The following is a 57,671-nucleotide window of genomic DNA, read 5'->3' as shown; positions in this document are numbered from 1 at the left end:
AAATGCTATTGTGGGGTAAAGCGCAATGGTGTGCAATCTTTCAAACCAAATGTCGCGGCTTTGGCTGAGTATATTTACCCCAATTTACGGCATAAGTGTTTGTTTTGTTATTCTTCAAAGAGAGTGGTTAAATAGGGAAGATTGAATTTTGCCCTTCACTATTCAATCCCAAAATAACAAAAAATCCTAATTAAACGGTTAAAAGTACAGATAATCATGGCTATCTTTCGCGTATTCTTTTTTCTTTTCTTTTTTTTAGCTAGCGGCTTAGCCTCCACTGCTTATGCTCAGCATATCGAGCAACTTTTCGATGAAGAAAGTACGCTAGACTTGTCTGATTCACTGTACTTTTTATTTGAAACCGACTACCAACTTACCATTAGCGATGTATCGAGGCGCCGAAACGACTTTTTGATGCATCCCCACGACAATCCTAACTTTGGCTTTCGCAACAACGGTATGTGGTTGCTTACCTCTGTAGCCAATGTATCAAATGAAGAAGATTGGGTATTTACAATTAACTTCAGTCAACTAGATAGCGTTGACTTTTATTTGGTTAAAAACGGTAAAGTCATAAAACAAAGTCACCAGGGAAAAGCGCAAAAAGAGCAGCGTTTTCGCGTCCCGACCTTTCGTATTGAACTGTCTGATAGCGACGCCGTCGACCTATACATCCGCATTGAAAGCCGCTCATCTAGCTTAATCGCACCACTTCGCATTCAGGCAGAGCCTATTCACAGCAGCTATTTCCAAGCCGACAGTATGCTGTGGGGCTTTTTTTATGGAGGGTTACTTATCCTCGCCATCTACAATTTAGCCCTCTTCTTTGGTGTTCGAGAGAAAAGCCTGATTGCTTATGTGGGTTATATTGGTGCGGTGCTTTTATGGCAGTTTGTGTGGGGCGGCCATATCCAGCTTGTATTTAGCCAAGGAATTCCCTCTTGGCTAGTCGGTCATTCCGAGCTTATCTTTGTGATTATTGGTATAAGTTCTGGGGTCTTTACCATGACATTTTTGGAGACGAATAGCCATTCCCCTACTGCGCACCCCATTATTAAATTGCTATTGGTTTGCCAAGGGCTAACCGGCCTTATTTGCTTCGTTGACCTACTGCCTTCAATTTGGAAAAACAATTTAGTGTATGGCGTTGGGCTTGTTGCCATTTTAAGCTATATCTATGCGGGCTTTGAAGCCTTCTTTAATAACTTCAAACCGGCCCGGTACTTCATCTTCGCATGGGGTATGCTTGCCACCGGCGCTATCGTGGGAATGCTAAGCCTTATCGGTGTACTCCCTTCCAACGACTTTACCACTTACTGTTTCCAAGTAGGGGTATTCCTTGAAGCCGGCCTCTTCTCGTTCGCCCTTATGGAAAAGAGCAGAAGCCAGCTTGAAAGCGAAGTCGAACAGGCCACCAATGACCTGCGCAACAATGTTGAGCTTATTGAAGAACAAAATGCCCGCTTAGATATTGCGCGAAAAGACGCGATCAAAGCCAGTAATGTTAAGTCTCAGTTCCTTGCCAACATGAGCCATGAGATTCGCACGCCCCTCAATGCCATTTTAGGCTTCAGCAAAGAATTGAATAATGCTTCACTGCCCACGGATCAGCAAGAGCAAGTAAGAATAGTAAATACCGCCGCCGATAACCTGCTCACTATCGTCAATGACGTATTAGATTTTTCCAAGATTGAAGCGGGTAAGTTAACCATTAATAACCAGCCTTTCTCCCCTAACAAACTGCTAGAAGAAATGGTCACCATTATGGCGAAGTCTTCTCACAGTAAACACCTTGAGTTTGTTTTTGATTTACATCCGCTGCCTGAAAAACTCATTGGCGACGTGTTTCGCATCAAGCAGGTGCTGAACAATTTGCTAAGCAATGCCTTAAAATTCACATCAAGCGGTACAATAACCTTTTCAGTGAGAGGCCGCGCACTACCCCACGGTATCCACGAAGTGAATATGACTATCGAAGATACGGGCATAGGCATTAGCCGCCAAGATAGAAAGAAGCTGTTTAACGCGTTTTCGCAAGTTGATGATGCCTTGAATCGCAACTACCAAGGTACGGGGTTAGGGCTGGTTATTAGCAGGGAACTAGTGCGCTTAATGAACGGCGACTTAACCCTTAAAAGCGCACTTGGCCAAGGCTCAACGTTTATCGTTTCTCTTCGTATGACCCAGTTAAGTCAAAAATACGCACTAAGCAGCAATGAAGACTGGCTAGGCAAAAAAGTGGTTATCTTTGACCCCGTGCCTGCAACGCGTCGTGCAAGCGCTAACATGTTGTCTATCTTGGGGGCGCAGGTAATCTCGGTAGAATCGCTAGATTACTTGGCTACACTTACTGGTCAATATGATTTCTTTATGGCCGCCGTGCCCGTAAGCAAAATGAGCTTGCGAGATGCATACCTTAGCCGTTTTGTTCAGTTCCCCGCGCAAAAACGCATTCTTTGGTACTCGGGTCCAGAGCCATTCGCTCAATACCCTAGCCTCTCGCAACACTTCCATTCACAAGTGCGCATGCCAATGACGTTAACTAAACTCGATAGTTTGGTTCATTGTAAAGTGACACCGGCTAAAAATGCGATGATTGAGAAAATTGGAAGCTTGCCCAAAGTGAAGGTCTTAGCCGTTGACGATATGGAAATGAACCTTAAGCTCCTACATACTTGGCTTGACCACTCCCCTATTGAGCTGATTACTACCATCAATGGGCAAGACGCAGTAAATCAGTGCCAAACACAAGAATTTGACCTTATCTTAATGGACGTGCAAATGCCGGGTATGGATGGCGTGCAGGCCACCAGAGAAATTAGAAAATCGCCATTAAATATGGGCACCCCTATTGTGGCAGTAACCGCCCATGCGTTCAAAGAAGAGCAAGACCGACTGCTGGCATCAGGAATGGATGACTACTTGCCTAAGCCCATAGAAGTTGACCTGCTGATCACCTTAATTAAATCGTGGTGCCACAGTATTGAGCCGGGAGAGATTGTATTCCCTTCTATCGACTGGCAGCTTGCCTTAAAGCGTGCCAATCAGAATCAGGATACGGCTAAAGAGATGCTTGATAGCTTTATTGCGCAGCTTCCAGAGACGATCGATACCCTTTCAGCACTATGGAACGCAAAAGATTACAACGCGCTTAAAGCAGAGGTGCATAAGCTTCACGGCGCGTGTTGCTACACGGGTCTACCAAGAATGCAACATTTGGCCAATGAAACTGAGAGCGCGCTTAAATTAGGACAACATGCCATGGTCGATGAACATTTACCAGCCCTACTCGAAGAAGCCAAAAAGGTGATAAGAGAAAGCATCAACCATAATGGCACGTTCTAATCTTGAACGTGCACCGTAGCCTGCGTTTCAATACTCTGCCTCGCCTGTTGGCATTGGGCTATAAGTGCGGCGAATTCACCCACATCGCGGTCAAGCTCTGAGCTGGCAATAAAAATATCAAAACCAAGACGCTTTCTTAGCTCAACCATGCGATGAGCCAGCATAGCTTTAATCCCTTTTATAACGGTGCCGTCTTCCATAACGTACTGTTTATCATCAAACATCGATTGTTCATAGCAACTGCCTGAGGCACAGTTTTCATCGGTATTTTGCATAAGCAAAGGCCGTTGCTCCATCAACAAATGGGTCGCTAGTCTTGGCGAAATGGTATTTAAAAAGTCTGTATAACTTTTAATCTTAAACCCTATGGTTTCAAGAGGGATATGGTCTAAACCATGCCTAACGCGAGGGCAATCGGCCCGCTGTAAGTTCTCCCAATGGATGCGCCAACTGCCTAAACGGTGGCGATAAGTGATGTAGTCTTTCGCAATCTCTAAGCTGTAGTCTGGCTCGCGAATTTTGAAGTAGCCGACTAATAAACACACGAGCGCCGCACTGGTTAGGAAGATGCCCGCTAAAAATAACCAATCGGGTAAGAAAGCCAGCCATAACGCGGCAGCAATAAGCCCCACGCATCCCAGCACTAAACTGGTAATGCCGTTACTTTTAGACGCTGCTCGAATATAGATAGGTTCAACACTAGTGCCAGACATAGAGATACACCACCAACATAATTATGGCCCAAACGATATAAAGTCTTATGCGCTTACATTTTACGCAGTCAGTATGCCACCAGCGCAATAAGGGGTTTGATTTTCGCATACGCTAATAAGCCTAACTTATACGTTTAGTAAAAAGGGATAGTTTAACCGTAAAATTATGCCAATGTGTGATTTCTATATCGATATCTTTGAAACGCCGCCACTATGGTAGGGGTAAAAACTAACGACAATATCACAGAGAACCCAACGCCCCCTGCCAGCACCACTGCCAACGGCGGCCAGAAGCTCCCTTCGCTAAAGAGTAATAAAGGAATTAAGCCCCCCACCGTGGTAAAGGTCGTCGACAGAATATGACGGCTGCAGCTCATGGTTTCTTCAACAATAGCTTTAGTGTCGCCCTGCTTCGCTTTTGGGTTGGCGTTTATCGCGGCAATCACCACGATAGACCCATTAATAGCAACACCAATAAGCCCGGCGCAGCCAAGTAGCGGATTGAAGCCTACGGGTAAACCAGAAATCCATAAGCTAAACATACCCAACCCCACCGACAGTATGGCCACTAGGCCAATAACGCCAGCCAAACGAAGACTGGTAAACGTTAAGATTAACGTGGTTACCATCAACACCAATAGCACCGGAGCATAGGTGGCAAGCTTACCTAGCGCCTGCTGTTGCTCGTCGGCATCTCCCGCTAAGTGAATTCGATAGCCCTCGGGCAGAATGAGACGGCTTTCTAACAAGTCACGCAAATGATTACTGGCATCTATGGCCGGTACGCCGGGTAATAAAAATGCCTGAATTCTATTTAGCCTCTCTCCATCGACCCGGGTAATACTGCTAGTAGCAGGCTGTAGCGACAAATGCGTCACGGCGGCAAGCGGCGACCAAGAAATAGCGTTGTTACCGGCCACTGGAATAGGCATAGCATCGACGCCCGTTACATTTTGCCTAAATGCCTCATCAAGCCTAACGCGAACAGGGATCTCTTCTGTGCTTTCTAACACCGAGCCGCCAGTTATTCCCGAAAAGTTAATCTGCATTTGATTGGCAAGTTCAGACAGAGTCAAACCTAAATACGATAAGTTGTCGCTATCAGCGTTAATTTTTAATTCTGGCTCGCCCATAGAGATACTGGCAGTTGACTGGGAAATACCGTCTACTTGTGACATTAACATGCGCACCTTATCCCCTAGGTCGTTTAGGATGTTAAGGTCTGGGCCAAAGATCTCTACTTCCACCGGCGCCGCTATAGGCGGGCCTTGACCAAAGGCGCGAACAACAATTTGTACTTTCGGATAGGCAATATCAAGGTCTCGCTGTAACTTGCCTACAAGGTTGACCGCATCTTCTACGGTATCAGTCGATACCACCGCATTAGCAAAATACGGCATGTTATCGCGGGTCATCATTTGATTGTAATACACTGAAGGGGCCGAGCCGCCCACCAGCCAACTTACTTGCTTTACACTTTGCTCTGCGCGTATCGCGCTATCAATTTTTTTAACGTAGGCGGTGGTATTGTCGAGACTGCTTCCCTCTTTCGTCCACAAATACACTTCAAACTGATCTCTGTCTGCACTTGGGAAGAACACGTTGGCTAAGGTTCCCGATAGCACGAACCCCGACAAGCAAAGCACTGCGATAACAGACAGCACTAAAACAGGCTGTTTAATCCATCGGCCAAGCTGCCGTTTAAACGCAAGACTGAGATTCGGTGCTTGAAGGCCCACTTTCCACCATGATTGCGACGCCATACCCTGTGCAGATTCACCATCGTTTTTTGGTAAGAAACGGGCGGCAAGCGCAGCAATTATCGTAAGGGAAATGAACAGCGAACCAATTAATGCCATGACCACGCTTATCGCAATTGGCCCTACGAAATCACCGATGTTTCCGTCTAGCAAAAAGATAGGCATAAAGCCCAAGATAGTGGTAAGGGTTGACGCTAAAAGGGGAGCAAATAAGTGAGACACACTTTTCGCCATAGCCCCAACCCGCGTTAAATTCGAATCTTGCAAATTAATGCGTATCTCGTCGGTGATAACAATCGCGTTGTCTATAAGCAAGCCGATGGCGATGATCATGCCGAAAATAGACATCTGGTGAATTTGCTCGTTGTAAAAACTTAACGAAAATAACGCAAACGCCGCGCACAAAGGTAATGCAAGCCCCACAATCCACGCAGCGCGAAAGCCCATGAAAAGCAAAATAACCAGCATGACTACTGCACAACCCATCAACAGATTCATAGATAAGTCGGCTAGGCGAGTGGCGGTGTACTCATTTTGCTCAAACGCCACAGTGGCCGTTAAAGTACCACTAAAATCCCGGTTAAACTGCTCCACCACCGCTAGCGCGTTTTTCGTCCATACATCCGAGCGAAGAGAAGGCTGCATTCGCGCCGCAACAAAAATTGATTCTTCACCGTTTAAAAAGGCCACTTCATTGCGTGGCGTTTTGTAGCCTCGCTCTACCGTAGCAACGTCTTCGACACGTAAATAGCGGCCTTGCTGGTTAACCAAAGGAATTGAAGCAATCATATTTACGCCGTTAAGCCCCTCACCCACGGTAAAACGCAAATTGCTTTGTTGTGTGTTTAGCATGCCTGCGGGAAGCTTAGGGTCGGCGCGACGAATTAACGCACTGACCTGCTGCAGGTTGAGGCCGGTGGCTGCAAGTTTAATTGGGTCGATATTAACGCTTATTTCCTCTTCAGGCGCGCCATAGACGCGAACCAATTCGGTTCCACTTACGTTACGCAGCCTGTCGGTGAGCTCTTGGGCTAGGCGGGCGGTTAGCGTAATAGGTGTATTTTCAAAGTGTTCGGCGCGAACAGAAAGCAGTAAGGTGAATGCGGTAGCCCCGCGCTTTTCATCGAAGATAGGCGCCATTGCACCTTCCGGGAATAATTCCGCTGCCGCCCCAATCGCATCGCGAATTTCACTGAAAAGTTGCTCGTTACTGGTATTGTTAATCCAGTCTTGCGTTTCAATTAAAATGATTGAAATACCTGCGCGAGAGGTAGACTTTACTTCCTTAATTTCGGAGATTTCCCTTAGCCTATCTTCAAGTACGTCACTCACTAAGGCTTCTACTCGTTCAGCTGAAGCACCTGGATATTGCGTTATGATAAGTGCATTTCGGGTATCTATTCGTGGATCTTCTATACGTGGAAGTGAGCCTAAGGCGGAAAGGCCAGCGGTTATAAGAATAAGCAGGCTTAACACCAACAGGTGTCCTCGGCGGTAAAAAAGCGTGTACCACGGGTACGATTTGTCTTTATCAAAGTTGAAGGTTTTCACTAGCGCGCCCCAGCTTTATGCTGGCTTGGAATAGACACCATTTGCCCGGGAGCCAGCTTATGAGTGCCTTCATTGACATAAATTTCGCCGTCTTTGAGCGCACCGCGAACAAACGCATTATTGCCGTCGGTATACACCACTTCAACAATACGCGCTTCTAGGGTGGTATTTTTCTTATTTGATAATACAAACACACGCCACAACCCGCGTAACCCGTTACTTAACGCATTAACTGGCAACCAAGCTCCGGTCTCTGTATGAGAACGAAAGCCAGATAAAATAGCCATATCGCCAGGTCGAACTCGCTCGTTACTGTTCAATGTGACAAGAATATCAACAGTTCTGGTTTGCACGTTGCGAATGGGAAGACGCTGCGTGACAGTACCTGCTACGTTTATGTCACCGACTTTTACAAGAACGGGCTCATTCACCTCAAACTGATCAATAACGTCGGCTGGAACAGCAAACCGCGCTTGATAGTTCTCGATACTAGTGAGCCCAAACACAGGGCTTCCAGCGTTTACGACACTGCCTTCATCTAAAAAACGGCGATTGACTACGCCGTCAAAAGGAGAAATAAGTGTGGCTTTGCGCATTTCAACATTAAGGGAATTCAGCGCAGCCTTGATTTCGCTAACCTGCGCTTTTGCGACATTCAGGCTGGCTTTTACCTCGTCAAGACGCTGCGCTGACTCCAGCTTTCTCTCAACCAGTGATGTCGTTCTATCACTGTTAACTTGAGCAAGTGCCAGGTCGGCGTTAGCGCGTTCAAGAGAGGCCTGAAGTTCGCGCTTTCTCGCATTGAGGCGCTGTAAATCTTGTCGCGCTAAGATGTCGCCTTGGCTAACCACATCTCCCTCTTCAACAAGTAGTGTGGTGACTTGACCCGCCACGTCAAAAGACAGGGATGCAGCTTTAGGCGATTCAACCAGGCCAAAGACATTAATTGGTGTTTCGAAACCCGATTGTATTTTGATGGTGCCTGTGGATACGGCAACAGGCAATCGTGCTTCTGGGGCTTGCGTTGCGTTGCCTAAGCCTGCGGTCATAAGAAGTACAACCAGAGCTGCAATAAACACGACAATAGAAATAACGAGTATTAGCTTGCCACTTTTAGCAGGCGACGCCGCAGCTGACATAATGAATCCCTTAACTATTCTAGAGCACGCTCTAGACCACATTTGCATACTTATTGAGCTATGCTAGTATATTAATACTAGACCGTCCAGTTTGATATATAAATATTTAACAAATAGTGAGAAGTGCATTGCCTACGATAAAAAAGCAAGGTCGACCAAAGAGTGAAGAAAAATATCACATGATTTTGCATGCGGCTTCTCGCCTTTTCTTGAAAGAAGGGTTCGCTAACACCTCAATGGACACCGTCGCGAAGGCCTCTGGTGTATCTAAACAAACGGTCTATTCCCACTTTGAAAGCAAAGACGCTTTATTTAAGGCGGCAATTACCTCGAAATGCCGGTCATATCAGCTCGATACCCAGCAACTTATCAACGCAACCTCAAACGCCCTTTCACTATTTGAATGTTTACAAAAAGTAGGCCATCAGTTTATGCGATTGTTGCAAGACCCAGACGCCATCGCCATTTTTCGCGTCATCATTGCAGAGGCAGTAAACAACCCCCATGTCGCAACGCTGTTTTATCAGGCTGGCCCTGAAGCGTCACTTGAGACATTAAGCGATGTGATTGAGACGTTTGGTCGAGGCAGCTTAAATCACGACCTCGCTCACCAGCTAGCGTGTGACTATTGCTCGTTGTTAAAAGGTGATTATCACACCATGATGCTTTGTGGCATTCAATCGCCACTTTCGAATGAAGAAATTCAGTCACACGTTGCACAAGCAGCGGAAAAAATTCTTTTACTCTTTACACATTATACGCAGCAATCCGGCTCACGTAGTTCCCTGTAATGATATGTTAAAAGCCACATCTGCCTCGTACATAGCGTAAAAAACGTAGGGTAAAGATGCCTGTGCCCTAATGACTTGTATGAAGGGGTATTATACACTAGCGCCGTTTTCGTTGATGATTGAGAAGCGCATGTCTGACTTTACCGGTAACCACATTCTTTCGGTTAATCAATTCGATCGCGAGGCCATTGAGAAAGTCTTCTCAGTTGCCAATTCTATGAAGCCCTATGCCACGCGGCAAAAGCGCACCACGGTGCTTGATGGCGCTATTCTCGGTAACCTTTTCTTTGAACCTAGCACTCGTACCCGAGTGAGTTTCGGGACTGCCTTTAATCTATTAGGCGGCGAGGTAAGAGAAACTACCGGCATGTCGAGTTCGGCGCTAGCAAAAGGGGAGTCGCTTTACGATACGGCACGTGTGTTAAGCGGCTACTCCGACATTATCGCCATGCGCCACCCCGCGGCAGGCTCCGTAGCTGAGTTTGCAGAAGGCAGCCGCGTACCGGTAATCAATGGGGGCGACGGTGCGAACGAGCACCCTACTCAGGCGCTGCTTGACCTTTTCACAATTAAACGGGAATTGGAATACAATGGTCACGGCATTGACGGTTTGCACATTGCCATGATTGGGGACTTAAGATACGGGCGCACGGTACACTCTCTATCGCGCCTTTTGTGCTTGTTTAACAATATCCGCTTTACGCTTATTTCGCCAAAAGAGCTGGCGATGCCCCAGCCCATCATTGATGCGATTGAAAATGCCGGCCACCAACTTACCATTACTGACACCCTTGAAGGGAATATGGATGCAGATATCTGCTATCAAACCCGCATTCAGGAAGAGCGCTTTCCATCGCAAGAAGAAGCCAACAAATACCGTGGTAAATTTAGACTTAATCAGTCTATTTACACCAAACACTTTCAGTCAAAGACCGTTATTATGCATCCACTTCCTCGCGATTCACGTATGGAAGCCAACGAATTAGATAACGATCTAAACCTTAATCCGAACCTCGCCATTTTTAGGCAAACCGATAACGGTGTGCTTGTGAGAATGGCATTATTTGCATTAACACTTGGGGTAGAAAACCTTCTCACCAAGTACGAACGCGATGTGGTTTGGTACAGCAACAAGAGTAAGTAATTACATGCAAAAATCTGAAGCCCTATTTACCCGCGCCCAGAAAACCATTCCCGGTGGCGTAAATTCACCTGTTCGCGCTTTTAAAGCAGTGGGCGGTACTCCTCGCTTTATTACTAAAGCAGACGGCGCTTACATGTGGGATGCGGATGGCAAGCAATACATCGACTACATCCAGTCTTGGGGCCCAATGATCCTTGGCCACAACAACGCCCCAATTCGCGAAGCAGTCATAGAGGCATCTTACAGTGGCCTTTCTTTCGGCGCGCCAACTGAAGCCGAAGTAATTATGGCTGAATTGGTAAGCGAAATGGTGCCATCTATGGAAATGGTACGCATGGTAAATTCAGGTACTGAAGCCACCATGTCAGCTATTCGCCTTGCTCGTGGTTACACCAGCAGAAACAAGATTGTGAAATTTGAAGGTTGTTACCACGGTCATGCCGACTCATTGTTGGTAAAAGCGGGGTCTGGCGCGCTCACTCTTGGCGTTCCTAGCTCCCCTGGCGTGCCGGCAAACGTGGCAGAGCACACGCTTACCGTTGAATATAACAACCTAGACAGCGTAAAAGAGATTTTCGAAACTCACGGCGATGATATCGCGTGCATTATTGTTGAGCCTGTAGCCGGTAACATGAACTGCATTCCGCCTGTAGAAGGGTTTTTAGAAGGGCTACGCGCTATCTGTGACCAATACGGCAGCGTTTTGATTTTTGATGAGGTTATGACTGGTTTCCGCGTTTCTCGCGGCGGCGCGCAAGAGCGCTTCAACGTAAAACCTGACTTAACCTGTTTAGGTAAAGTGATTGGTGGTGGTATGCCGGTGGGCTGCTTCGGTGGACGCCGCGATATTATCACCCACATTGCCCCAACTGGCCCAGTCTATCAGGCGGGCACATTGTCAGGTAACCCAGTTGCTATGGCTGCAGGCCTTGCCGCATTGACGCAAATTAAACAGCCAGGCCTGTACGACTCTATCTTTGAAAACACCCAAGCTTTGGTGGACGGTTTCCAAGCCCTAGCAGATAAGCACAATATTAGCCTAACTACTAATATTGCGGGCAGTATGTTTGGGATATTCTTTACTGACGTAGAGAAAGTTACCAACTATAAGCAGGCCATTAACTGTAATACCGAACAGTTCAATAAGTTTTACCACGGTATGTTAGAACAAGGCGTCTACCTGGCACCTGCCTCTTATGAAGCAGGTTTTGTTTCAAAAGCCCACGACGCTGAAGTTATTGAGAAGACGCTTGCTGCGGCAGACAAGGTATTCTCAACGTTATAAGTTAATGTCCTCTTAATTGTTAATAAAAGTCCGGCGCTAGCAGAATGTAAATGTAATCAAAAGTAATGTGCTAGTGCCGTTCTCTTCTTTATACTTTTCTTAAACGTATCTTAAATTCCTTTTGGGCTATCCCTAGTAGCTCTATATTTATAAGAAGTTGAAAGGTGTGGTTAACAATGGATTGGCAGACAAGCGCACTATGCGCACTTGTAATTTACAGCACGGCAATTACTTTCCTGTATATCAGACGCAGCAGACGCTTTAAGTACCGTCTAAAAAAAGCGCTCTCTCGCAGTGCAAGTACTCGGGTCGCTACCCTTCAAGCAGCCGACGAAGCACGTTTTCAAGCTGCTGCTGACGAAGCGTTAAAGCTCACCCAAACCTTCCAAAAATTTGTACCTAGGCAATTCGTTGAACACATGGCGAACACTGAAGTGGACTCGCTCGGCCTCGGCTATGCTGCTGAAAACGATGTTGCCATTATGTTTTGTGATATCCGCGGGTTTGCCGGTTTCTCTGAAAGGATAACCCCCCAGGAATTGATGAACTTCCTCAATTCTTACTTCACCCGAATGAACGACCCTATTCACCAAAACCGCGGTTTTATTGATAAGTTTATGGGTGACGCCATTATGGCGTTATTCGACCATCAAGGCGGTACATCTCAGCAAAAAGCCTTGGATGCCGTTCAAGCTGCCCTTGATTTACGCAAAGCATTAACCATCTACAACGGGCATAGAAAAAACAGCAGTTACGAACCCATCAATATGGGAATTGGTATTCATTTTGGCCCCGTTATTATGGGTACTGTAGGCTCTGAAGATAGAATGGATACCACCGTTATCGGCGATAGTGTGAATATTGCTTCACGATTAGAGGCGCTAACCCCTAAATACCAGGCCGATATTATTGTAAGCGCACAACTACTTCAAATTATAGGCCCCGGCTATCCAGTAAAAACTCGGTTACTGGATTGGGTTAGAGTTAAGGGCCGCAAAGCCCCGATTGAGATATACGAGGTGTTAAGTCACCTATCAGAGGAAGAGCAAGCTAAAAAGCTGGCCGTACAAACTAAGGTTGCTGCTGGCTTAGCATGCAGAATTAATCAACAATGGGAAGAGGCCATTGCCTTTTTCGAGACAGCCCTAGCCATTAGCCCTGATGACTCACTTGTACATCATCACCTTGATGTATGCCGAATTTATAGAAGTTTAGATCTTAAACATGATTGGGACGGTGCATTAGTGCTTTAACGGTGTTTTCAAAGTACCGCCTACTTCACGTGCAGGCCCTTTTTTGAAAGTTTAGTTATTATACTTCACGTTAGACATCTGATAGCTTGGCTTGCTGACGAATAAAGGTTATTGATGGCGCAAAAAAAGCTGCGCCTGTCTCTGCACTGGTAAAGTCTAACCAACGATCGTAATCCCCTTCTCCGTTGCCATAAATTTGGCTATGAAGCATCTGCTTAAATGGCCGAGCGCTTGCACTACAACTAACGAAGAACAAGCCTTGTGATGCCATATCCCCATAAGGCATGCCTTGTTTAATTAACCTAGGCTCATCGCCATCGGGGGCGACGGTGCTCGCTCTAACACTATGGGATGATTCGGATTGCTCACTGCTTACCAAGTTATGCTCTTGGGTCGTCCCCATCACTTGTTCTTGCTGTCGACTTGAAAGGCTATTCCAGCGACGTAAATCATGTCGATAACGCTGAATATGAACGTAGCTACCACCGCTAAAATCAGGGTCGTCTTCGCCAATGATACCGACTTTACGGCGCTTCATACCCCGGGGATTATCGGCCCCGTATAAGAACCCGTTGAGATCCCGTCCATCCAAGTATCTAAAGCCGCGAATTTGCTCCACTAGCTCAACGTGAATACGCAATAGATCCATCACTTCAATACCCACCGCATGGCAGATATCTAACCGGTCAGCGCGAATTTGAATAAACAGATCGCATGGCATGGTCGGCGCGCTTCTATCTTCACACTGCATATCAGGGAAAGGGGCAAGTTCTATAGGGATGAGGCCAGGGTATACCTCTGTCCAATAGTTAGTGCCAATCGCAACGACCCCTGTCACCATGGCTTCATAATGCTCATTTTCGAAATGCTCGAAAATATCCAGCACGCGAGAGAGTTTAGCGCGCACCGCTTGACTATCATCGTCAATGACATTCAGTAACAAGTACTGTGCATGTAAATTTGGCTCAGCGCAGAGGCCTTTTTGTGGTTGTGTCATCGCTGCTCTTGTTATTATTGACGTCTTTGTAAAATTCGCTACTCGCGTAAAGTGAACCCTACTTACGTTATGACTACTGATTCAAGATTGAAAACCATTTCTCGCGAAGCAGTGCCTTATTATTGCATAGAACTTACTGTTTATTCTTTACCCTAGTGTGCTTAATAGCCTGCGGCTTGTCCATCTTTTCGGCTTTCCGAGGCACCGAAATAAACGCCTTTCTGCTCATCCCACGCAATAGCTTGGTAACCACCAAAGGCTCCCACTACACGCTGAAGCTTATGACCTCGCTCCATCAGCTCTCGCTGCACCGTCTCACTAAACCCTGATTCTAAACTCACGAAGCCACCATCGGTCATGAGCGCGCCTGTTGGGCTGCTCGAACCGCTGTGGAGTATTCTAGGCGCGTCGCCAGCTTCTTGCAGGTTCATGCCAAAGTCGAGAATATTCACGATAATCTGGGCATGCATTTGAGGCTGAGTACCGCCCCCCATCACGCCAAAACTTAAAACAGGTTTACCATTTCTCGTGACAAAAGCCGGAATAATCGTGTGAAAAGGTCTTTTACCTGGCCGGTATTCATTGAAATGGCCCTCTTCAAGCGTAAACATTTCACCTCTGTTTTGCAGTACAAAGCCTAGCCCGGGCGGCGTCATTCCAGAACCCATGCCGCGGTAGTTGCTCTGTATTAGCGACACCATATTGCCGTCTTTGTCAGCCACAGTGAGGTAGATGGTATCGCCTTCGTAAATACCTGCATCGACACGGTTTGCTGCCCGCTCGTTATCAATGAGGGTTTTGCGCTTAGCAGCGTATTCTTTAGAAATGAGCCAGTCGACAGGGATTTCGTTGAAATCGGGGTCCGCATAAAACTTTGCTCGGTCTTCGAAGGCAAGCTTTTTGGCTTCAACAAAAGTGTGGATATAATCGGCAGAATTAAAGCCCATACCCTCAATATCGTAGTGTTCTAATATATTGAGTATTTGTAAGGCGGCAATGCCTTGTCCGTTAGGCGGTAGCTCCCAGACGTCGTAGCCTCGATAATTCGCCGAAACCGGCTCGACCCACTCAGAGGTATGCGACGATAAGTCTTGATATGATAAATAGCCCCCTTGAGATTTCATATAGGCATCAATCGTACGCGCGATATCGCCTTTATAAAATGCGTCGCGCCCACCTGTGGCAATCTTTTCGTAAGTTACCGCCAACCCCGGATTTTTAAAAACATCTCCTTTTTGCGGCACTTTACCGTCAAGCAAAAAGGTGTCTGCAAACCCATCGTAGTGACCGATACGCGCGTAATTCATTTGCCAGTAGTAAGCAATAACCTCAGACACGGGAAACCCTTCTCGGGCATATTTGATAGCAGGCGTAAGCAACGTGGACATGGGCAGCTTGCCAAACTTATCATGAAGCATAAACCAACCGTCTACGGCACCGGGCCCCGAGACTGGAAGTGGGCCAAATTTAGGTATTTGATGCAACCCGCGTTCGGCAAAAACGTCTTTTGTTAACTGCCTTGGAGAACGGCCTGAAGCGTTTAGTCCTACGAGCTTTTCTGCTTTGGCATCCCAAACAATAGCAAATAAATCACCGCCAACACCGCTTCCCGTGGGCTCAACTAAACCTAGCATTGCATTGGCTGCAATAGCAGCATCTACCGCGCTACCGCCTTGCCTTAAAATATCGAGCGCCACTTGTGTAGCTAACGGCTGACTGGTTGCTGCCATCCCGTTTTTCGCAATAACCTCAGAGCGACTGGCAAAAGGCTGCCCGGTTACCCTGTCGTAGCCTAAGCAATTAACACTAAAAAGTACAAGTACCAAAGAGAGAAGTCGTACGTTTGCAGTCATAATGTTCCTTTGTTTACTGCGAAGGTTATTTAGGGCCTTGCATGAGCAGATTGCTTCATAGTGTAGCGTTATTGTCACATTACGCCTAGGCCCTTTTCTACAGTGCTTTTTTCACTATTCCGACGCCTTCAATACGGCTACGTTGACGAAAAAAGCCCCGCAATAGCGGGGCTTAAAAGGAAGTGATAAGACATTATTGTTGTAATTATTGCTTTGCCTAATCGAGACTCTCTTACGAACGGCCGCTTGTGAAGTCTGGGTATGCTTCCAGACCACATTCGCTCATGTCTACGCCGTCGAACTCTTCTTCTTCGCTCACACGTACACCCATCACTGCTTTAATCACTAGCCACACGATAAGGCTCACTACAAATACCCATACAAAGATAGTCGCGGCACCAATTAGCTGACCTGTGATACTTGAACCGTCGTTTGTGAAAGGTACAAGGATTAGACCAAGAAGACCTACCACACCGTGCACTGAGATAGCACCCACTGGGTCGTCAATTTTAACTTTGTCTAGTGCAACAATGCTAAGTACGACTAATATACCGCCAAGGCCGCCAAATAGCGTAGCTTGCAGAGGTGTTGGCGTAGACGGCTCTGCTGTGATAGCAACAAGACCAGCCAGCGCACCGTTAAGTACCATTGTTAAGTCAGCTTTACCAAACAAGATGCGTGCAACGATAAGTGCAGCAATTGCACCACCTGCAGCGGCAGCATTCGTATTCATAAATACGATAGCAACCGCGTTTGCACTTTCAACCGTTGCAGTAGCCAGTACTGAACCACCGTTAAAACCGAACCAACCCATCCACAGAATGAATGTACCTAGCGTTGCTAGCGGTAAGTTTGCACCAGGAATCGCATTTACTTTACCGTCTGCTGTGTATTTACCTTTACGTGCACCAAGAACGAGTACACCAGCAAGCGCTGCTGCAGCACCAGCCATGTGAACAATACCTGAGCCTGCAAAGTCAGAGAAACCAAGGTCGCCAAGGGTATACATACCAAATACCGCTTCGCCGCCCCATGTCCAAGCACCTTCCATTGGATAGATAAAGCCCGTCATAACTACAGCAAATGCAAGGAAAGCCCAAAGCTTCATACGCTCAGCAACCGCACCAGATACGATAGACATTGCTGTAGCAACAAAAACCACTTGGAAGAAGAAGTCAGCAGAAGGCGCATAAGTCGCTGGGTCTTCGGCAACACCGGTTGCACCGTCACCCATAATGCCACTTAGGAAAGGACCCCAATCGCCACCACCGTACATAATGCCGTAACCGCAAATCATGTACATGGTGCAAGCGATAGCAAATAGTGCCACGTTTTTAGTTAGAATTTCTGTGGTGTTTTTAGCTCGAACAAGACCCGCTTCAAGCATCGCAAAACCTGCAGCCATCCACATTACCAGTGCACCGCAGATTAGAAAATAAAAGGTATCTAGCGCATACCCAAGTTCAAAAGTGATTTCCATTATGGTTTTCTCCGCAAATATATCGTTGTGGCTTACAGCGCGTCGCTATCCGACTCACCAGTTCGAATACGAACGGCGTGTTCAAGGTCATAAACAAACACCTTGCCGTCTCCAATTTTGCCTGTTTTGGCAGCGCCAACGATGGCTTCTACCAGGCGCTCTACTTGATCATCCTGAACAGCAATTTCCAGTTTGACTTTAGGTAGAAAATCCACCTGATATTCCGCTCCGCGGTAAAGCTCAGTGTGTCCTTTTTGACGTCCAAAGCCTTTCACTTCGGTCACGGTCAAGCCGTCGATACCGATTTCTGAAATGGCTTCACGAACATCATCTAGCTTGAACGGCTTGATGATCGCTGTGACTAGTTTCATGAGTTGCTCCCAGTTTGTTTTGGTTATTCTGTGTTAATGGTCGAATATCTAACTACCCGAAGATAAACCAAGAGCCATGCCACAAATATTTACCATTTAAAATCAGCTAGATAGGCAATTCACACATACGCTTGCACAAAAATAATGCACAACAATGGTGCATGTTGAAAAAAATGCCCAGTTTTGAAGCGATACGAGGCAATATTGAGGTGAGCCGACTAAAAAGTACGATGAATTTAGGATGGAACTATTCGATTAAGCCTGTGGTCTGTTAATAATATTATGACCACTATCACTCCCGCATTTTCAGCGCCTGAGCGCTATATACAACATCATACCGTTGCTAAGAAAACGGCATGGCGCCCGTTATTGATTTCAGGTTTAGTACACGTGATTGGGGTTATCTTGGTCGTCATACTTTCTCAGCTGAGCATTGATACTCAAAAAAAACGCGCCACTATGTCTAAGCAAACGGCCGAGATAAACGCCAAACTGTATTACCCGCCCGCCCCGAAACCCCAGTCTCTCCCCCAACAAAGCAAACCGGTAGAGGCTTCCCGAAACACGCCAGAAACCAGGTTAAAACCTGTCATTTCAAAGCGTACAGAAGCAGTTGATACTAAAGCTAAAATTACAGAGCGCCCCGCCCCTCAACAGAAAGAGAATACAAAGGCAAAACCGCAAAAAGCCCCCGTCGACATTAAGCCCACTAACACACCGGCAACGCCCATACCTAGGCTTTCACAGGATGCAAATCGGCGCGCTGGCTCGCTAAATCTATCGGTAAAAGACGGTTCGGCCCTTTATTTTGAAAAGTATCACAGGGACAAAGTCGCTGAAGATGCTGAACAGGCAGCAAGCGCATTTCAAGAGCGCAAAAACAGCCCGAAACTCGGCGGACCAAGCACACAGCAAATACAAGCCGCCGAAAATAAACGCCCGACTAAACGCGTGAATTGTAGTAGTAACACTAACAAAACACTGGCGATTTTAAGCGGAATTACCGGTGGCACCTTAGAATGCACCAAAATGGACGATCACAAGCGTTTTATTGACGCTAGAGTCAATAAACTCCCGAAAGACGAAAAGCGAAATTAGCTGTCGCGATCTGCCATACCCAAATAAACAGCAATAGCCCAAGCGCCGCTACTTTCTCTTAAAAAACTTAGGTGGTTGCCCGAAATATGCTTTGAACCGTCGACTGAATGCTGCAACATCTTCATACCCTGTTAGCTGAGCTATACCCAACATGGGCGTATCGGTATTTCTCAGTAACGCTTTGGCCTTTTCCATTCTCGCTTTCACCAGGTAGTCTCGCAAACTAAGTCCGGTAGCTTCTTTGAAACGCGTTTTAAACTGCGTTGTTCCCATACAAGCTATCTGCGCTAACTTCACTTGCGTAAAGCCTCGGGCAAGATCGCGATGAATATGACTTAATACGGGAGTGATACGCTTATCCATGCTACATCCTTTCAAGGATGTCTCTAACAAGGTTAAAAACAGCGCCAAAATCTCTTCATGTCCATGGTCTGCAAACTGACTAATTTGAATTTCTACGAATGACAAAAACGCTTGCAATGCTGACGATACTTGGAAAATAGGGTGTAGCCTGTCATTTAAACTAACGGGCACATATTCCAAGTCTGCCACAATGAATTTTGATAATTCATTAGCACTAAAATAATGAACCTCGTTAGGCGCAATACATACGCCTTCGCCGACGCCTACTCGCCCACGAAAATTATCGATTTCTATCAAGATATGCCCATTAATGGGCAGCACCAGTTGAAAATAGTTATGTTTGTGGCGACACGTTTGTTTGGTATATGAGCGTACAGATAACGATGGCACTGGGCTGTCAGTCATTTAGTTGCCCCCTGTACCCAGTCCTGATTTTGTTACTTGGCTCCCCGTTTATTTGCATCTATTTCCCTTGCGGTTTCCTTAATGCTCTTTGCCGTTAGATTAAGCACTTTTATTCATTTTGTCATGATCGCTACCCTTTCGTTGATCACCCAGAACTAGTAAACAGTATTTGGGGTAATTAAGGTCAACATGAGAAGAGCACGACGATGCTCTTCTCAACTCACGCTTTCTATGTGCACGAAGCCTCGGTAATCTTATCAAAAATGGCTATCTAACGGCCTTTATCTTCGTTGTATATTACCTTTGTTTTGAGTAGGCTAAACTGCAATTCAGTAGTTATTTCTCTAATAAATATATAATAAAGGATATTCAACGTGGCAGCAGCTAACTTACTTGCCCTACTTGATGATATAGCAACATTGATGGACGACATTGCAACCATGTCGAAAGTCGCTGCGCAAAAAACAGCGGGGGTTTTGGGTGACGATTTAGCGGTGAACGCCGATCAAGTCCAAGGCGTTAAAGCAGAAAGAGAATTGCCTGTTGTGTGGGCCGTAGCAAAGGGCTCGCTTATCAATAAAGCTATATTGGTTCCTGCTGCGTTAGCGATAAGTGCTTTTGTCCCCTCACTTATCACTGTATTGCTCGTACTCGGCGGGCTATATTTATGTTTCGAAGGTGCTGAAAAACTTCTGCACAAATACCTGCCCCATGATGATGAAGAAATAACACGAGAAGCCAGAATAGACGCATTGACCCATGAAAATGTCGACATGGTCGCGTTTGAAAAAGACAAAATTAAAGGCGCCATTCGCACCGACTTTATTCTGTCGGCTGAAATTATCGTTATTGCACTTGGCACCGTGTCTGACGCCACACTGACAACACAAATTGGCGTGTTAGTGGCGTTAAGTTTAGCCATTACGTTAGGGGTTTATGGTCTGGTTGCAGCATTGGTCAAGATGGACGACGTTGGCCTTTACATGCTTCGTAAGTCGCTAACAGGTTCGATGAACACACTTCAACGGTTTGTTGGCAGAGCGCTTTTGGTTACTGCTCCTGCACTTATGAAAACGCTGGCTGTTGTGGGCACGGTTGCCATGTTTTTAGTTGGTGGAGGTATTCTTACCCATAGTATTGGCTTTTTGCACGTAATTACAGACTGGTTCGCAGGGGTTATTCCAGACGCCACACTCGTCATGTCTATACTCGCCGATGGCGCAGTGGGTGTTGTTGCAGGTGTCATTATTGCTTTGGTTGTAAGTGCAGCGTCAAAATTGAAGCGCAAAAGCACGCGTTCTTAATCATTAAACATTTGCAGTGAAACATCTGCACTATTCATTCGAGACTGAATAGTCGCGCATAAATGGGGGTTACCCAACGTTGGCCCTCCCTTATGCCTTCTATGCACAGCTATTTTTTATTGAAGCGCGTATTAGCAAACGACAACGCGCTTCACTTTTCAACAGTTAGCCATTTCAACCACATCATTTTTCAAATACACCAACTTTTAGTTTTTTTATTAAATCCATTTCCTTGCCTTTGAATACTCAAAAAAATAAAAGCAAATAAATCAGTAATTTAACTCATTTCGCTAACTTGGCACATCCCTCGCTATAAACTAATTGTTAATTGATAACGACTTATTATCGAAACCTATAGCAACATGATAGCTGCCACGCAGTATGTTCAAGTGCAGTGTCTAACTTTACATTTATGGAGATTACTATGTTTACCGCTCGCAAAACTTTCACTGCATTAACGTTGGCAACTAGCATTTTGAGTGCATCAGCATTCGCTAACGATTCACAGAACACCATTATGTCGCATACAGACTTCATGGTAGAAAGCGCCATGATGGATGTGAAGCAAAGTTTAGAGCTTGGTGTGACATTCGATGTATTAACTGCAAGCCACACCTTCGAGCCTGAAGTAGAAGAAACTAATACGCTGGTTGCCGAGATTACTGTTACGCCAATTAAGCCTGTCAGCACAGACGATAACGACGCATAAGGAGAATGCAAATGTTAACCGCCGCTACACTATTTATGGTAGTACTCGGCCCCGTTATTGCGTTTTTAGTGAGTGCACTGGTTTTTTCAACAGCACGCTTATTCCTTCAAAAAGGTCACTGAAAACGCAACAAAAACAAATAGGTACCTAACCGACTACTGCTACCCATTTTTGCCTTCCCTGGGCCTTAACTCCAGAGGGAGATAGAAAGCACGGACTGTACGCTAGCCAAGTGATTGTGTTTTCTATCTTCTTACTGGAGCTTTTTTATCCAAATATACGCTCCCACCAGCTTTTTTCTTTCTTATCGCCGTTTTCGTCTACCGGGCGACCAGCACAATCTTGCTGCGCAGGAGGCAGTACATCCAAAATAGCCGGAACACTTAAACTTCCTGCGCACCCAGCGACCACTACCGCCCCCGTCTTCGCATCGAAATGTGCAATACCTAACCCTTTAGGGAAACGTCTAGATAGAGACTTCGGTGACTGTGACTTCATATAATTTACAAACACAGGCAGCGCGCCACCTGCACCGGTTAAATTCACTGGTTGATTATCGTCATTGCCGACCCAAACGGTCACCACATTATTTCTGTCGAAACCGCTAAACCAACTATCGCGATAATCATCGGTTGTACCTGTTTTCCCTGCCATATTTACATTACCAAAGTTCCAGCCTATGCGTTTTGCTGTACCTTCTGTGGTCACCTTGTACAGGGCGTAGTTCAGTAAGTAAGTGGCGGCTTCATCCGTGCGCTGAGCAAAGAACTCGGCCTTCTTCCAAAGTAATGCATTATCTGCCGTAACCACAGAGCTCACCGTGTGAAGCGGTATGTAGCGGCCATCGTTTGATAGGGTTTGATACATTTGGTTTGTGCTAAATGGCGTTAGTTCGAAAGCGCCCAAGGTTAACGACGGTACTTTATCTACTGGCGTGGTAACCCCTAACCGCTCAATGGTATCGGCTAACGCATCTAGGCCTATCTGCATGCCTAAATTAACTGTTGGCACGTTCAAAGATTCGACTAACCCCTGAAGCAGAGGCACCTGCCCTCTGAACTCTTTATCGTAGTTTTGCGGCGACCATTCGGTGCCGTTTCTACTTTCTAGGGTAATTGGCTCGTCTTTAAGGGGTGTAGCCAAGTTAAACTGGGTAGGATCTTCTAAGGCAGTTAAGTACACAGCTGGTTTAATCAATGAGCCTATTGGCCTCTTAGCATCTAATGCTCGATTAAAACCTTTAAATGCAAAGTCTTTACCACCTACGATAGCGCGTACTTCACCGCTTGCGCTGTCAGTGACAACCATAGCGCCTTGAAGCGGCACGCTGCGATCTTTTTGCAGCCCGTTTAGGGTGCTAAACAGTGCTTTTTCTGCCCTACGTTGAGCAACGATATCCAGTGTGGTAAACACTTTAACGCCCGAGTCTCTTAGGCTTGGCTCTGCTAAAATTTCATTGAGTTCTTTGCGAACCTGCTCCATGAAAGCAGGGTGTTTACCGCTTGCTAAACTCGCACCGCTGGCAAGCCCTAACGGCATGTTCACATAGCGCTCGTAGTCTTGACGGTTTATTTCATTTTCATCGAACAACATTCGAAGTACTAAATCTCGACGCTCTTTTGTGCGCTCTGCATACTTTCGTGGATTGTAATAAGATGGGCCTTTGATAATAGCAACCAGCGTGGCTATTTCGGGCGTGCTTAGCTCGTTGGCCGGACGGTCAAAGTAGAAATAGCTAGCAAGCCCAAATCCATGTACAGCCATGTCGCCGTTTTGCCCTAAAAACACCTCATTTAAATAGGCTTCGATAATCTCAGACTTGCTGTAGCGGGCGTCTATAATGACCGCCATTATGGCCTCTTTAGCCTTGCGTACAAGGGAGCGCTCGCGGGTTAAAAACATGTTTTTAACCAGCTGCTGCGTCAGCGTGCTACCACCTTGAACCGTACGACCAGCAGCAATATTCGCCATTAGGGCCCGCAATATTGAAAGTGGTGCAACACCATGGTGGTTATAAAAATTGCGATCTTCCACCAGCGTCAGCGCTTTAGGTAACATTTCAGGGATAGTATCTAACGTCACTAACATGCGGTCTTCATGAGAGCCGCTCGTCATACGTGTTACTAGCCATGGCTCTAACTTTACGGAACCGTAGGGACGGCCTAGTGACTTATCGTATATTTCACCGATACGCGCCCCTTCCCACGTTAATACTAAATGGCGTAAAGGCTCCGCTCCCTCAGGGAATTGAAATGCGCGCCTTTGTACAGTAAGCACGTTATTTTGATAGCTATACTCACCACTGCTATCGGCAAAGGTTACTTTTCGGTAGCCCAATAAGTCTAATTCATCAATAACCTCTTGCGGCGTAATTTCCTCTCCTTTGCTTATTTCTAAAGGTCGAGCAAATATTTGTGCAGGCACTTCCCACTTGTTGCCTGAAAAAGCGTGCTTTATTTGTGCATCAAGATAAAAGGCATATGCCCCTAGCACCACAAGCCCTATAAGGCATACACGCCAGAACAGTTTAAAAAACCACGAACGTTTGGTCGTACTTTTTCCCGCTGCAGTTTTTTTCGAAGCATTGCTTTTTGAAGATGAATTGTTTTTAGTCTGTCTTTTTGTCACGTGAAAACGCCATGAAGATCATTAAGATGGCATCGCAATCATTGCGATATGGACTACAACAACGCTCTTAGAACGCTGTGATTAAGTCGCTAAACATTACCACTGAGGCCGCCGCGCAACAACTGTTTCCAATTATGCACACTGCGCCTGCGGTAACCACAATGGACACTTATACAACGTAAAACCTACCGGCAGAAAGTGAATTTTATTCGCGTTTCACGGTCACAATGCGATAGCATGCAGGCAAGTAACACAGGAACCGTACTATGCGCTTAGCTTCACTTCAGTCTACTTTTTTCTCGACATTTTCACTCAAAGGTGGCGTGTTTCGCACATCGCTTGCGCTTCTTTTTACAGGTGCCGTTATAAGCTCAGCCTCTGCCAATGAGCACTTTTCCAGCTGTACTGCTGCCCTTGCCGACAGAGCAAAACAAGAAGGTGTCAGCCAGCAAATTATCGACGAGATATTTCCTCACCTTGTACATCAAGACCGCGTAATTGAGCTAGATAGAAGCCAGCCTGAGTTTGTACAAACCTTTCCCGGTTATTTTAGCAAGCGCGTCACTGACTGGCGTACCGAGAAAGGCAAAGCAATGTATGCCAAGCACGAAAAGCTATTGCATAAGCTAAGCGATAAATACGGCGTGCCTCCCCACTATCTTCTTGCTTTTTGGGGGCTTGAGACTAATTTCGGCTCGTACAAAGGGAAGATGCCTGTACTTGATTCACTGGCAACCTTAGCCTGTGACAAGCGCAGAAGTAAGTACTTCACCCAAGAGTTCTTGGTTGCCGTAAAGCTTATGCAGCGGGAAAAGCTTAAAAAAGACAACATGGTAGGCTCGTGGGCCGGCGCGATGGGCCATACCCAATTCATGCCTTCGGCGTATACTCATTATGCAATTGATGGCGACGGTGACGGACAAGTTAACCTGTGGGAAAGCGAAGAGGACGCTTTGTCTTCTGCGGCAAACTTCCTTGCCAGTTTAGGCTGGGAGCGCAGTTTTCGCTGGGGCCGTGAAGTTAAGCTACCAGAAGGCTTTAACTATCAGGAGTCTGGCTACAAAAACCGCAAACCTCTTAGCGAATGGCACGAGCAAGGTGTGAAAAAAGCCGATGGTTCGCCATTAGGTGAAGGCGAAACGACTGCCTATGTGATTGTACCGGCGGGTCACAATGGCCCGGCTTTTATCGCTTACAAGAACTTCCGCGTTATTATGCGTTGGAACAACTCTGAGTTTTATGCCATCGCCGTTGGCGTATTGGCTGACCGTATTGCCGGCGCATCAGGTATTAAGGCTACGCTGCCTGACCTACCCGCCTATAACCGTAAAGACATCATTGCCTTGCAAAGTAAACTTAATGACTTAGGTTTCGATGTGGGTAAGCCCGACGGCATAATTGGCCCAGCCACCCGAGAAGGAATTCGAAACTATCAAATTAGCAACAACATGATTGCAGACGGCTTTCCTGGCCTTGAAGTTATGGCAGCGCTAAATGTGGAGCTTGAGCGGGACAAAGCTTCACAGTCCTAATTTTTGATTTAGCGCGCTTTGTTAAAAGCGCGCTAGTGCGAATATATTTAATTAAAGGTCGCACTCAACACACGTTCGCTCTTACCTTTGCGTTAATGTCATAGCGCTTACATACGCTTTTTGGTTTTACTTGTAGGTACCGCGTTGGCGGGGTCATCTGGCCAATAATGCTTGGGGTAACGGCCCTTCATTTCTTTTTGTATTTCTTTGTAACTACCTTGCCAAAAAGCGCCTAAATCACTGGTAGTTTGCAGTGGCCTTCCCGCTGGCGACAACAACTCGCACACCACGGTAACGCGGCCTCCAGCTATCGTTAGCGGCCCATTTTGCGAGTACATTTCTGGCATTTTAACCGCCAGCACCACATCACCGCTTTCACGATAGTCCAGTGCGGCTTCTCGCCCCGTAGGAATAGACACGTGGGTGGGAAGATGTGTTGCTAAGGCGTCTTGCTGTGGCCAAGAAAGTCCATTGTTCAGCGCCGTTTTCCACGGCAGCTGCTGTAGCGACTTTATGTTTTTGCAGCTTTTTAGCGCTGCGCTTAAACTCTCTTTTGCTTTGTGTACCAGCTCGCTCAACGATGCAGGCCACGCATCTGGCTTATCAAACGCTTTGTCTTGCGGTAGATTTAGCTTGCCAGCCAATGCCACTCTTCGCCACCACTGCCAGTCAGCGTCGCAAAGGGGCCACTGTGAAAGTGGCAGTGCATCTAGGTAGGCAAACCATCCTTCGGTTACCGCCCCATCCCAGTATTCATTATCGCGGATTTTCTCTTGCCCTGAGACCGGCACACTATTTAATGTGATAGCAAAAAAACCTGTGCTTCGGCGCGCTTCCATCTGACCGGTGTCGCGATTAAGCACTGCGCTTCGTTTTTCACTAAATGCTTTGGGGAAAGCTAAGCGCAAGTAACTTTCGGGCACAGCTTGCGCTAGCCGTATCACTACCGTATTTTTTATAAGTTGCCCTTCAAGTACCGCTAACCACGGCGAACTGTCATCGGCATCGCCATGATTAAATGCACTGCTATTAGAAGTAGCAAACTCGGCGCCTTTCCCGCTGGCAAGCTTATACTCAAGCAATTGTGATGACTGTTTTACGCCTGCCGTCGCATTTTTACTACAGGCTCCGCTGCCCGAGGCATTATTGCCTGACGTCGCGCGTACACGCAAATAGCCCACCTGCAGTGGGAATGCTATAGCTATACATAAACCAAGAGCCCATTCTTCTAGCGCGTTAATATCAGCCTTAAACGATTGCTCGCGTTCTGTAGAGCTAGTTACATACCGAACGTAGCGAGAGGCTTGCTGAATCAACTGATTACGCGCATTGCCACTGACCTGAAGCAAAGCGTCCACTACACTTGTTGCCCCACTTGCACTCATATTGCTTTCACTTAACGCCACCACAAATACTGCGGCATGTTTTAACGCGTTATTTTCTTTAGGTGAAAGGCCTTCAATACCTGACTTCACTGTTAACAGCAAATGGGCTAAATGCGGCTGACATGGCAATTGCGCTACCTGACGTCCGTAGGGCGTTATGCTCCCTTGCCCTGTTGCGTCATCAAACCCTACTGCATGTAATCGGTGGAGCTTTTGCTGTGCCGAGTTTAGTTGAGCAGGTGTGGGCTTGGTTAAAAGTGCTAATGTATCGGGCGTACTGCCCCACGCATACGTATCAAGTAGAAAGCTACTTAAATCTTCTTTTTCTATTTGCGCCGCATTGTGTTTGGCTAATCGCTCGAAGCTGCTTTTACTGCACAGCCTATAGCAGGTACCCGCCATTACCCGCCCTGCTCGCCCTGCTCTTTGAGTGGCAGAAGCTTGCGAAATACGTTGCTGGGTGAGCGCATTAATATCGCTTGAAGGGTGATATTGCGCACTGTTCTCCCACAGACTATCAATAACTACTGTCACGCCTTCAATGGTTAAACTGGTTTCAGCAATATTAGTAGAGAGGATAACTTTCCTTCGCCCGTGGGGGTCTGGGGTTATAGCGTCTTGCTGCGCAGACTTGCTTAGTGCGCCATAAAGCATGTGAATAGCAATGTCCGCACTCTCAGCTAACCCTTTTATTTCTCTGGCAACAGCATTTATGCTCCCCCGACCAGGAAGAAATACCAAGATATCGCCATCGTGTTCGCCTACTGCTTGCTTTATGATATTGCAAGTTTTCGGTACTAACTCATAAGCCTGCACATCTCGGGTGTAGCGAATATCCACGGGAAACACGCGTCCTTGTGTATTTAAGTTCACCACGGGCAGCGCGCTAAATTCATTAAGCAGTGCTTGAAGTGGCGCTATATCCAAGGTAGCCGACATCACAATTAAGCGCAGGTCGTCGCGAAGCCCAGTTTGAACCTCAAGCGCTAGCGCCAAACCAAAATCGCTGTGAATGCTGCGTTCGTGAAATTCGTCGAAGACAATAGCAGTGACATCTGCTAGCTCTGGGTCTTGCTGAATCATGCGAGTCAGCACACCTTCTGTAATAATCTCAAGGCGAGTGGCTGGCGATGTTTTTGATTCGCCTTTAATACGATACCCCACCGTTTCACCCACACTTTCGTTTAACTGCTTAGCTAAATAGTCAGCGAGGTTTCTCACCACCACGCGACGTGGCTGCATAAGCAATATTTTACCCTTAAGTGATGATTGCAGCAGTGACAAAGGAAGTACGGTAGACTTTCCCGCGCCCGGTGGCGCGCCAATAATGATATTGTTAGCGGCAACCGACTCTTTAAGCGGTGTAACAAGCTCATAAGCAGGTAAATGAGAAAACGGCTGTAACATAAAGGGAATAAAGGTGTTATAAGTTAATGGGTATAGTGTACCTGATTTGATCAATGCACCCGAACATCACGGCTATTTTTTTAAACTGGTTAAATAGCTCAACACTTGCGATGGGTTTTACACCCCGATAGTAGCGCCATGATAAGCTTATTCTAGTATGGGCGTGTAACTGCACTTTTAAGCTTGTGGGTGGTCATTTAACGTGATGAACAAAGAATAGGGCAAATCGGAAGGAGTAAAGCTATGCGAAGCTTTATTGGTTTAGATCTTAGCGCCACAGAAAAACTTGCTTTGGATAGCTGGCGTCAACAGGCATTGCCTGAAATCATGCCTCGCCAATGGGTAAAAAACGAGTCGAGCAGGTCTCGAAAGTCTGGCAATAAGCGCAACAATCACAATAGTGGACAAGGACCTTCGCTACCTTATGCCGTGCCCGCGGCAAACTTTCACATCACACTCAGCTTTTTAGGCGAGATAAATCACCGTCAGCACGAAGCGCTGGTGTATGAACTCGACCAGCTCGTTAGCGAACCATTTTCATTAACCCTAAATGCAACAGGGTTGTGGAATGGCCCCAAAATCCTATTTGCTGCGCCTACGGATACACCAAAGGCACTAAGTGAACTCGCCAAGTTATCGCGTAAAGCTGCCCGCAAAGCAGCAATAGAAGTAGAAAACAGAGAATATAAGCCTCACGTTACCGTTGTTAGAAAGGCTACATCAACTTTACCTCTGCCACTTTACAGCCCCAGTGTAGACGTTCACGTCTCGGCATTTCACCTGTTTGAGTCTGTCACTACACCTCAGGGGGTTACCTACCCTGTTCGCCAGTCTTGGCCGTTAAAACACAATATGTCGGTAAGAGAAAAGCTACGTCGGGGAATAACCGACGAGTAAGGGAAATACGACACAGTGCCTACCTTGTTAGGCCGCTATCATTTGAGGGACACCTTTCACCGCTAAGCAGGTATAGAGATTGAAAACTTGTTAAGATTTAGTGTACAAGTTTTGTAATTATGAGTTATAGCAATTTAAGCTTGTTTTAAATCGCGCTTCGCCTTTACAACGCGTAGCGTCACGGGTAAAAAGATAGCCTGTTTTTTTAATCATTCTGCCCAAATGCAACAAACATTTAGATTAGTAATAGACTGCCCAGACCAAATTGGGCTAGTGGCCAGCGTGTCACAATTTTTAGCGGACCATAACGCGACCATCGTTGAAGCGAACCACCATACCGACTTACAAACAGGTCGCTTTTTCATGCGCCATGAAATAAGCACCGACTCGCTTAAGTTAGACCACCAGAGCTTCGTAAAAGAGTTCACTCCCCTTGCGAATGAATACCAGATGAACTGGAAGCTTAGCGATTCAAATAAAAAGCAACGCGTGGCCTTGTTGGCTAGCCTTGAGTCTCACTGTTTAGTTGACTTGCTTCATCGCTGGCATACAGGCGAACTACACTGTGATATTCCCGTTATTATTGGCAACCATCCGCAAATGAAGCAGTTTGCCGACTGGTACAAAGTGCCGTTTCATTGGGTAGACTTTAAAGCACTTGGGAAAGAAGCTGCATTTGCCCAAATTTCGACCTTGCTTGAAGAATACAAGATTGATTTGACGGTACTTGCACGATTTATGCAGATTTTACCCGACAGCCTATGTCAGCAGCTGCAGGGTAAAGCGATTAATATTCACCACAGTTTCTTGCCAAGCTTTGCCGGCGCTAAACCCTATCAGCAAGCTTATGATCGCGGTGTGAAGTTGATAGGCGCAACGTGTCACTACGTCACTAAAGACTTAGATGAAGGCCCTATTATCGAGCAAAGCGTGAAGCGTATTAGCCACAGCGATAGCGCAGCTGACATGGTCCGTAAAGGCAAAGATTGTGAAGTTACCGCTTTGGCTCACGGCGTACGCTACCATTTAGAAGACCGCGTAATTATACACAGAAATAAAACCGTGGTATTCGCTTAAACGCGCAAGGCTCCTTCTTTGCAAAAACGTTTAAATTTAAGTAAAACCTGCGCCCGACAGTAAAGCCCACCGGCTGAGCTTTTACTGTCGGGCGTTTGAAATCTAGCTTTAGACAGGGCTGACCAACATAGCGCGTCTAAGTCTTAGGTAATACCACAGGTTGGATACGGCAAATAATGCTTCGGTAATAGCGAGCCCCCACGTTTCTGTGATGACACCGTAAAGTGTAAAATTCAAAGACCCCAGAATCATACAAATTCGAAGCCCCGCTTCTTTGCAGTAAAGTTCGCCAAACCGGTAAGCCATAAAAGTAAATGCTGGCATGGTTTCTATAAACGAGGCTTTACCTGTTAAGTTATTTACAGAAAACACAATACACAACATAGTGATTAGCGTAAGGTAAGTTGCGATAGGCGACAGCAGTTTTTGCTTAATCAAGCGGTAACTCGTACTCAATCCGGCAATAGTAATAACAATGGCACCGCTCCACGCTTGTTCGAACGCAAGCAGCAAACCAACCGCCACACACAGCCCCAAATTCAGCAGCAGTACTTTTCGCTCGGTATTCGACCAAAAAGAGGCCAATGCGAAGACAATCGGAAACCCGTGGAGAAGAAGCTCAAGCATGATGATCACTGTAAAAGAATAAGGGGTTAACAGGGTGCTGAGAACAGCTGATTAAAAAACGGGCGCAGTGTAAATTCCATACAGTGAAAATCCAATCAAAAGTTATGCAATTTCGACGAATTGCATACAAGTGCGATTCGTCTCTCAAACCGCTGTACTGCAAGGAATTACGTTAAAGAGCATTTAACTTATTTTTACATTATCTTAAGATGATATGTGTCAAAAACGTATAGATAAAAACAGACAGGAAAACTCATGGGTAAATTTAAAACATCACTTACCGCGATGGCGGTTGTGATTGCGCTAGGCGCGTGTTCAGAACAAAAAGCACCAGAGACAACTGGCGCCGATACACAAACTGCCACAACATCTGAGCAAGCACAGTTTGATAACGTGCTGCTTCAAGAGTTTAAAGGCCCTTATGGTGGTGTACCGGCCTTCGATAAAATGAAGCTTGAAGATTTAAAACCTGCGCTAGAAAAAGCCATGGCGTTAAATCTTGAAGAAATTGAAGCCATTGCCAATAACGAAGCCCCTCCGACATTTGAAAACGTTATTGTAGAAATGGAGCGCGCAGGCGCTGAACTTGGCCGTGTGTTTACTTATTACGGCATTTGGAGTGCAAACAAATCTAGCCCTGAATTCCGCGAAATTCAGGCAGAGATGTCACCTAAGCTTTCGGCGTTTTTCACTCAAATCACGCAAAATGAAAAGCTTTTTGAAAGGGTAAAAACCGTTTATGAGTCTGACGAACTTAAGTCTTTAACGCCCGAAGAGCAGCGCATTACGTGGATGACCTACAACGGCTTTGCGCGTAATGGCGCAACCCTAGATAGCGAAGCGAAGAAGCGCTATGCAGAAATAAATGAAGAACTTGCCACGCTGCACACTAAGTTTTCAAACAATGTACTCGCTGACGAAGAAAACTATGTCACTTACATCACTGAAGATCAGCTAGACGGCTTACCGGCGTCATTTGTAAAAGCCGCCAAAGCAGCAGCCGAATCTCGTGGTGAAGAAGGCAAGTACGCCATTACCAATACCCGTTCATCAATGGACCCGTTCCTGACATATTCAACAAATCGTGAACTACGTGAAAAAGTATGGCGCACCTACTATAACCGCGGCGACAATGCTGATGACTTCGATAACAACGACATCATAAAACGCATTTTAACCTTGCGTGACGAGCGCGTTGAACTATTAGGCTACGAAAACTACGCCCAGTGGCGTTTAGAAGACCGCATGGCGAAAAACCCTGAAAACGCCATGGATCTTATGATGAAAGTTTGGCCTGCCGCCATCGCTCGTGTTGAAGAAGAAGTCGCCGACATGCAGGCCATTGCCGATGAAGAAGGCGCCGACATTACTATCGAGCCTTGGGACTACCGCTTCTATGCTGAAAAAGTTCGTCAGGCTAAATACGATTTAGACTCAAACGAAGTGAAGCAATACTTACAGCTTGATAAACTTCGCGAAGCCATGTTCTATGTAGCGGGTCGCTTGTTTAACTTCAACTTTACCCCGGTTGAAGAAGGTAAAGTAGCGGTATTCCATGAAGACGTTAAGGTATGGGAAGTTACCGACAAAGACTCCGGCGAGCACATTGGCCTTTGGTACCTTGACCCGTTCTCACGCCAAGGTAAGCGCTCTGGTGCATGGGCAACGACGTATCGTTCTTACACCACGTTCGACGGCAAAAAAACCGTACTGTCTTCAAACAACTCTAACTTTGTGAAAGGTGCAGATGGAGAAGCGACATTAATTTCGTGGGACGACGCAGAAACCTACTTCCACGAATTTGGTCACGCGCTTCACTTCTTAGCGTCTGACGTTGAATACCCATCATCACACTCTGGCGTGCGCGATTACACTGAATTCCAGTCTCAGTTGTTAGAACGCTGGCTAACTACCGATGAAGTTATCAACAACTACTTGGTTCATCATGAAACCGGTGAACCAATTCCTGCTGAGCTAGTGGAAAAAATCAAGAAGGCATCAACCTTCAACGAAGGCTTCAAAACCACAGAATACATGGCCTCGGCTATTATGGATCTGAAATATCATACGACGGATCCGAGCCAGATTGACCCAGACACCTTTGAGCGCGAAGAGCTTAAAAAATTGGATATGCCTGAAGAGATTGTGATGCGTCACCGTTCACCGCATTTCGGTCACGTATTCTCTGGCGAAGGTTATGCCGCCGCTTACTATGGTTATATGTGGGCAGAAGTACTAACCGCTGATGCGGCAGAAGCCTTTATGGAAGCGCCGGGCGGTTTCTACGATAAAGAAGTGGGTGATCGCTTGGTTAAATACCTCTTTGCCGTACGCAATGCAATGGACCCAGCGGAAGCTTACCGTAAGTTCCGTGGGCGCGACGCTAAAGTTGACGCCTTGATGCGCGACCGAGGCTTTCCCATTCCTAAAGACTCAAAAGAGTAAGTAACACTACAATGACAGGCGAGCGACACAACTTGTACCGCTCGCCTTTTTTATACCCGTTTTCAAAACTGTAAATAAACACTTTCTTATTGACCTATTGGTCAATCTTACCGCACAATCCAAATTCTCGATTTCTTCGCCAAAAGTATAAACTTTTGCGCGATTAAGCCGATATGTTGTCTACGTCATCTAAAAATAACAATAATACTGACGTAAATTTCACAACATTCAGACGTTGCTGTGCCTGCAATGCCACGTCATTTAGATATTTTCCTCAGCATTAACTAACGTGGTCGAAAGTCATGACTTTCAGTATAAAACAAAAACTTATTCTATCTTTGATTGTGGCAGTTCTAGCGGCTGCTATTTTAGTTGGCTCCATCAGCCAGTATATCGCCCGAGACCTAGTAAAAGAAAACATGGAAGCCCTTCAGCTTCCTTCTTTGCTTAAACAAATTGGAAACCGTGTAGACCGTGAAGCGAGTGTAATGCTTACTGTGGCACATAGCATCGCTTCCAACCCCGATGTTTTAGCGTGGTCAAAAGCAGGAGCAGATAAAAGCGGTGAACGCAGACTCCTTAACTATTTAAACGATATTGTTGCGTTCAACGACTTAACCGTTGCGTCGTTTGTAGACCGAACAACTTATAAATATTGGAACCAAGACGGCTTTTTACGAGAACTAAAAAACGACGAATTTGATGGCTGGTTCTTCGCGTATAAAAACAGCGGCGAACCTATTTCGCTGAGCTTGTACAATGAGCCCGGACAAGGCTACCGGCTTTTTGCCAACTACCAGCAAGTCGATGGCAGAGGCATGTCGGGGGTAGCGAAGTCTGTAGATGAGCTTTTAGCAATTATTAATGCAGTTAAAATTGCTCAAACTGGGTTCGTCTTTCTGGTTGATGGTAACGGCACCATTATCGCTCACCCGAATACTGACATACTAGGTAAGGCGAAGCTCGCTTCAATAAGTGAAGCAAGTACAGCAGGCAAGTTACTTAACCGCCAAGACTTTGCTATGGCCACCAGCGATCACGATGGCGATACACAGCTCTTCGCCAGTACCTTCGTAGAAAAAGCCGGATGGTACGTAGTAGCACAAGTCCCTGAGCACGAGCTGTATGCCTCATTAAATGCGGGAAGCCGCCAGATTATATTCTGGGCGTTGGCCATTGCTTGTGCCTTCGCGCTTATTGGTATCTGGCTTGCGGGCTCACTCACTAAGCCGCTGGAGTCTTTAGCCGACGTGTTTCAGCAACTTGGACGCGGTCAGGGTGACTTACGCTCTCGTATTCCTGTGCCAGAACAAAAAGAGATCGCCCGTTTAGTGGAAGGGTTTAACAACTTTATAGACCACCTTCACGGTACTATTTCTCAAGTTGCGAAGACGAGCCACGCACTTAAAGCCTCAGCACAGGATGTTGCGCAACAATCCCACCAAACTGAAAGCTCGACAAAAGGTCAGCGCGATCAGACGCTACAGGCAGCCGCCGCTCTGACTCAAATGGGCAGCACTGTGAACGAGGTCGCCCAGTCGGCGACGCTTGCCGCACAAAATGCCAATCTTGCGACCACAAACTCTGCCCACGGTAGAGAGATAACCCAACGAGCGGTGCATGCCATACAGGGGCTATCTGAGCAAATTCAAGACGTATCAGATGTCATTCAATCATTGGACGCCCACACTGCCGCCATCGGTGGAATACTTGATACGATAAGAGGCATCTCGGAGCAAACTAATCTACTCGCGCTAAACGCAGCCATTGAAGCGGCGCGAGCCGGAGATCATGGCCGTGGCTTCTCAGTGGTAGCAGATGAAGTAAGAACACTCGCCCAGCGTGCGGCTCAAGCGACCGATGAGATACAGGTCAAAATTGATAAGTTTCAGCAAGACTCTAAAACTGCGGTTTCACAGATGGAATCAAGTCGTGCGCGCACTACAGATGTCGTTACCGCCACCAACGAAATCGATAAGCTCCTACAAGATATTGCAGATGAAATTGCGCACATTAACGATGTGAACACCCAAGTGGCAACGGCTACCGAGGAACAAGCGACGGTTGTTGAAGATATCAGTCGCAATATCAATGACATTAGCGTGTCGAGTGAAGAAACACTGGATGCGACTAAAATATTGGTGAACGTTAGCGACAAACTAGACGAGTTGGCGCAAGAGCTCTCGACAGAGGTAAGCCGATTTAAGCTGTAACAGTGGTTATGTTAGAAGTCGTAGCTGCGGTGGCTATGGCTTCTGACTAAGCGCTATGGCGTTGGCCATATAGATGAAAGCCCAAGGTTGCGTGGTTATTAAAAGGTAATGGCGTATTGAACCTTAACCTGATTGTCTCTGCTTGAACGCCAAGGAAGTTGAAGCGATGCACCATCACTTTCCCAAGACTCTCTCAGTGCACCAAGGGTGAGTAAATGCTTATTTTCTTTAAAAGGAATTTCTAAATACACGCCCGCCGATGTACTAGTAGGCAGTTGTATGGTGTCTGCGACGGGAACACTCATTTCATGACGAGGACGTACTTTGTGGCTTAGCCCCACCCGATAGTCACCGCTATCCCACCAGCTTACTACTTCAAACTCGTGGCTTTTGACCCGTTGGGATAGCACACCATAATCAAGCAGCCCTTTGTTGTAGTGCACAATCGCTTCGATATTAAACATAGGAGCAATACGCTGACTAAACGCTAATTGATACTGCTTTTGCTTACAGCCTTTAAATTTAATTTTGTTTTTAGTGAGCGTTAGCGAGAATGTGTCGTCACTGTCAGAATACTTATTCAGCCACTGCTGTGCTTTTTCAACCACAGAGGCATTAGCTACGCTTGCCATTGTTATGCAAGGGCAAATACACGCTATTAGCAGAGCCTGAGTAAAACGTCGCATTTTCGCTGCCTTTTTAAATGTGGTTTAGTTAACACAATTTCAGTATAGACAAGAAAATAGGAGGTTGGGTATTAGCCATATTACTAACACCCGAGAAAAAATAACGTTTATGTTGGCGTAGCCTGTTAGCTTCTCCATGCTTATCAGCGAGCTACGAACCACCTCTACTACAACAACACTTAATAAATGTATTATCTTTTTATTGAGGCGCTAGATAGCGAAGCCTTTCGGCCTTCGGTTGCTTCCTCGCTAAACCAGTAAAGGCCTTGGCTATCCACGCACACGCCTTCAACCTGTTTGTAATGTTCAAGGGGCCATACGTCGAGAAGCGTGAAGTCTTTTGACACTTGTGCCATAAACGTAGAAAAATTTCCGAAAGGATCTGATTTATACCCTGTAACGACAAAGCGCTTTTGGTGTTGGTCGAAATCTACCCCTGTAACCACGCCTGGTAAGCCCTCAATAGACGCAAAAGGGCTGATGATTTGAACGCGCTCGGCCTCATTAACCTGATAGATATGCGTTATACCTGTGCGCCAGCTTTTAGAAAACAACAATAACTTGTTATCAAACTTCACCATGGCTTCTGAGTCGAAATCATGTGCATAGGGGATATTGTTTGTGGCGTCATTTCCAGCGTATTTCAGCGTGATTGTTTCAATATTATTCACATTGGCGCGATTGACCTTGTGAATTTCTACCTGCTCCCTTTTGCCTTTATTGTTACCGACATCAGCAATGTAAAAAGCGTCGGCATCTGCCGTTATTGCTTCCCAGTCTTTGTTAGTAAGCGCCAGTGGCGTTCGCTCTACTATCTCGCCTTGGTAATTCACGCGATATATTACAGGCGCATTGCCTGAGTCGTTAAGCGAAAACATTCCGCTTTGTTCACAAAAAAGCCCTGAAGTTTCTGCCAGCTCATCGGGGAGTTCAACCACGCTTTTTATCGTTAATGGCGCTGAAGGCGCAGGATAGTTAACTGCACAGGCCGTGGTTAGCGCAAAAGCAGTGGATAGAAACACAACCTTGAGTAATAGGTTCAATGAAAGACTCCGGCTTAATATTAACTTTTAAATAATAACAAATTTACTGATTATCTCACGTATATTTCATGGTCCATTAGGACTAAATTTGGTGGAAACCGTGTTCATTTTTATTGCTAACATTGCGCTATTTAATAACTATTACTTAAAGCGCAGCATAACCTAGTATGTTGGTCTAAACTTTCACTCCATGCGTATATTGCTATACGTTGACTTGGTCTAAAGTTGCTGTATGACAAAAGCTTGGGCTGATATACGATGGAATAATATAAATACGTTAAGGAATCACTTTTGTCAGACCCACTTCTCTCTCTTGTTTCTGTAGGGTTGCTCTCTATAGCGTGTCAGTACCTGGCTTATAAAATTAAGCTTCCAGCGATATTACCGCTATTAATCGTGGGCATTGTTGTCGGCCCCGTGTTTGGCGTACTTAACGCAGACGACTTATTTGGAGACTTACTGTTTCCGGTGGTTTCGCTTTCTGTAGCTATTATTCTTTTTGAAGGCTCACTGACACTTAAGTTTAGTGATATTGCCGGCCACGGCAATATGGTAAGGAATCTGTGTTCCATTGGCGTGGTGGTAACCTGGGGCGTGGCGGCAACAGCGGCGCATTACAGCTTAGATCTTTCCTGGCAGCTCTCTTTCTTATTTGGCGCAATAGTTACTGTAACCGGCCCTACGGTTATTGTACCTATGCTAAGAACGGTGCGCCCGCAAACTAATTTAGCGAATATATTGCGCTGGGAAGGTATTGTCATAGACCCTATTGGCGCACTCCTTGCCGTACTTGTGTTCGAATTCATTGTTGCATCACAAGAAACCGCCATCACGCATACCCTCATTGCCTTCGGAAAAACCGTAGGGATCGGCTCTGTTCTTGGCCTTGCGGCAGGCTATTTGTTAGGCCTTTCTATTCGAAAGAAATGGATCCCTCACTATCTTCTCAATACCGCGGTTTTAACCATTATTTTGGGTGTGTTCGCTGCGTCTAACTATGTGGCTCATGAGTCAGGCCTGCTGGCTGTGACTATTGCCGGTATGGTACTGGCCAACATGAAAGATGTAGATGTGGAAGACATCCTTGAGTTTAAAGAAACCCTTAGCGTTTTACTGATCTCTGGGCTATTTATATTGCTAGCTACACGCCTAAACCTCCAGTCTGTAATCGATGTTGGGTGGGGCTCTATTGTTGTACTCGCAGCTATCATGTTTATCGCTAGGCCTCTATCGGTATTGGCCTCTTCTATAGGCACAGGCCTTAAATTAAATGAACTCGCTTTGCTAAGCTGGATTGCACCACGAGGCATTGTGGCGGCGGCAGTGTCGGCCTTATTCTCACTCAAACTTGAAGAAATTGGCTACGAAGGCGCCGGTATTATTGTCCCTATCGTATTTATGGTAATCATTGCTACTGTGGTGGTACAAAGCCTTACATCGCGCACTGTTGCGTCTTTACTCAAGGTAAGGGCACCTGCACCAACGGGCTATTTAATATTTGGCGGAAGCAAGTTTAACCGTGCGCTGGCCTGTGAAATGTTGAACCAAAAGCTAGATGTGACTATTGCCGACACTAACTGGGACGCAATTCGTGAAGCCCGCATGATGGACATTCCCGTTTACTTCGGCAATCCCATGTCAGATCACGCAGCACGTCACCTCGATATCAATACCTATGGCACTGTACTTATTATGTCACCCTATAAGCAGTTAAATCCGCTTATTGCTTATCACTTCGAGTACACCATGGGCAAAGATAAGGTTTGGGCGTTAACGAATAACGAACAGTCTACCCGCCCTAGCCATCAAGTTAGCGAACAGTACGCCAAGAAGCTAACCTTATTCGACGAGGGAGTGACCTACGGCTATTTAGCGTCAGCCTTCGCCCGCGAGTCTCAAGTCAAGACGACCCGTTTATCTGACGAATTTACCTATGAGCAATATACTCAACAGTACGGTGAGCGGGCAACGCCTCTTGTCGCGATAAATGCGGAAGGAAAAAGCTTTACCTTTATTAATGGAAATAGCATTCAGCCAAAAGCGGGCTGGCGCGTGATAAGTTTGATTGAACCAGAAAGAGTAGAAGACAGTGGCGACTTGCCATAAGTGATAAGTAAGAAAGCCTCCTGCCCACCGGCAGGAGGCCTCTCCCTGGAAAACCGCGTAACGCAGTGCCCTTTTTAAAAGGTGCGTATTTATTTGTATTTTACTGTTGTTACGCTGTCGCGCTTTATTTAGCAAGGAATGAACCAAAACCTCAAAACGCAATAGCTACAATAACTTACATCCACTTCCGACTAAAAGATGTACGTTAAACCTCAACAAACCATCCATTATGGTGCGTGCTGCGCACTATTTGGGGGTTCATATTTCGCACAAAAACAATTAGTTAACGTATTTTCGAATGCATTGAACCGTGGACTCAAGAGCGCCACTGTTATCTTCGAGCACTTTACGACCTGCTTGCCCTGCCTTTTTTCGTTCGTTAGGTTCGCAAATCCATTTATCAACAATAGTGAACATCTCTTCCCCACTGTCGATTTTTACTAATGCGCCGCATTCTTCTAAATGGCTACATATGACTGGGTTATTGTAAGTGTTAGGCCCCATCATGATAGGAATAGAAAAGCTGGCGGGCTCTAGCGCATTGTGACCGCCCTTATCAGCGATAGAGCCTCCTACAAATGCGAAAGCGCCCACGGCGTAGGCATCGTTTAACTTGCCCATTTCATCTAACAAGATCACGTTAGTATTTTCAGGAACAGACTGCTCTTGTGAGCTTCGCACGAAAGGTAGCCCTGTCGCTTCGATAAGCTTTGCTACAGAATCGAAGCGCTCAGGATGACGAGGAACAATAATGACTTTTAGTGAAGGATTTTTACGCCACAACAGCTTAGCCGCGTTTAACACGGCCGTTTCCTCAGTGTCGTGAGTGCTTCCTGCCACTAAAATAGGGTATTCTTCCTTACTTAAACCAAGAAAGGGATGGCCTGAGGCTACCGTTGATACAACTTGATCAAACTTAATATTGTTTGTAAGCGTTAGCTTTTGTTCAGAAACCCCTAACCAAGCGTAATTGGCAAAGTCGCGCTCGCCTTGCGCGCATATATGGTAGAGCTTCCCAAGCATGGGGTTAAAAAGCTTGCTGATCTTTTTATAGCGCCTAGCCGATCTATCTGTCATTCGGGCATTCACAACCATTACTGGAATATCTCGTTTCCAACAGGCATGAATTAAGTTAGGCCAAAGCTCTACCTCGGTAATCAGCACTGCTTTAGGTTTTATCCTTTTTAGCATACCGGCCATAGCCATGTGCAAATCATAAGGTAAATAAAAGTGGTGTACCGTATCACCGAATATGGCACGCACTCTGGCAGAGCCTGTTGGCGTGGTTGTAGTCACGGTTATTTGGCACTCAGGTTCGTCTTGCATTATACGTTTAATCAAGCAAGAAGCGGCAACCACTTCCCCCACAGAAACACAGTGAAATAAATAGCCATTTTCTTTAGGCGCATGTGACACAAAACCAAAGCGCTCAAACCTACGTCGGTTGTAGTTTTTATTTCTGGTGGCCCCTCTTAGCATAAGTTGTAAAAAGGCAAAGGGGATAACAAACACTAATACAAATGAGTAAGCCCATCGGCATATGTCCTCAATAAGCGTGGGTTTGTAGCCGTTGCGCTCGGCAGCAAACATAAAATGTCCTTAATGGTAAACATCAATTCATACATCGCTGTCATTACAACGTGCGTCATTAAACTGTCGTCAAACTGTGGTGATATACGCAGTGAACTCGCTTTACTTGAATTTTGAAAGCCTATTCTAATGCCACAAGACGTACAACACATTCTGTTTATCAGGCTAAGCGCCATTGGCGATATTGTAATGGCTTCTGGATTGCCGTCTAGCATCAAGCGTACTTATTCTCTCTTAGATCAACCCATTGAGCTAACATGGTTAGTTGAGGCGCCTTATACGTCTCTAATAAGCCATCATCCTGACGTTGACCACGTTATCGCATGGCCAAAAAGTGAATGGCGCGCTTTACTCAAAGCAAAAAAATACTGGCAGCTGTACAAAACGGTAATGTCATTTAGAAAGCAGCTAAGACAAAGAAATTTTAAGGTCGCCATAGAAGCCCAGGGGCTTTTGAAAAGTGCCTTCTTTGCATACATTAGCGGCGCGTCTGAACGAATAGGTTTTATCAGTAAGGAAAACAGTCATAAGCTGCTTAATCATGCCGTCGATAAACCTACCTCAGAGCTGATTAGCAGTGAGTACCGTCATCTGGCTAACGCAATCCACACCCATTACTTTGGCACCCAAGATACTGGTGTACCAAGATACGAACTATCGATCGCCGCGGGTAACACTGCACAGCAGTCAGCCGCCTCTAAAATCCGCGCGTTTGGCATTAAATCCGCTTTTATTGCTATCGCGCCTTTTACTACTCGCCCACAAAAACACTGGCCATCTAAACACTGGCAGGCACTCATTGAACTGTTGCGCAATTACTGCGACTTGCCCATTGTAATCTTAGGGGGGCCCCAGGATGCAGTAAATGCAGAAAGCCTAACCTTTGAATGTAACGAGGTTATTTCGCTGGCAGGAAAGGTCAGTTTAGAAGAATCTGCCAGCGTAGTATCTATGTGCCATGCGTTTGTTGGTGTTGATACTGGCCTTACGCATTTATCAACGACTTATCAAAAGCCAACAATCGCTATATTTGGTTCCACACGCCCCTACACTGTAACAGACAGTAAACGTACTCATGTGTTGTTTGAAGATATAGCGTGTGCTCCCTGTAAGCGCAGGCCTACCTGTGATGGAAGATTCGATTGTATGTCACTGGTTACGCCAGAAAAGGTCTTAAACCGCCTTAAGCCGTATATAAACTATCAGTAAAAACAAAGGATGTTATTTGAATATTCGAGTGTTACATATTGAGCTAGGCAGGCATTTGTATGGCGGTGCGAAACAGGTAACGTATCTGGTGCACGCGTTAGATAAAGATAGCGCTTATCAGCAACACCTTCTTTGTACTGAAGATAGCGAAATCAGCAAGGTCAGCTTTAACCGTTGTACCACCCATACAATTCGGTATCGTGGCGATACTGATTTAATGGGTTTTAAACGAATACTCAACATGGTAAAGCAAATCTCACCAGACGTCATTCACGTTCACAGTCGTCGAGGGGCCGATATTTGGGGTGCCCTTGCTGCAAAGTTTACGGGCATTCCCGCAATATGTACTCGTCGAGTGGACAACCCTGAAAGTCGGTTTGCGTATTATAAATACAGGCAATACGATGCAGTAATCAGTATATCTGAAGGTGTACAAAAGGTTGCATCCGTACACTGTGAAGGCGTAAAGCACCAAAGGGTTATCCATTCAGCGGTGGATAAAAATGAATATTCAAAACCACCTAACCGACAGTGGCTCAATGAAAAATTCGATATTGCACCCGACCATTTTGTGATTGCTAATTTTGCGCAGTATATACCACGTAAAGGTCAGGCCGACCTTATACTGGCTATGCGGGACGTAGTAAAAAAGCATAAAAACGTAACCTGCCTACTGTTTGGAAAGGGCGCACTGAAAGAAAGCTATCAATCGCTGATAGATAGGCATGAATTGCAACACAATGTGAAGCTCTGCGGGTTTACTAATGAAGTGGCGCGTATTCTTCCGAATATCGATGCGGTTGTACACCCAGCTTATGCCGAAGGGCTTGGCGTGATCTTGCTACAAGCTGGAATGAGCAAATGTGCGGTTATATCTAGCCCCGTTGGCGGAATTCCTGAAATTATCAAACATAAAGAAACAGGGTTAATGGTTGCGCCAGGCGATATTGGCGGCATTGTTGAATCGATTGAATACTTGCTAACTCACCCTGAAACACTCAAGGTATTTAGCGATGCACTACACCATCATGTTGTTAATACTTTCAGTATTGAAAGTATGACTAAGGCGTATTCAGCGCTCTATAAGCACATCGTGAAAGCCCAGGTGCAAAAGCAATAGCGCGGTTAACTTCACATTACTATGTAGACTTCTTATCAATGGTAAATACGTCAAAAACAAAAAAGCCGCTCGAAAGCGGCTTTTTTAAGACTTTGAAAAAAGTTAGCGATTAAACGCCAGCTTTTTCAACAACGTCAACTAGCATCCAAGATTTGTTCTTAGATAGCGGGCGACATTCACGTACTGTTACTACGTCACCTTGGTTGCACACGTTGTTTTCGTCGTGGGCGTGAAGCTTAGTAGAGCGCTTGATGAACTTCCCATAGATAGGGTGCTTAACAAAACGTTCAACTACAACAGTAATGGTTTTATCCATCTTGTTGCTAACCACACGACCTTGTACTGTACGAATTTTTTGCTCAGTCATTACGCATCAGCCTTTTGAGTCAGAATGGTTTTAACACGCGCGATGTTACGACGTACTTTTCTCAACTGATCAGTTTTTTCAAGCTGACCTGTTGTGTGCTGCATGCGCAGGTTGAACTGTTCGCGTAGCAGGTTAATCAACTCTGCGTTCAGCTCTTCTACGCTTTTTTCTTTCAGTTCAGTCGCTTTCATTACATCACCGTCCGAGTTACAAAGGTTGTTTTAAATGGCAGTTTAGCCGCTGCCAATTCAAACGCTTCGCGTGCAAGATTTTCAGGAACACCTTCCATCTCATAAAGAACACGACCAGGCTGAATTTGGCATACCCAGTACTCAACGTTACCTTTACCTTTACCTTGACGCACTTCTAGAGGCTTCTCAGTAATTGGCTTGTCAGGGAAAACTCGAATCCAAATTTTACCTTGACGCTTAACGTGACGAGTCATAGCACGACGCGCTGCTTCGATTTGACGCGCAGTCATTCGACCGCGGCCAACTGCTTTAAGGCCGTAAGTACCAAAGGCTACAGTGCTTCCTGCAGCATAGCCGCGGTTGCGGCCTTTGTGCATCTTACGGAACTTCATGCGTTTTGGTTGTAACATGATTAGCCCTCTCGCTTAGCGTTGCGGCCTTTCTTCTTAGGTTGAGCAGCTGGTGCTTGCTCTTGAGTTGTAGGTAGACCACCTAGAACTTCACCTTTGAAGATCCATACTTTAACGCCGATGATACCGTAAGTAGTTGACGCTTCAGAGGTTGCGTAATCGATATCTGCACGGAAAGTATGCAGAGGAACGCGACCTTCACGGTACCATTCAGAACGTGCAATCTCTGCACCGCCTAAACGGCCGCTAACTTCAACTTTGATACCTTTCGCGCCTAGACGCATTGCGTTTTGTACTGCGCGCTTCATAGCACGACGGAACATAACACGACGCTCTAGCTGGCTAGAAATGCTGTCAGCTACTAGCTGACCATCTAGCTCTGGCTTACGTACTTCAGCGATGTTGATCTGAGCTGGCACACCGGCTAGCTTAGATACGTAGTTACGCAACTTCTCTACGTCTTCACCTTTCTTACCGATTACTACGCCTGGACGAGCAGTGTGAATAGTTACACGAATGCTCTTAGCAGGACGCTCGATCACGATTTTAGAAAGTGAAGCGTTCTTAAGTTGTTTAGTCAGATACTGACGTACCTGATGATCGTTATACAGGTTATCTGCATAGTCTGCAGTATTAGCGTACCAGGTAGATGTCCATGGTTTGCTGATACCCAGGCGTATACCTGTAGGATGTACCTTCTGTCCCATTATCTACTCCTAGTTATCCGCTACAACCACAGTGATGTGACTGCTGCGCTTAAAGATACGATCAGCACGGCCTTTAGCACGTGGCTTGATACGTTTCATAGTTGGACCTTCGTCAACGAAAATCTTGGCAACGACTAGCTCGTCGATGTCCGCGCCTTCGTTGTGCTCTGCGTTAGCAATTGCAGACTCCAAAACTTTCTTTACTAGCGCTGCGCTTTTCTTCGGGCTGTACGCAAGAACTTCTAAAGCTTTCTCTACGTGTAAACCGCGAATTTGATCCGCAACCAAGCGTGCCTTTTGAGCCGACGTGCGGGCAAAACGGTGTTTAGCTAATGCTTCCATCTTCCTACCCCTTAACGTTTAGCTTTCTTATCCGCGACATGGCCGCGGTAAGTACGCGTTGGCGCAAATTCGCCCAACTTGTGGCCGACCATTTCGTCACTAATAATGACAGGTACATGTTGTCGACCGTTATGGACCGCAATGGTCAACCCAATCATATCTGGGATGATCATAGAACGACGAGACCAAGTTTTGATTGGTTTACGTTCGTTCTTTTCCACTGCAGCCTCTACCTTCTTCAGCAAGTGAAGGTCAATAAAAGGACCTTTCTTGAGAGAACGTGGCATGGTGAATCCTCGCTATTACTTGTTTCGACGACGTACGATAAGCTTATCAGTACGCTTGTTGCTTCGGGTTTTCTTACCTTTGGTAGGAACACCCCAAGGAGTTACTGGGTGACGACCGCCAGATGTACGACCTTCACCACCACCGTGTGGGTGATCAACCGGGTTCATGGCAACACCACGAACGGTAGGACGAATACCACGCCAGCGTGTAGCACCAGCTTTACCTAGTGAACGAAGCATGTGTTCTGCATTACCAACTTCACCAATGGTGGCGCGGCAATCAGAAAGAACTTTACGCATTTCGCCAGAGCGTAGACGTAGGGTAACGTAGTTTCCGTCACGTGCTAGGATCTGAGCGTAAGCACCAGCAGAACGTGCGATTTGTGCACCCTTGCCAGGCTTCATTTCAATTGCGTGTACAACAGTACCTACAGGGATATTACGCATAGGTAGCGTGTTACCAGACTTGATCGGAGCACCCGAACCAGACTGGATTGCATCGCCTGCTTTCATACCCTTAGGAGCCAGAATGTAACGACGTTCACCGTCTGCGTACAATACTAGAGCAATGTTTGCAGAACGGTTTGGATCGTATTCTAAACGCTCAACTTTGGCTGGAATGCCATCTTTGTTGCGTTTGAAGTCGATTACACGGTAGTGTTGCTTATGACCACCACCAATGTGACGAGTGGTAATACGACCATTGTTGTTACGACCGCCAGATTTGCTGTTCTTTTCAAGCAAAGGTGCGTACGGTGCACCTTTGTGCAGGTCAGGGTTAGTAACCTGAACAACGTGACGACGACCGGCAGAAGTTGGCTTAGCTTTCAATAATGGCATTTCTAATCCCCTTCTTACTCAGCACCACCGACAAAGTCGATGTCCTGACCTTCTTTAAGAACCACGTAGGCCTTTTTCCAGTCGCTGCGCTTACCGAAAGACATGCCGTGACGCTTGGTTTTACCCTTAACGTTCACAGTACGAACACCTTCAACTTCAACTTCAAACAGTTTTTCAACTGCAGCTTTGATTTCAGCTTTGTTCGCGTCTTTAGCTACTTTAAATACAACTGTGTTGTTCGCTTCAGCAGCCATTGTAGACTTTTCTGAAACGTGAGGTGCTACTAGCACCTTCAGTAGACGTTCTTCTTTCATGCTAACGCCTCCTCAAGTTGTTTAACCGCATCAGCAGTCATTAGCACTTTCTCAAATGCAATCAAGCTCACTGGGTCGATGCCTGCTACGTCACGTACGTCAACTTTGTACAAGTTGCGCGCCGCTAGGAACAAGTTCTCATCAACTTCAGGAGTAACGATTAGAACGTCGTTTAGTTCATATTCGTTAAGTGCAGAAATAAGAGCTTTAGTCTTAGGTGCGTCAACACCGAACTTCTCTACAACAACCAAACGGTCTTGACGGATTAGTTCAGACAAGATGCTCTTGATCGCACCGCGATACATTTTCTTGTTAACTTTTTGGTCGAAGTCACGAGGCTTTGCTGCGAAAGCACGGCCACCGCCAACCCAAATTGGGCTACGGATAGTACCAGCACGTGCACGGCCAGTACCTTTTTGACGCCATGGCTTCTTACCGCCACCACGAACTTCAGCGCGAGTTTTCTGCGCTTTTGTACCCTGACGAGCGCCTGCTCCGTAAGCTACAACTACCTGGTGTACCAGGGCTTCGTTGAATTCACGTCCAAAGGTCGCTTCGGATACTTCAAGAGCGCTTTGCGCGTCTTTCAATGTTAATTCCATCAGTTCACTCCCCAGACGTTACGCTTTAACAGCTGGCTTTACGATTACATCGTTGCCAGTTGCGCCAGGTACGGCACCTTTAACTAGGATAAGGCCGTTCTCTACGTCAACACGTACAACTTCCAAAGACTGCGTAGTCACTTGCTTGTTACCAAGCTGACCAGCCATTTTCTTGCCTTTGAATACTTTACCTGGTGATTGGTTTTGGCCAATTGAACCAGGAGCACGGTGTGACAAAGAGTTACCATGTGTCATGCGCTGAGAACTGAAGTTCCAGCGTTTGATAGCACCTTGGAAACCTTTACCTTTTGATGTACCAGTGACATCAATCTTTTTAGTGTCGTTAAAGATTTCAACAGTGATTTCACTGCCTACTTCAATATCGGCACCTTCGTTTTCTTCTAGGCGGAATTCTACTAGAGTGCGTCCAGCTTCAACACCAGCTTTAGCAAAGTGACCTGCTTCAGCTTTGTTGATGCGGTTAGCTTTCTTAGTTCCAGCAGTAACCTGAAGAGCGCGATAACCGTCAGATTCCTCAGTACGAAGCTGAGTAACACGGTTTGGGGTCGCTTCAATAACAGTCACAGGGATAGACGTACCATCTTCAGTGAAGATGCGAGTCATACCCACTTTACGACCGACTAGACCAATCGCCATTGTTATAACCCTCTCTTATTAGCCCAGGCTGATTTGAACATCAACGCCAGCAGCCAAGTCCAAACGCATCAACGCGTCAACTGTTTTATCAGTTGGCTCGATGATGTCTACCAAACGCTTGTGAGTACGGATTTCATATTGATCACGCGCGTCTTTGTTAACGTGCGGAGAAATCAGAACTGTATAGCGTTCTTTGCGAGTAGGTAGAGGAATAGGACCACTTACCTGAGCACCAGTGCGTTTCGCAGTTTCAACGATTTCAGCCGTAGACTGATCGATCAACTTGTGATCAAACGCTTTCAAACGAATGCGAATTCTTTGATTTGGCATCGATTAAGCTCCAATCGAAAGAACAAAAAAATTCACCTTTTCTCTTCCATTAATTCCGGAAAGAAAAGATGTGCGTAAACCGATGGTTCCCAATCGGAACCCTGTTCTTTTTTCTAGCACGCCAGCAACAGGCTAATCAGTAATGATGAATCCGTTACTTCGGCAACCACCCTAAAAGCAGTGAGGTCGCGGCTAAAAATTCATACCCTTATTGGGCAGTGGGCGCGAATTATACAGAAAGTCAGAGGCAATGCAAGAGGCAGTTTGCTTTTTATACACTTATTTTTAGACTTAAGCTTTGTATGTAACTGTCTATAAGTAGTATTGTTGCTTTCGTGGTATAGGTATATCTTGGTATCCTGGATACAAATTCGTAAGCATTATGGAATAAGCGCCGTCCTTATCAGAAGTGAGAATATGGAAGTAGTAAATAATCAGCAAACTTTTGCACAAATAAAACGCACCCTAAACAACCACTCTACATTACTAGATGCATATGGTCTTTTAGAGCCTATGATACTAGGATTGTTCGATGCCAAGCGCATGAGTATCTTCCAGCGCCGTCGTCAGCATCAAGACTTGGTTGCGCGTTTTAAAACGGGTAAGGAAACCCTTGAGATAAAAGTGCCTATCAGCCCTATGTCAATTGCTGGCTATGTCGCCCTTTCTCAAAAGCCCGTAGTCATCGACGACCCTTACAACCCCACATTGCTTCAAAGTATTCACCCTCGTTTGCGCTTCGACGGCAGGTTTGATAAAGACAGCGATTTTAAAACTCAAAACATTCTCTGTGTGCCGATTATGAACGCCGGCGTGTTGATGGGTGTTATACAAATTATAAATAAAAACGATGGCGCGTTCACTGAGGACGATTTAAAGCTTGGCAATGCGCTTGCGCTCATACTCGGTGATAAATTCAGGTTCGAATTAGGGGGCACCCATAATCCCTTTGACCTTCTAGTTCACAAGAGTCTTTTAGAAGAAGCCACGCTTAAGGATATTCAAGCTACTACGCCAGATATAAAAGCGTTTATCCAACGCTTAGTATCTGAGTACCGAATCTCAGAAGATGAGATTGGTAACTCCCTCTCTATTCACTATCAGGTTCCTTTCATTCCTTACCTACCCGATAAGTACCACAGGTTTGAGAACGAAAGTCGTTTAAATGTTTCTTATTTAAAAAGGAACTACGTAGCGGTGATTGCCGACGCGCATGACAAGCCTATTGTATTAATGGCAGAACCCAATAATGCTGCGCTTCTTATGGAAATAGAAAGCGCTATGGGTATAGATAGCTATGAAATTGCTGTCAGCCTGCCAAATTTGATTTTGCAATACTTAGGCGAACATAGCGGTAGCAGCGGCCCAGGAGAGATGAGCGACATTCTCGATGAAATTGGGTCGTCAACGGAAGACAGCGATGAACAAATTGATGAGCTATCGGACGACGCGCCGGCGGTAGTGCGCTTGGTAAGCAGAATTTTACATGACGCTAAACGCCTTAATGCTTCAGATATCCATATAGACCCAGAAAAAAACGCGCCAACACGGGTGCGGATGCGAGTTGATGGCGTTTGTCGCGATATGAACCAAGTGCCAAATTCTCACCATAGTGCCGTTATTGCACGCATTAAGATAATGTCGAATTTGAATATTGCGGAAAAACGGGTGCCCCAAGACGGAAAGCTCGCTTTTAGAATGAACGGTCAGCTTGTAGAAGTTCGTGTAGCCACTATTCCAACGGTAGCGGGTGAAGGCGTAGTAATGCGGATATTGGCATCAGGTGGTGCCATGCCTATTGATAAAATGAACTTGGCGCCTAGCAACCGTGCCCGACTAGAAGACATGATTAAAAAGCCTCACGGCATTTTACTTGTTGTTGGTCCAACAGGCTCGGGTAAAACCACTACCCTGCACGCTATCTTGGGCTATTTAAATACGCCAGAGAAGAAGATTTGGACGGCAGAGGATCCTGTAGAGATTACCCAGCCTGGTCTGCAACAGGTTCAAGTAAGCCCTAAGATTGGCTTTAACTTTGCTGCAGCGTTGCGCGCATTTTTACGTGCTGATCCAGATATTATTCTTATTGGTGAGATGCGTGATAAAGAAACGGCGCACGCCGGTATAGAAGCGTCTTTAACGGGTCACTTAGTGCTGTCGACACTGCATACTAACTCTGCACCCGAAACCATTACCCGTTTACTCGACTTAGGCCTTGATCCGGTTAACTTCTCAGATGCCTGTGTGGGTATTTTGGCGCAACGCCTCATTCGTACCTTGTGTGGCAACTGTAAAGAGAAGTATATCGCCACTGAAACCGACATAGCGTTCATCGAGCGTCAATACGGTAAAGAGCTCATGGCTGAGCTGAACGTGAAAACGCCCCTTGAACTGTATAAGGCTAACGGCTGTGAAGCCTGTGGCAATACAGGCTATAAAGGGCGTACAGGTGTGCATGAGCTATTGGGTATGACGCCCGAACTACGCTCCCTTGTTTACAAAGAAGCAAGCGTAGCAGATATGAAAGTTCAGGCCGCTAAAGATGGAATGCGTACCCTCGTTCAAGACGCTATTTATAAAGTCATAAAGGGTGATACGGATTTAGCGCAAGTTCAAATTGTTGGTGGAGAATAAACCACACTTATTAGCTAGCTAGTTAGTGTGGCTGCGAGTTTGCCCACTAGCTGTGCACCGCTAAAAACTGTACTTTCGCACGGTTCACATATTGTGCAAAATACAGTATATATATAGATAAAAAAGGAAGGGATACCCAATGAAAAAGCTTATTACTCTCGCTGTAACTATCTCGTGTTTAACGTTTTCAGGCTCTACGCTGGCACAAAGTAAAACGAAGAATCACATCTGGAAAGCAGAATACCTATCAACGTTAGAATTAGGTCTTCATGCGTTAAAAGCGCAAAAGTACGAAAAAGCATTAAAGAAGCTAACCGCGTCAGCAAAGATGGGTAACAAAGAAGGTCAATATTATCTAGCGCAGATGTACTTTCAAGGGTGGGGAACGCCTGTTAACTATGAGGAAGGTTGGCTATGGTTGAGCGTAGCGATGGAACAAAAAACGGCTGAATGGAATCGTTCATACCGTCAAATTAAAAAAGCCCTTCCTGAGGACTACATTACTGCTCTACAGCCCTATGTAGACGAATACATCTCTCTATATGGTGCAAAAGCTCAGGACTTACGCTGTGAAAAGCGCGCCGCTATTGGTTCTAACATCAAAGAGATCATTTGCGAAAAACGTTATTACTAATACATATAAAAAGCGACGCCTCGATTTTCGAGTCGTCGCTTTAATTAATGTTTAAGCTACTTTTCTACTTCTTCAAGTATTCCCTAATCACGTAGTGCAGAATTCCGCCGTTCTCGAAGTAAGTAAACTCGTTTGATGTATCAATTCTGATATCCATCATAAAGGCCGTTGTTTCACCGTCATCAGTGACCGCCTTAACTTCTACCTCCGATTGACCACGCTCCACTGCGCCAACTGAAAAAGACTCGTTACCCTTAAGCGCTAAAGTACTTGCGCTTTCTCCTTCTTTAAATTGAAGTGGTAATATTCCCATTCCAATTAAGTTCGAGCGGTGAATTCGTTCGTAGCTTTCCGCTAATACTGCTTTTACGCCCATGAGTGATGGGCCTTTCGCCGCCCAGTCGCGGCTAGACCCCGTACCATATTCTTTGCCGCCAATTACAACGGCTGGCACGCCGTCATCTTTATAACGCATAGCAGCATGGAAGATTGACATACTATCGCCACTTGGGAAGTGCGTCGTTGCGCTGCCTCTTGTACCAGGTGCGAGTTGATTTTTAAGACGTACATTGGCGAAGGTACCACGCATCATAACTTCATGATTTCCTCGTCGAGAGCCATACGAGTTAAAGTCCTTCGGCGACACGCCTTGAGCCTGTAAATATTCACCTGCAGGACTGTCTTTGGCAATAGCACCGGCGGGCGAAATATGGTCAGTGGTAATAGAGTCTCCCACTTTAACCAGGCATCGCGCGTTCTCGATTGCCGTTAGTGCTTCAGGCTCTTTCTCCATAACTTCAAAGAAAGGCGGATGTTTAATATAGGTAGATTCTGGCCAGTCGTACACAGACGTTTTGCTAACTTCTAGCTCATTCCATTCACCACTACCTTTAAACACGTCAGCATATTTTTCTTTAAATAAATCGCCTGTCACGTTTTTCGCAATATACTGTTGAATTTCATCTTCAGTTGGCCAAATATCTTTTAAATAAACTGGCGCACCATCGCTAGCTTGACCAAGAGGCTCCTTGGTAATATCGATATTCATATTACCTGCAAGTGCATAAACTACCACAAGCGGTGGAGAAGCTAAGTAGTTTGCCGCTACATCTGGATGAATCCGACCTTCAAAATTGCGGTTGCCAGAAAGTACAGACGTTACTGTAAGCTTCGCTTTTCTAATCGCGTCGGTGATGGCGTCAGGAAGCGGCCCAGAGTTACCGATACACGTTGTACATCCGTAACCGACCAAATTGAATCCTAAAGACTCTAATGGGTCCATCAAACCTGCATCTTCTAAATATTGAGTTACTACCTGCGAACCAGGTGCTAATGAGGTTTTTACCCAAGGCTTCCGCGTTAATCCCTTTTCAGCAGCTTTTTTAGCAAGTAGACCGGCACCAACCAGCACTGAAGGGTTTGAGGTATTCGTACAACTAGTGATTGCTGCAATAACAATCGCACCATCTTCTAAGTTAAACTTGCTTCCCCTGAATTCCACGAAAGAATCGTGATCTTCATCCACATCATCCGAGGTACCTAGTCCGGCTTCGGCAATAAGATCCGTTTCTTCATCTAAAACTTTTACGTCAATTTGCGAGCGATGCCATTCATTAAATGCCTCTGCCGCTTTGTCTAATGCAATTCTATCCTGAGGGCGTTTAGGGCCAGCAAGTGAAGGCACAACCTCATCTAAGTTTAATTCAAGGGTTTCGTGATACTGAGCATCTTTTGAATGGTCGTCATGCCACAATTGGCTAAACTTAGCATACTCTTCTACCAGGGCAATTTGGTCTTCGTCCCTACCGGTTAAACGCAGGTAATCTAGGGCTACGTCATCAATGGGGAAGATACCGCAGGTTGCACCGTACTCTGGCGCCATATTCGCGATAGTCGCTCGGTCAGCTGTAGTTAAATGTTTAAGGCCGGGGCCGAAAAATTCTACAAACTTGCCCACTACACCATGCTCTCGTAACTGCTGCGTGATGGTGAGAACCATATCAGTGGCCGTTACGCCAGCAGGTAGCTTACCTGATAATCTAAAGCCAACGACTTTAGGCAGCAACATGGTCACGGGTTGCCCCAACATTGCTGCTTCCGCTTCTATGCCACCCACACCCCAGCCTAATACGCCAAGACCATTGATCATAGTGGTATGAGAATCTGTTCCAACCAAGGTGTCCGGATAAACCAAGGTTTCGCTATCCTGTTTTTTGGTGAACGCGCAGCGAGCTAGGTATTCTAAATTAACTTGGTGAACAATGCCTCGGCCCGGGGGCACTACCTTGAAATTATCAAAGCTGGATTGTCCCCATTTCAGAAATTGGTAACGTTCTTTATTTCGCTGAATTTCAATATCGGTATTTTTTTCAAGTGCATTTTCTTCTGCGAAATGGTCGACCATTACCGAGTGGTCGATAACCAGTTCCACTGGGTTCAGTGGGTTAATCGCTTGTGCATCGCCACCTAAACGGTTTACCGCATCGCGCATTGCCGCCAAATCTACAATGGCTGGAACTCCGGTAAAGTCTTGTAGGATGACGCGTGCAGGTACAAATGACACCTCATGATCAACGTGATTATCAGTGTCCCACTTAGCCACTTCTTCTATATCGGCACTACTAACAAACTCTTCGTCCTCGTGACGAATCAAGTTTTCTAATAAAATCTTGATACAAAACGGAAGCCTGTCGAGCGCATATTTACTGCCTATACCGTCAAAATTAACCGCCTTGAAGTTTTTACCGTTTACTTCAAGCTGCGAAAAAGACTTATATGTCATACGCTCTCCATCCTTCTTTGCCTGTTCATGAATTATTTGACGCTTCTTAGCGATTGCGCCATCAGCGATAAAAGTGTTGTCACTATCTCGCCTTTATTTGACAATTTGTACGGTTGCAACATGAAAAAAAGTTCACCTAACATTGACATGTTCCGGTTTACTGAACGCAATACACTACCTTTGCTTGATTAAACGAAGTAATTTTCTTAGCTACTCGGTTTAGCAGGTTTCTGTTTATCAGTTATCGGCAGTCAATAAGCCTACACTTTCAACATCAATTAGCTTGATCAGCAGTGACAACTTAACAAACTCGCAACATTTATGTTTTTTTATATATCACCAAGGGTTATGCTTGCAAGACAACCAAATGAGCAAGTTCGCTAAATACTTTTCCAATAGACTTGTACTGGGAAAGCCCATACCAATTAAAAAAAATAACGACGCTAACATGACACATCCACTAGTTAAGAAGTACAACTTAGAACCGCACCCAGAAGGAGGGTTTTACCGTCAGGTATTTCGTTCTGACAACCGTACAAGTTCCTACGTGCACAACGAAAGCCGTCCGGCCCTTACTCATATTTATTTTCTATTGCTAAAAGGCCAAGTAAGTCGATTTCATCGAGTATTACATGATGAAGTTTGGAATCACTATGAGGGTGCGCCTTTGCAGTTGTTCCAACTCGAGAATCAACAAATTTGGGAACGCCACATAGGAGGGCAGAATAACGAGTATGCGGAAGTTGTAAAAGCGGGGAATTTTCAAGCTGCTGCGACTATGGGCGACTACTCACTCGTGGGATGTTCGGTAGCCCCGGGCTTTGATTTTGAAGATTTTAGTTTCATTGAAGAGCCATCTATACAAGAATGGATAAAAGTAGCCCACCCCGACCTAACGCGGTTTATTTGACTATATACGAGGTTCTGCTCAATAGACACATCTTACCTGCGATTTTGTGATAGTCGAAACTGGATTTTTAAGCGCCAATCAAGGATGATAACGGCAGTTTTTTAAATATACGTCTGAACGTCCAACTTCTGGAATTATCTCAGACTATTTCACTCTAACGCCGCAGGTAACCCAACTATGTATAAATTGGTACTTATTCGTCATGGAGAAAGTCAGTGGAACTTGGAAAACCGTTTCACGGGCTGGCACGACGTTGACTTGACCGACACTGGTGTAGCGCAAGCAAAGACCGCAGGTCAGCTTCTTAAAGATGCTGGATTTACATTTGATCAGGCTTATACGTCTGTACTACTTCGTGCAATTAAAACGCTTAACATTGCGCTTGAAGAAATGGGTCAACACTACCTACCCGTTGAGCGTCACTGGCGCTTAAATGAGCGTCACTACGGTGCGCTTACTGGTTTAGATAAAGCTGAAACTGCTGCTAAGCACGGCGAAGAACAAGTGAAAATTTGGCGTCGTAGCTTCGATATTCCACCGCCAGCAGTTGAAGATGAAAGCGAACACTTCCCTGGTCACGACCCTCGTTATAACAACGTTGATGCCGACATTTTACCTCGCGGTGAAAGTCTTAAGCTGACTATCGAGCGTGTACTGCCTTACTGGCACGATGTAATTCGTCCAGACATTCAAGCGGGTAAGCGTGTTATTATCGCAGCACACGGAAACAGCCTTCGTGCGCTTGTCAAATACCTAGACGGTATGTCAGACGACGAAGTACTAAGCTTGAATATCCCAACGGGTGTACCGCTAGTTTATGAACTTGACGAAAACCTTAAGCCAATCTCAAAAGAGTATCTTGGCGACGCAGATGCTATTAAAGCAATGATGGATGCAGTAGCTAAACAAGGCCAAGCCAAATAAGCTTAAACCTTTTAAATACTAAAAAGCCTGCTTAAGCAGGCTTTTTTATGGGTGTCCGTTTAGACTAGTTTGGCACTTTTACTAACCAATTGTGGGTATCTTCAGCTTTACCCCATTGGATATCATTTAACGCTTGTCTAAGTTTCATCGTTACAGGACCAGCTTCACCGTTACCAACCTGATACTCTTTATTATTGTGAATAAACGTACCTACTGGTGTTAGTACAGCCGCAGTACCAGACAGCGCAGCTTCAGTATTGGGTTTTGCAGAACGTTCTAATAGTTCATCTACCGTAATATCTCGCTCACTTACTTTCATACCGTGGTCTTTAGCAATTTGAAGAACCGTTGCGCGAGTCACGCCGTGTAAGAAGCTTGAGTCTAGCCCTTTCGTAATAATCTCGTCACCGTCAATCAGTAAGAAATTTGCTGCACCGGTTTCTTGAACATCGCCATTTGGACAAAACAGTATTTGATCAGCCTGAACTTCTGCACGAGCTTTAAGGATAGGTGGTAAAGCACTGGCATAATTACCGCCGCTCTTCACCATTCCCATATGTGGAGCGCAGCGCATTCCAGTTTCATCTAGTAACAAACGAAGCGGTTTGGCTCCGCCAGCAAAATAATCACCGACCGGAGACAATAATACGTATAGCATTGAATCTGCTGACGGTGCTGCAGCTTTGCCAATAGACGCTTCTGTTCCGATATGCGTAGGACGGATATACATAGAACCTGGAGGCTCTGGTACCTCAGAAGCGTATTTCGCGACAATATCGATAATCATCTTTTCAACTTGCGCTTTATCTATTTCAGGCAAATTTAAAAGACGGCTACTTTGCGCAAAACGCTCAATATTTTTGTCCATTCTAAAAATATTGATGCTGCCATCTTCGTGTTTAAATGCCTTTAAGCCTTCAAAACAAGTGCTTGAATAGTGAAGCACGTGCGCACCAGGGTGAAGTGAAATACTGTCTGCACTGACAAATTCGGTGTCAGTCCACTTATCGTTGACAAAGGTAGCAAGTGCCATTTGTGGCATGAATACTGTACCGAATACGGCCATTAGTTCGTCCTATTTACTTCGACTAAAATGATATTCGCAAGAGTTTACCAAAAAACCCGCACATTGCTAAAAGTAAGTCGATTCTATTAAGGCTTTTATCGAATAAGAATGTCTAGAAATACTGACAACACACAAATAATGGGGTCAG

The 57,671-nt window shown here is 45.8% G+C and carries 47 protein-coding genes; 20 read left to right on the top strand and 27 right to left on the bottom strand.

Annotated elements, in window-relative coordinates; genetic code table 11:
• Positions 1-216 precede the first annotated feature (216 nt).
• On the top strand, positions 217-3,345 hold the full coding sequence (locus ACTRWF_RS16895) for a 7TM diverse intracellular signaling domain-containing protein (protein WP_462835915.1): 3,129 nt from the start codon (positions 217-219) through the stop codon (positions 3,343-3,345).
• Here the strand turns inward: ACTRWF_RS16895 and ACTRWF_RS16890 are convergent.
• The 3 genes from ACTRWF_RS16890 to ACTRWF_RS16880 all read right to left on the bottom strand — a co-directional run bounded on the left by ACTRWF_RS16890 (position 3,342) and on the right by ACTRWF_RS16880 (position 8,508).
• The gene (locus ACTRWF_RS16890; RefSeq protein ID WP_012516998.1) at positions 3,342-4,058 is read right to left on the bottom strand and encodes a DUF2982 domain-containing protein; all 717 of its coding nucleotides are present in this window, start codon (positions 4,056-4,058) and stop codon (positions 3,342-3,344) included. The two genes, ACTRWF_RS16895 and ACTRWF_RS16890, sit on opposite strands and share 4 nt — an antisense overlap.
• A gap of 164 nt (positions 4,059-4,222) precedes the next feature.
• Complete coding sequence (locus ACTRWF_RS16885) at positions 4,223-7,369, bottom strand: efflux RND transporter permease subunit (protein ID WP_012516997.1); 3,147 nt, start codon at positions 7,367-7,369, stop codon at positions 4,223-4,225.
• Positions 7,369-8,508 (bottom strand): efflux RND transporter periplasmic adaptor subunit, encoded by a 1,140-nt coding sequence (locus ACTRWF_RS16880; RefSeq protein WP_278384092.1) that lies wholly within the window; start codon positions 8,506-8,508, stop codon positions 7,369-7,371. The genes ACTRWF_RS16885 and ACTRWF_RS16880 overlap by 1 nt, the downstream gene beginning before the upstream one ends.
• Before the next feature lie 179 nt (positions 8,509-8,687).
• Here ACTRWF_RS16880 and ACTRWF_RS16875 point away from each other — a divergent pair, with 179 nt between their 5' ends.
• The 4 genes from ACTRWF_RS16875 to ACTRWF_RS16860 all read left to right on the top strand — a co-directional run bounded on the left by ACTRWF_RS16875 (position 8,688) and on the right by ACTRWF_RS16860 (position 12,981).
• Positions 8,688-9,299 (top strand): TetR/AcrR family transcriptional regulator, encoded by a 612-nt coding sequence (locus tag ACTRWF_RS16875; RefSeq protein ID WP_012516995.1) that lies wholly within the window; start codon positions 8,688-8,690, stop codon positions 9,297-9,299.
• Between the two features lie 130 nt (positions 9,300-9,429).
• Positions 9,430-10,443, top strand: a complete 1,014-nt coding sequence (locus ACTRWF_RS16870) for an aspartate carbamoyltransferase (protein ID WP_012516994.1) — start codon at positions 9,430-9,432, stop codon at positions 10,441-10,443.
• 4 nt (positions 10,444-10,447) lie between these two features.
• Positions 10,448-11,728 (top strand): glutamate-1-semialdehyde 2,1-aminomutase, encoded by a 1,281-nt coding sequence (gene hemL / locus ACTRWF_RS16865; RefSeq protein WP_071968108.1) that lies wholly within the window; start codon positions 10,448-10,450, stop codon positions 11,726-11,728.
• 176 nt (positions 11,729-11,904) lie between these two features.
• Positions 11,905-12,981, top strand: a complete 1,077-nt coding sequence (locus ACTRWF_RS16860) for an adenylate/guanylate cyclase domain-containing protein (protein ID WP_278384095.1) — start codon at positions 11,905-11,907, stop codon at positions 12,979-12,981.
• Positions 12,982-13,051: 70 nt separating this feature from the next.
• Here ACTRWF_RS16860 and ACTRWF_RS16855 read toward each other — a convergent pair whose 3' ends face one another.
• From ACTRWF_RS16855 to glnK, 4 genes are all read right to left on the bottom strand, one after another.
• Entirely contained in the window at positions 13,052-13,978 is a 927-nt protein-coding gene (locus ACTRWF_RS16855; protein ID WP_278384096.1) for a Dyp-type peroxidase, read from the bottom strand.
• Between the two features lie 161 nt (positions 13,979-14,139).
• Complete coding sequence (gene ggt / locus ACTRWF_RS16850; protein WP_462835914.1) at positions 14,140-15,831, bottom strand: gamma-glutamyltransferase; 1,692 nt, start codon at positions 15,829-15,831, stop codon at positions 14,140-14,142.
• 232 nt (positions 15,832-16,063) lie between these two features.
• Positions 16,064-17,311 carry an ammonium transporter gene (locus tag ACTRWF_RS16845; protein ID WP_015066082.1) on the bottom strand — a complete coding sequence of 416 codons (1,248 nt, stop codon included), beginning with the start codon at positions 17,309-17,311 and terminating at the stop codon, positions 16,064-16,066.
• A gap of 32 nt (positions 17,312-17,343) precedes the next feature.
• Complete coding sequence (gene glnK, locus ACTRWF_RS16840) at positions 17,344-17,682, bottom strand: P-II family nitrogen regulator (protein ID WP_012516988.1); 339 nt, start codon at positions 17,680-17,682, stop codon at positions 17,344-17,346.
• 282 nt (positions 17,683-17,964) lie between these two features.
• Here glnK and ACTRWF_RS16835 point away from each other — a divergent pair, with 282 nt between their 5' ends.
• Positions 17,965-18,780, top strand: a complete 816-nt coding sequence (locus ACTRWF_RS16835) for a hypothetical protein (RefSeq protein ID WP_462835913.1) — start codon at positions 17,965-17,967, stop codon at positions 18,778-18,780.
• A gap of 48 nt (positions 18,781-18,828) precedes the next feature.
• Here the strand turns inward: ACTRWF_RS16835 and ACTRWF_RS16830 are convergent, their stop codons facing one another.
• Positions 18,829-19,548, bottom strand: a complete 720-nt coding sequence (locus ACTRWF_RS16830) for an AraC family transcriptional regulator (protein WP_020742745.1) — start codon at positions 19,546-19,548, stop codon at positions 18,829-18,831.
• Positions 19,549-19,922: 374 nt separating this feature from the next.
• On the opposite strand from ACTRWF_RS16830, the gene ACTRWF_RS16825 reads away from it, so the two are divergent.
• Positions 19,923-20,852, top strand: coding sequence for a DUF808 domain-containing protein (locus tag ACTRWF_RS16825; protein WP_012516985.1), 930 nt, complete (start codon positions 19,923-19,925; stop codon positions 20,850-20,852).
• A gap of 424 nt (positions 20,853-21,276) precedes the next feature.
• On the top strand, positions 21,277-21,561 hold the full coding sequence (locus ACTRWF_RS16820) for a hypothetical protein (protein ID WP_020742744.1): 285 nt from the start codon (positions 21,277-21,279) through the stop codon (positions 21,559-21,561).
• Between the two features lie 267 nt (positions 21,562-21,828).
• Here the strand turns inward: ACTRWF_RS16820 and mrcB are convergent, their stop codons facing one another.
• Positions 21,829-24,189, bottom strand: a complete 2,361-nt coding sequence (gene mrcB / locus ACTRWF_RS16815; protein ID WP_462835912.1) for a penicillin-binding protein 1B — start codon at positions 24,187-24,189, stop codon at positions 21,829-21,831.
• Positions 24,190-24,455: 266 nt separating this feature from the next.
• Between mrcB and ACTRWF_RS16810 the strand changes: the two genes are divergently transcribed.
• Entirely contained in the window at positions 24,456-25,721 is a 1,266-nt protein-coding gene (locus ACTRWF_RS16810) for a lytic murein transglycosylase (RefSeq protein ID WP_462835911.1), read from the top strand.
• A 107-nt stretch (positions 25,722-25,828) separates the two neighbouring features.
• On the opposite strand, the gene hrpB is transcribed toward ACTRWF_RS16810, so the two are convergent.
• Positions 25,829-28,567, bottom strand: coding sequence for an ATP-dependent helicase HrpB (hrpB, locus tag ACTRWF_RS16805; RefSeq protein WP_462835910.1), 2,739 nt, complete (start codon positions 28,565-28,567; stop codon positions 25,829-25,831).
• Between the two features lie 189 nt (positions 28,568-28,756).
• Here hrpB and thpR point away from each other — a divergent pair, with 189 nt between their 5' ends.
• On the top strand, positions 28,757-29,410 hold the full coding sequence (gene thpR, locus ACTRWF_RS16800) for an RNA 2',3'-cyclic phosphodiesterase (RefSeq protein WP_012516979.1): 654 nt from the start codon (positions 28,757-28,759) through the stop codon (positions 29,408-29,410).
• Positions 29,411-29,632: 222 nt separating this feature from the next.
• Entirely contained in the window at positions 29,633-30,487 is an 855-nt protein-coding gene (purU, locus tag ACTRWF_RS16795) for a formyltetrahydrofolate deformylase (RefSeq protein ID WP_012516978.1), read from the top strand.
• Between the two features lie 108 nt (positions 30,488-30,595).
• Here purU and ACTRWF_RS16790 read toward each other — a convergent pair whose 3' ends face one another.
• Positions 30,596-31,114: a YgjV family protein gene (locus ACTRWF_RS16790; RefSeq protein ID WP_462835909.1), complete on the bottom strand. Its 519-nt coding sequence runs from the start codon at positions 31,112-31,114 to the stop codon at positions 30,596-30,598.
• A gap of 255 nt (positions 31,115-31,369) precedes the next feature.
• On the opposite strand from ACTRWF_RS16790, the gene ACTRWF_RS16785 reads away from it, so the two are divergent.
• Together ACTRWF_RS16785 and ACTRWF_RS16780 are read left to right on the top strand one after the other, a co-directional pair.
• Positions 31,370-33,559 carry a M3 family metallopeptidase gene (locus ACTRWF_RS16785; RefSeq protein WP_141151466.1) on the top strand — a complete coding sequence of 730 codons (2,190 nt, stop codon included), beginning with the start codon at positions 31,370-31,372 and terminating at the stop codon, positions 33,557-33,559.
• A 302-nt stretch (positions 33,560-33,861) separates the two neighbouring features.
• The gene (locus ACTRWF_RS16780; protein ID WP_012516975.1) at positions 33,862-35,772 is read left to right on the top strand and encodes a methyl-accepting chemotaxis protein; all 1,911 of its coding nucleotides are present in this window, start codon (positions 33,862-33,864) and stop codon (positions 35,770-35,772) included.
• A gap of 98 nt (positions 35,773-35,870) precedes the next feature.
• Here the strand turns inward: ACTRWF_RS16780 and ACTRWF_RS16775 are convergent, their stop codons facing one another.
• Positions 35,871-36,458 carry a hypothetical protein gene (locus ACTRWF_RS16775; RefSeq protein ID WP_020745500.1) on the bottom strand — a complete coding sequence of 196 codons (588 nt, stop codon included), beginning with the start codon at positions 36,456-36,458 and terminating at the stop codon, positions 35,871-35,873.
• A gap of 191 nt (positions 36,459-36,649) precedes the next feature.
• Positions 36,650-37,501, bottom strand: a complete 852-nt coding sequence (locus tag ACTRWF_RS16770; protein ID WP_012516973.1) for a hypothetical protein — start codon at positions 37,499-37,501, stop codon at positions 36,650-36,652.
• Positions 37,502-37,792: 291 nt separating this feature from the next.
• Here ACTRWF_RS16770 and ACTRWF_RS16765 point away from each other — a divergent pair, with 291 nt between their 5' ends.
• Entirely contained in the window at positions 37,793-39,607 is a 1,815-nt protein-coding gene (locus tag ACTRWF_RS16765; protein WP_462835908.1) for a cation:proton antiporter domain-containing protein, read from the top strand.
• Positions 39,608-39,886: 279 nt separating this feature from the next.
• On the opposite strand, the gene ACTRWF_RS16760 is transcribed toward ACTRWF_RS16765, so the two are convergent.
• Positions 39,887-41,197: a glycosyltransferase N-terminal domain-containing protein gene (locus ACTRWF_RS16760; RefSeq protein WP_462835907.1), complete on the bottom strand. Its 1,311-nt coding sequence runs from the start codon at positions 41,195-41,197 to the stop codon at positions 39,887-39,889.
• Positions 41,198-41,326: 129 nt separating this feature from the next.
• Here ACTRWF_RS16760 and ACTRWF_RS16755 point away from each other — a divergent pair, with 129 nt between their 5' ends.
• The gene (locus ACTRWF_RS16755) at positions 41,327-42,406 is read left to right on the top strand and encodes a glycosyltransferase family 9 protein (RefSeq protein WP_462835906.1); all 1,080 of its coding nucleotides are present in this window, start codon (positions 41,327-41,329) and stop codon (positions 42,404-42,406) included.
• A gap of 16 nt (positions 42,407-42,422) precedes the next feature.
• On the top strand, positions 42,423-43,526 hold the full coding sequence (locus tag ACTRWF_RS16750) for a glycosyltransferase family 4 protein (RefSeq protein WP_278385952.1): 1,104 nt from the start codon (positions 42,423-42,425) through the stop codon (positions 43,524-43,526).
• A 109-nt stretch (positions 43,527-43,635) separates the two neighbouring features.
• Here the strand turns inward: ACTRWF_RS16750 and rpsQ are convergent, their stop codons facing one another.
• Genes rpsQ through rpsJ form a run of 11 tightly spaced genes read right to left on the bottom strand, consistent with a single transcriptional unit; the run spans position 43,636 to position 48,573 of the window.
• Positions 43,636-43,893 (bottom strand): 30S ribosomal protein S17, encoded by a 258-nt coding sequence (gene rpsQ / locus ACTRWF_RS16745; RefSeq protein ID WP_012516966.1) that lies wholly within the window; start codon positions 43,891-43,893, stop codon positions 43,636-43,638.
• The gene (gene rpmC, locus ACTRWF_RS16740; protein WP_014947980.1) at positions 43,893-44,084 is read right to left on the bottom strand and encodes a 50S ribosomal protein L29; all 192 of its coding nucleotides are present in this window, start codon (positions 44,082-44,084) and stop codon (positions 43,893-43,895) included. The genes rpsQ and rpmC overlap by 1 nt, the downstream gene beginning before the upstream one ends.
• On the bottom strand, positions 44,084-44,494 hold the full coding sequence (gene rplP / locus ACTRWF_RS16735) for a 50S ribosomal protein L16 (protein ID WP_015066073.1): 411 nt from the start codon (positions 44,492-44,494) through the stop codon (positions 44,084-44,086). Before rplP ends, rpmC begins: the two co-directional genes overlap by 1 nt.
• A 2-nt stretch (positions 44,495-44,496) precedes the next feature.
• Complete coding sequence (gene rpsC, locus ACTRWF_RS16730) at positions 44,497-45,201, bottom strand: 30S ribosomal protein S3 (protein WP_014947978.1); 705 nt, start codon at positions 45,199-45,201, stop codon at positions 44,497-44,499.
• 9 nt (positions 45,202-45,210) lie between these two features.
• Positions 45,211-45,543, bottom strand: a complete 333-nt coding sequence (rplV, locus tag ACTRWF_RS16725; protein WP_020745230.1) for a 50S ribosomal protein L22 — start codon at positions 45,541-45,543, stop codon at positions 45,211-45,213.
• An 11-nt stretch (positions 45,544-45,554) separates the two neighbouring features.
• A complete protein-coding gene (gene rpsS / locus ACTRWF_RS16720; protein ID WP_012516961.1) occupies positions 45,555-45,830 on the bottom strand; it encodes a 30S ribosomal protein S19 in 276 nt (91 codons plus the stop codon).
• A gap of 15 nt (positions 45,831-45,845) precedes the next feature.
• The gene (gene rplB / locus ACTRWF_RS16715; RefSeq protein WP_044055727.1) at positions 45,846-46,670 is read right to left on the bottom strand and encodes a 50S ribosomal protein L2; all 825 of its coding nucleotides are present in this window, start codon (positions 46,668-46,670) and stop codon (positions 45,846-45,848) included.
• Between the two features lie 14 nt (positions 46,671-46,684).
• Entirely contained in the window at positions 46,685-46,984 is a 300-nt protein-coding gene (rplW, locus tag ACTRWF_RS16710; protein WP_012516959.1) for a 50S ribosomal protein L23, read from the bottom strand.
• The gene (rplD, locus tag ACTRWF_RS16705; RefSeq protein WP_012516958.1) at positions 46,981-47,586 is read right to left on the bottom strand and encodes a 50S ribosomal protein L4; all 606 of its coding nucleotides are present in this window, start codon (positions 47,584-47,586) and stop codon (positions 46,981-46,983) included. Before rplD ends, rplW begins: the two co-directional genes overlap by 4 nt.
• A gap of 18 nt (positions 47,587-47,604) precedes the next feature.
• On the bottom strand, positions 47,605-48,243 hold the full coding sequence (gene rplC / locus ACTRWF_RS16700; protein WP_012516957.1) for a 50S ribosomal protein L3: 639 nt from the start codon (positions 48,241-48,243) through the stop codon (positions 47,605-47,607).
• Between the two features lie 18 nt (positions 48,244-48,261).
• The gene (gene rpsJ / locus ACTRWF_RS16695) at positions 48,262-48,573 is read right to left on the bottom strand and encodes a 30S ribosomal protein S10 (protein WP_010179497.1); all 312 of its coding nucleotides are present in this window, start codon (positions 48,571-48,573) and stop codon (positions 48,262-48,264) included.
• Between the two features lie 417 nt (positions 48,574-48,990).
• On the opposite strand from rpsJ, the gene ACTRWF_RS16690 reads away from it, so the two are divergent.
• Positions 48,991-51,207 carry a GspE/PulE family protein gene (locus ACTRWF_RS16690; RefSeq protein ID WP_141151460.1) on the top strand — a complete coding sequence of 739 codons (2,217 nt, stop codon included), beginning with the start codon at positions 48,991-48,993 and terminating at the stop codon, positions 51,205-51,207.
• Positions 51,208-51,346: 139 nt separating this feature from the next.
• On the top strand, positions 51,347-51,841 hold the full coding sequence (locus tag ACTRWF_RS16685) for an SEL1-like repeat protein (RefSeq protein ID WP_015066070.1): 495 nt from the start codon (positions 51,347-51,349) through the stop codon (positions 51,839-51,841).
• Positions 51,842-51,905: 64 nt separating this feature from the next.
• On the opposite strand, the gene acnA is transcribed toward ACTRWF_RS16685, so the two are convergent.
• Positions 51,906-54,623, bottom strand: coding sequence for an aconitate hydratase AcnA (acnA, locus tag ACTRWF_RS16680; protein WP_462835905.1), 2,718 nt, complete (start codon positions 54,621-54,623; stop codon positions 51,906-51,908).
• A 448-nt stretch (positions 54,624-55,071) separates the two neighbouring features.
• Between acnA and ACTRWF_RS16675 the strand changes: the two genes are divergently transcribed.
• Positions 55,072-55,533, top strand: coding sequence for a cupin domain-containing protein (locus ACTRWF_RS16675; protein ID WP_462835904.1), 462 nt, complete (start codon positions 55,072-55,074; stop codon positions 55,531-55,533).
• 177 nt (positions 55,534-55,710) lie between these two features.
• The gene (gene gpmA, locus ACTRWF_RS16670) at positions 55,711-56,457 is read left to right on the top strand and encodes a 2,3-diphosphoglycerate-dependent phosphoglycerate mutase (RefSeq protein ID WP_071950599.1); all 747 of its coding nucleotides are present in this window, start codon (positions 55,711-55,713) and stop codon (positions 56,455-56,457) included.
• A gap of 64 nt (positions 56,458-56,521) precedes the next feature.
• On the opposite strand, the gene ACTRWF_RS16665 is transcribed toward gpmA, so the two are convergent.
• Positions 56,522-57,523 carry a branched-chain amino acid aminotransferase gene (locus ACTRWF_RS16665; protein WP_278382921.1) on the bottom strand — a complete coding sequence of 334 codons (1,002 nt, stop codon included), beginning with the start codon at positions 57,521-57,523 and terminating at the stop codon, positions 56,522-56,524.
• Positions 57,524-57,671 lie beyond the last annotated feature (148 nt).

Source organism: Alteromonas sp. G5_S2_22_S1, assembly GCF_054968525.1.
The sequence above is the reverse complement of the archived record's forward strand: the minus strand, read 5'-3'. Positions and strand labels throughout refer to the sequence as shown.

Excerpts from the sequence above, each read along its gene's own strand:
- ACTRWF_RS16830 (WP_020742745.1), bottom strand. The coding sequence starts at position 19,548 with ATGACTGACAGCCCAGTGCCATCGTTATCTGTACGCTCATATACCAAA.
- glnK (WP_012516988.1), bottom strand. The coding sequence starts at position 17,682 with ATGAAACTAGTCACAGCGATCATCAAGCCGTTCAAGCTAGATGATGTT.
- rplD (WP_012516958.1), bottom strand. The coding sequence starts at position 47,586 with ATGGAATTAACATTGAAAGACGCGCAAAGCGCTCTTGAAGTATCCGAA.
- ACTRWF_RS16775 (WP_020745500.1), bottom strand. The coding sequence starts at position 36,458 with ATGCGACGTTTTACTCAGGCTCTGCTAATAGCGTGTATTTGCCCTTGC.
- gpmA (WP_071950599.1), top strand. The coding sequence starts at position 55,711 with ATGTATAAATTGGTACTTATTCGTCATGGAGAAAGTCAGTGGAACTTG.
- ACTRWF_RS16890 (WP_012516998.1), bottom strand. The coding sequence starts at position 4,058 with ATGTCTGGCACTAGTGTTGAACCTATCTATATTCGAGCAGCGTCTAAA.
- ACTRWF_RS16780 (WP_012516975.1), top strand. The coding sequence starts at position 33,862 with ATGACTTTCAGTATAAAACAAAAACTTATTCTATCTTTGATTGTGGCA.
- hemL (WP_071968108.1), top strand. The coding sequence starts at position 10,448 with ATGCAAAAATCTGAAGCCCTATTTACCCGCGCCCAGAAAACCATTCCC.
- ACTRWF_RS16790 (WP_462835909.1), bottom strand. The coding sequence starts at position 31,114 with ATGCTTGAGCTTCTTCTCCACGGGTTTCCGATTGTCTTCGCATTGGCC.
- rplW (WP_012516959.1), bottom strand. The coding sequence starts at position 46,984 with ATGAAAGAAGAACGTCTACTGAAGGTGCTAGTAGCACCTCACGTTTCA.
- ACTRWF_RS16760 (WP_462835907.1), bottom strand. The coding sequence starts at position 41,197 with ATGTTTGCTGCCGAGCGCAACGGCTACAAACCCACGCTTATTGAGGAC.
- thpR (WP_012516979.1), top strand. The coding sequence starts at position 28,757 with ATGCGAAGCTTTATTGGTTTAGATCTTAGCGCCACAGAAAAACTTGCT.
- ACTRWF_RS16895 (WP_462835915.1), top strand. The coding sequence starts at position 217 with ATGGCTATCTTTCGCGTATTCTTTTTTCTTTTCTTTTTTTTAGCTAGC.
- ACTRWF_RS16675 (WP_462835904.1), top strand. The coding sequence starts at position 55,072 with ATGACACATCCACTAGTTAAGAAGTACAACTTAGAACCGCACCCAGAA.
- rpsS (WP_012516961.1), bottom strand. The coding sequence starts at position 45,830 with ATGCCACGTTCTCTCAAGAAAGGTCCTTTTATTGACCTTCACTTGCTG.
- ACTRWF_RS16755 (WP_462835906.1), top strand. The coding sequence starts at position 41,327 with ATGCCACAAGACGTACAACACATTCTGTTTATCAGGCTAAGCGCCATT.
- rplV (WP_020745230.1), bottom strand. The coding sequence starts at position 45,543 with ATGGAAGCATTAGCTAAACACCGTTTTGCCCGCACGTCGGCTCAAAAG.
- rpsJ (WP_010179497.1), bottom strand. The coding sequence starts at position 48,573 with ATGCCAAATCAAAGAATTCGCATTCGTTTGAAAGCGTTTGATCACAAG.
- ACTRWF_RS16690 (WP_141151460.1), top strand. The coding sequence starts at position 48,991 with ATGGAAGTAGTAAATAATCAGCAAACTTTTGCACAAATAAAACGCACC.
- rpsQ (WP_012516966.1), bottom strand. The coding sequence starts at position 43,893 with ATGACTGAGCAAAAAATTCGTACAGTACAAGGTCGTGTGGTTAGCAAC.
- rpsC (WP_014947978.1), bottom strand. The coding sequence starts at position 45,201 with ATGGGACAGAAGGTACATCCTACAGGTATACGCCTGGGTATCAGCAAA.
- ACTRWF_RS16870 (WP_012516994.1), top strand. The coding sequence starts at position 9,430 with ATGTCTGACTTTACCGGTAACCACATTCTTTCGGTTAATCAATTCGAT.
- ACTRWF_RS16685 (WP_015066070.1), top strand. The coding sequence starts at position 51,347 with ATGAAAAAGCTTATTACTCTCGCTGTAACTATCTCGTGTTTAACGTTT.
- rplC (WP_012516957.1), bottom strand. The coding sequence starts at position 48,243 with ATGGCGATTGGTCTAGTCGGTCGTAAAGTGGGTATGACTCGCATCTTC.
- ACTRWF_RS16855 (WP_278384096.1), bottom strand. The coding sequence starts at position 13,978 with ATGACACAACCACAAAAAGGCCTCTGCGCTGAGCCAAATTTACATGCA.
- acnA (WP_462835905.1), bottom strand. The coding sequence starts at position 54,623 with ATGACATATAAGTCTTTTTCGCAGCTTGAAGTAAACGGTAAAAACTTC.
- ggt (WP_462835914.1), bottom strand. The coding sequence starts at position 15,831 with ATGACTGCAAACGTACGACTTCTCTCTTTGGTACTTGTACTTTTTAGT.
- rplB (WP_044055727.1), bottom strand. The coding sequence starts at position 46,670 with ATGCCATTATTGAAAGCTAAGCCAACTTCTGCCGGTCGTCGTCACGTT.
- ACTRWF_RS16875 (WP_012516995.1), top strand. The coding sequence starts at position 8,688 with ATGATTTTGCATGCGGCTTCTCGCCTTTTCTTGAAAGAAGGGTTCGCT.
- rpmC (WP_014947980.1), bottom strand. The coding sequence starts at position 44,084 with ATGAAAGCGACTGAACTGAAAGAAAAAAGCGTAGAAGAGCTGAACGCA.
- ACTRWF_RS16860 (WP_278384095.1), top strand. The coding sequence starts at position 11,905 with ATGGATTGGCAGACAAGCGCACTATGCGCACTTGTAATTTACAGCACG.
- ACTRWF_RS16835 (WP_462835913.1), top strand. The coding sequence starts at position 17,965 with ATGACCACTATCACTCCCGCATTTTCAGCGCCTGAGCGCTATATACAA.
- ACTRWF_RS16880 (WP_278384092.1), bottom strand. The coding sequence starts at position 8,508 with ATGTCAGCTGCGGCGTCGCCTGCTAAAAGTGGCAAGCTAATACTCGTT.
- rplP (WP_015066073.1), bottom strand. The coding sequence starts at position 44,494 with ATGTTACAACCAAAACGCATGAAGTTCCGTAAGATGCACAAAGGCCGC.
- ACTRWF_RS16665 (WP_278382921.1), bottom strand. The coding sequence starts at position 57,523 with ATGGCCGTATTCGGTACAGTATTCATGCCACAAATGGCACTTGCTACC.
- ACTRWF_RS16810 (WP_462835911.1), top strand. The coding sequence starts at position 24,456 with ATGCGCTTAGCTTCACTTCAGTCTACTTTTTTCTCGACATTTTCACTC.
- ACTRWF_RS16845 (WP_015066082.1), bottom strand. The coding sequence starts at position 17,311 with ATGGAAATCACTTTTGAACTTGGGTATGCGCTAGATACCTTTTATTTT.
- ACTRWF_RS16785 (WP_141151466.1), top strand. The coding sequence starts at position 31,370 with ATGGGTAAATTTAAAACATCACTTACCGCGATGGCGGTTGTGATTGCG.
- purU (WP_012516978.1), top strand. The coding sequence starts at position 29,633 with ATGCAACAAACATTTAGATTAGTAATAGACTGCCCAGACCAAATTGGG.
- ACTRWF_RS16820 (WP_020742744.1), top strand. The coding sequence starts at position 21,277 with ATGTTTACCGCTCGCAAAACTTTCACTGCATTAACGTTGGCAACTAGC.